54 protein-coding genes and 1 pseudogene (2 of these 55 only partly in view) are annotated in these 56046 nt (G+C 58.4%); 20 read left to right on the top strand and 35 right to left on the bottom strand.

Annotation, left to right across the window (positions count from 1 at the left end; all coding sequences use genetic code 11):
- Nucleotides 1-316, top strand: the 3' end of a protein-coding gene (locus ACI2I1_RS03875) for a Brp/Blh family beta-carotene 15,15'-dioxygenase (RefSeq protein WP_404677981.1). It extends 485 nt beyond the left edge of the window; the window shows 316 of its 801 coding nt (coding positions 486-801); its start codon lies off the left edge, out of view; it ends in the stop codon at nt 314-316.
- On the opposite strand, the gene nadA is transcribed toward ACI2I1_RS03875, so the two are convergent.
- Nucleotides 313-1299: a quinolinate synthase NadA gene (gene nadA / locus ACI2I1_RS03870; RefSeq protein ID WP_404677980.1), complete on the bottom strand. Its 987-nt coding sequence runs from the start codon at nt 1297-1299 to the stop codon at nt 313-315. The two genes, ACI2I1_RS03875 and nadA, sit on opposite strands and share 4 nt — an antisense overlap.
- 146 nt (nt 1300-1445) lie before the next feature.
- Entirely contained in the window at nt 1446-2321 is an 876-nt protein-coding gene (locus tag ACI2I1_RS03865) for an MBL fold metallo-hydrolase (protein WP_404677979.1), read from the bottom strand.
- A gap of 116 nt (nt 2322-2437) precedes the next feature.
- On the opposite strand from ACI2I1_RS03865, the gene ACI2I1_RS03860 reads away from it, so the two are divergent.
- On the top strand, nt 2438-3901 hold the full coding sequence (locus ACI2I1_RS03860; protein WP_404677978.1) for a glycerol kinase: 1464 nt from the start codon (nt 2438-2440) through the stop codon (nt 3899-3901).
- On the opposite strand, the gene ACI2I1_RS03855 is transcribed toward ACI2I1_RS03860, so the two are convergent.
- Together ACI2I1_RS03855 and ACI2I1_RS03850 are read right to left on the bottom strand one after the other, a co-directional pair.
- Nucleotides 3874-4386, bottom strand: coding sequence for a DUF1465 family protein (locus ACI2I1_RS03855; RefSeq protein ID WP_404677977.1), 513 nt, complete (start codon nt 4384-4386; stop codon nt 3874-3876). The two genes, ACI2I1_RS03860 and ACI2I1_RS03855, sit on opposite strands and share 28 nt — an antisense overlap.
- A 73-nt stretch (nt 4387-4459) precedes the next feature.
- On the bottom strand, nt 4460-4666 hold the full coding sequence (locus ACI2I1_RS03850; protein ID WP_224812165.1) for a DUF465 domain-containing protein: 207 nt from the start codon (nt 4664-4666) through the stop codon (nt 4460-4462).
- 147 nt (nt 4667-4813) lie between these two features.
- Here ACI2I1_RS03850 and ACI2I1_RS03845 point away from each other — a divergent pair, with 147 nt between their 5' ends.
- The 5 genes from ACI2I1_RS03845 to tilS all read left to right on the top strand — a co-directional run bounded on the left by ACI2I1_RS03845 (nt 4814) and on the right by tilS (nt 10276).
- A complete protein-coding gene (locus tag ACI2I1_RS03845; RefSeq protein ID WP_221542692.1) occupies nt 4814-4969 on the top strand; it encodes a YdcH family protein in 156 nt (51 codons plus the stop codon).
- 86 nt (nt 4970-5055) lie between these two features.
- Nucleotides 5056-7326, top strand: a complete 2271-nt coding sequence (gene ptsP, locus ACI2I1_RS03840) for a phosphoenolpyruvate--protein phosphotransferase (RefSeq protein ID WP_404677976.1) — start codon at nt 5056-5058, stop codon at nt 7324-7326.
- 121 nt (nt 7327-7447) lie between these two features.
- Nucleotides 7448-8284, top strand: coding sequence for a helix-turn-helix domain-containing protein (locus tag ACI2I1_RS03835; protein WP_404677975.1), 837 nt, complete (start codon nt 7448-7450; stop codon nt 8282-8284).
- Between the two features lie 107 nt (nt 8285-8391).
- Nucleotides 8392-9291: a tol-pal system YbgF family protein gene (locus ACI2I1_RS03830; protein WP_404677974.1), complete on the top strand. Its 900-nt coding sequence runs from the start codon at nt 8392-8394 to the stop codon at nt 9289-9291.
- A gap of 1 nt (nt 9292) precedes the next feature.
- Nucleotides 9293-10276, top strand: a complete 984-nt coding sequence (gene tilS / locus ACI2I1_RS03825; protein WP_404677973.1) for a tRNA lysidine(34) synthetase TilS — start codon at nt 9293-9295, stop codon at nt 10274-10276.
- On the opposite strand, the gene eda is transcribed toward tilS, so the two are convergent.
- From eda to rimO, 7 genes are all read right to left on the bottom strand, one after another.
- Nucleotides 10273-10887, bottom strand: coding sequence for a bifunctional 4-hydroxy-2-oxoglutarate aldolase/2-dehydro-3-deoxy-phosphogluconate aldolase (gene eda, locus ACI2I1_RS03820; protein WP_404677972.1), 615 nt, complete (start codon nt 10885-10887; stop codon nt 10273-10275). The genes tilS and eda overlap by 4 nt on opposite strands.
- Nucleotides 10884-11867, bottom strand: a complete 984-nt coding sequence (gene glk, locus ACI2I1_RS03815) for a glucokinase (RefSeq protein WP_404677971.1) — start codon at nt 11865-11867, stop codon at nt 10884-10886. The genes eda and glk overlap by 4 nt, the downstream gene beginning before the upstream one ends.
- A gap of 2 nt (nt 11868-11869) precedes the next feature.
- Nucleotides 11870-13684 (bottom strand): phosphogluconate dehydratase, encoded by a 1815-nt coding sequence (gene edd, locus ACI2I1_RS03810; RefSeq protein WP_404677970.1) that lies wholly within the window; start codon nt 13682-13684, stop codon nt 11870-11872.
- Nucleotides 13677-15116 (bottom strand): glucose-6-phosphate dehydrogenase, encoded by a 1440-nt coding sequence (zwf, locus tag ACI2I1_RS03805; protein WP_404678334.1) that lies wholly within the window; start codon nt 15114-15116, stop codon nt 13677-13679. The genes edd and zwf overlap by 8 nt, the downstream gene beginning before the upstream one ends.
- 108 nt (nt 15117-15224) lie before the next feature.
- Nucleotides 15225-16022 carry a transglutaminase family protein gene (locus ACI2I1_RS03800; protein WP_404677969.1) on the bottom strand — a complete coding sequence of 266 codons (798 nt, stop codon included), beginning with the start codon at nt 16020-16022 and terminating at the stop codon, nt 15225-15227.
- 217 nt (nt 16023-16239) lie between these two features.
- Nucleotides 16240-18576 (bottom strand): EAL domain-containing protein, encoded by a 2337-nt coding sequence (locus ACI2I1_RS03795; RefSeq protein WP_404677968.1) that lies wholly within the window; start codon nt 18574-18576, stop codon nt 16240-16242.
- A 249-nt stretch (nt 18577-18825) separates the two neighbouring features.
- Nucleotides 18826-20199 (bottom strand): 30S ribosomal protein S12 methylthiotransferase RimO, encoded by a 1374-nt coding sequence (gene rimO, locus ACI2I1_RS03790; RefSeq protein ID WP_404677967.1) that lies wholly within the window; start codon nt 20197-20199, stop codon nt 18826-18828.
- A 65-nt stretch (nt 20200-20264) separates the two neighbouring features.
- Here rimO and ACI2I1_RS03785 point away from each other — a divergent pair, with 65 nt between their 5' ends.
- Complete coding sequence (locus tag ACI2I1_RS03785; RefSeq protein ID WP_221542703.1) at nt 20265-20633, top strand: DUF1761 domain-containing protein; 369 nt, start codon at nt 20265-20267, stop codon at nt 20631-20633.
- Nucleotides 20634-20637: 4 nt separating this feature from the next.
- On the opposite strand, the gene ACI2I1_RS03780 is transcribed toward ACI2I1_RS03785, so the two are convergent.
- The 3 genes from ACI2I1_RS03780 to serS form a co-directional block, all read right to left on the bottom strand.
- Nucleotides 20638-21765: a potassium channel family protein gene (locus ACI2I1_RS03780; RefSeq protein ID WP_404677966.1), complete on the bottom strand. Its 1128-nt coding sequence runs from the start codon at nt 21763-21765 to the stop codon at nt 20638-20640.
- A 43-nt stretch (nt 21766-21808) separates the two neighbouring features.
- A complete protein-coding gene (gene surE, locus ACI2I1_RS03775) occupies nt 21809-22573 on the bottom strand; it encodes a 5'/3'-nucleotidase SurE (protein WP_404677965.1) in 765 nt (254 codons plus the stop codon).
- Nucleotides 22574-22701: 128 nt separating this feature from the next.
- Nucleotides 22702-23979, bottom strand: coding sequence for a serine--tRNA ligase (gene serS / locus ACI2I1_RS03770; RefSeq protein ID WP_404677964.1), 1278 nt, complete (start codon nt 23977-23979; stop codon nt 22702-22704).
- Between the two features lie 151 nt (nt 23980-24130).
- Between serS and ACI2I1_RS03765 the strand changes: the two genes are divergently transcribed.
- The 4 genes from ACI2I1_RS03765 to ACI2I1_RS03750 all read left to right on the top strand — a co-directional run bounded on the left by ACI2I1_RS03765 (nt 24131) and on the right by ACI2I1_RS03750 (nt 27420).
- Nucleotides 24131-25435, top strand: a complete 1305-nt coding sequence (locus ACI2I1_RS03765; RefSeq protein WP_404677963.1) for a sulfotransferase family protein — start codon at nt 24131-24133, stop codon at nt 25433-25435.
- Nucleotides 25436-25516: 81 nt separating this feature from the next.
- Nucleotides 25517-25732 (top strand): hypothetical protein, encoded by a 216-nt coding sequence (locus ACI2I1_RS03760; protein ID WP_404677962.1) that lies wholly within the window; start codon nt 25517-25519, stop codon nt 25730-25732.
- A 175-nt stretch (nt 25733-25907) separates the two neighbouring features.
- Nucleotides 25908-27095, top strand: coding sequence for a tyrosine-type recombinase/integrase (locus ACI2I1_RS03755; RefSeq protein WP_404677961.1), 1188 nt, complete (start codon nt 25908-25910; stop codon nt 27093-27095).
- A gap of 100 nt (nt 27096-27195) precedes the next feature.
- A complete protein-coding gene (locus ACI2I1_RS03750; RefSeq protein WP_404677960.1) occupies nt 27196-27420 on the top strand; it encodes a helix-turn-helix domain-containing protein in 225 nt (74 codons plus the stop codon).
- 634 nt (nt 27421-28054) lie between these two features.
- On the opposite strand, the gene ACI2I1_RS03745 is transcribed toward ACI2I1_RS03750, so the two are convergent.
- A complete protein-coding gene (locus ACI2I1_RS03745) occupies nt 28055-28594 on the bottom strand; it encodes a DUF937 domain-containing protein (RefSeq protein WP_404677959.1) in 540 nt (179 codons plus the stop codon).
- A 123-nt stretch (nt 28595-28717) separates the two neighbouring features.
- Here ACI2I1_RS03745 and ACI2I1_RS03740 point away from each other — a divergent pair, with 123 nt between their 5' ends.
- Nucleotides 28718-29107, top strand: coding sequence for a DUF3597 domain-containing protein (locus tag ACI2I1_RS03740; RefSeq protein ID WP_151885241.1), 390 nt, complete (start codon nt 28718-28720; stop codon nt 29105-29107).
- A 65-nt stretch (nt 29108-29172) separates the two neighbouring features.
- Here the strand turns inward: ACI2I1_RS03740 and ACI2I1_RS03735 are convergent, their stop codons facing one another.
- The 4 genes and pseudogenes from ACI2I1_RS03735 to ACI2I1_RS03720 all read right to left on the bottom strand — a co-directional run.
- Nucleotides 29173-29502, bottom strand: coding sequence for a hypothetical protein (locus ACI2I1_RS03735; protein ID WP_151885242.1), 330 nt, complete (start codon nt 29500-29502; stop codon nt 29173-29175).
- 67 nt (nt 29503-29569) lie between these two features.
- Entirely contained in the window at nt 29570-29746 is a 177-nt protein-coding gene (locus tag ACI2I1_RS03730) for a DUF1508 domain-containing protein (protein WP_151885243.1), read from the bottom strand.
- A 16-nt stretch (nt 29747-29762) separates the two neighbouring features.
- A complete protein-coding gene (locus tag ACI2I1_RS03725; RefSeq protein ID WP_404677958.1) occupies nt 29763-29963 on the bottom strand; it encodes a dodecin family protein in 201 nt (66 codons plus the stop codon).
- A 352-nt stretch (nt 29964-30315) separates the two neighbouring features.
- Nucleotides 30316-30924, bottom strand: a pseudogene (locus ACI2I1_RS03720) (IS3 family transposase); the annotation flags it as partial.
- Nucleotides 30925-31292: 368 nt separating this feature from the next.
- On the opposite strand from ACI2I1_RS03720, the gene ACI2I1_RS03715 reads away from it, so the two are divergent.
- The gene (locus tag ACI2I1_RS03715; protein ID WP_404677957.1) at nt 31293-32228 is read left to right on the top strand and encodes a GGDEF domain-containing protein; all 936 of its coding nucleotides are present in this window, start codon (nt 31293-31295) and stop codon (nt 32226-32228) included.
- A gap of 332 nt (nt 32229-32560) precedes the next feature.
- Here ACI2I1_RS03715 and ACI2I1_RS03710 read toward each other — a convergent pair whose 3' ends face one another.
- Genes ACI2I1_RS03710 through ACI2I1_RS03700 form a run of 3 tightly spaced genes read right to left on the bottom strand, consistent with a single transcriptional unit; the run spans nt 32561 to nt 33473 of the window.
- Nucleotides 32561-32824 carry a DUF5985 family protein gene (locus ACI2I1_RS03710; RefSeq protein ID WP_404677956.1) on the bottom strand — a complete coding sequence of 88 codons (264 nt, stop codon included), beginning with the start codon at nt 32822-32824 and terminating at the stop codon, nt 32561-32563.
- Nucleotides 32824-33099, bottom strand: coding sequence for a DUF5985 family protein (locus tag ACI2I1_RS03705; RefSeq protein ID WP_404677955.1), 276 nt, complete (start codon nt 33097-33099; stop codon nt 32824-32826). Before ACI2I1_RS03705 ends, ACI2I1_RS03710 begins: the two co-directional genes overlap by 1 nt.
- A gap of 2 nt (nt 33100-33101) precedes the next feature.
- On the bottom strand, nt 33102-33473 hold the full coding sequence (locus tag ACI2I1_RS03700) for a hypothetical protein (RefSeq protein ID WP_404677954.1): 372 nt from the start codon (nt 33471-33473) through the stop codon (nt 33102-33104).
- A 210-nt stretch (nt 33474-33683) separates the two neighbouring features.
- On the opposite strand from ACI2I1_RS03700, the gene ACI2I1_RS03695 reads away from it, so the two are divergent.
- Both ACI2I1_RS03695 and ACI2I1_RS03690 read left to right on the top strand, forming a co-directional pair.
- Nucleotides 33684-38453, top strand: a complete 4770-nt coding sequence (locus ACI2I1_RS03695) for a HAMP domain-containing protein (RefSeq protein WP_404677953.1) — start codon at nt 33684-33686, stop codon at nt 38451-38453.
- Nucleotides 38450-40441: a response regulator gene (locus tag ACI2I1_RS03690; protein WP_404677952.1), complete on the top strand. Its 1992-nt coding sequence runs from the start codon at nt 38450-38452 to the stop codon at nt 40439-40441. Before ACI2I1_RS03695 ends, ACI2I1_RS03690 begins: the two co-directional genes overlap by 4 nt.
- Before the next feature lie 305 nt (nt 40442-40746).
- On the opposite strand, the gene ACI2I1_RS03685 is transcribed toward ACI2I1_RS03690, so the two are convergent.
- The 8 genes from ACI2I1_RS03685 to ACI2I1_RS03650 all read right to left on the bottom strand — a co-directional run bounded on the left by ACI2I1_RS03685 (nt 40747) and on the right by ACI2I1_RS03650 (nt 47575).
- Nucleotides 40747-41157, bottom strand: coding sequence for a hypothetical protein (locus ACI2I1_RS03685; RefSeq protein WP_404677951.1), 411 nt, complete (start codon nt 41155-41157; stop codon nt 40747-40749).
- A gap of 328 nt (nt 41158-41485) precedes the next feature.
- Complete coding sequence (locus ACI2I1_RS03680) at nt 41486-41662, bottom strand: hypothetical protein (protein WP_404677950.1); 177 nt, start codon at nt 41660-41662, stop codon at nt 41486-41488.
- 6 nt (nt 41663-41668) lie between these two features.
- Nucleotides 41669-43045, bottom strand: coding sequence for a PQQ-dependent sugar dehydrogenase (locus ACI2I1_RS03675; RefSeq protein WP_404677949.1), 1377 nt, complete (start codon nt 43043-43045; stop codon nt 41669-41671).
- Nucleotides 43042-43476, bottom strand: coding sequence for a DUF2231 domain-containing protein (locus tag ACI2I1_RS03670; RefSeq protein WP_404677948.1), 435 nt, complete (start codon nt 43474-43476; stop codon nt 43042-43044). Before ACI2I1_RS03670 ends, ACI2I1_RS03675 begins: the two co-directional genes overlap by 4 nt.
- A gap of 36 nt (nt 43477-43512) precedes the next feature.
- Entirely contained in the window at nt 43513-43815 is a 303-nt protein-coding gene (locus ACI2I1_RS03665; RefSeq protein WP_404677947.1) for a hypothetical protein, read from the bottom strand.
- Complete coding sequence (locus tag ACI2I1_RS03660) at nt 43808-46345, bottom strand: cbb3-type cytochrome c oxidase subunit I (protein WP_404677946.1); 2538 nt, start codon at nt 46343-46345, stop codon at nt 43808-43810. Before ACI2I1_RS03660 ends, ACI2I1_RS03665 begins: the two co-directional genes overlap by 8 nt.
- Nucleotides 46342-47388 (bottom strand): c-type cytochrome, encoded by a 1047-nt coding sequence (locus ACI2I1_RS03655; protein WP_404677945.1) that lies wholly within the window; start codon nt 47386-47388, stop codon nt 46342-46344. The genes ACI2I1_RS03660 and ACI2I1_RS03655 overlap by 4 nt, the downstream gene beginning before the upstream one ends.
- Nucleotides 47381-47575 (bottom strand): hypothetical protein, encoded by a 195-nt coding sequence (locus ACI2I1_RS03650; protein ID WP_404677944.1) that lies wholly within the window; start codon nt 47573-47575, stop codon nt 47381-47383. The genes ACI2I1_RS03655 and ACI2I1_RS03650 overlap by 8 nt, the downstream gene beginning before the upstream one ends.
- Before the next feature lie 257 nt (nt 47576-47832).
- Between ACI2I1_RS03650 and ACI2I1_RS03645 the strand changes: the two genes are divergently transcribed.
- Complete coding sequence (locus ACI2I1_RS03645; RefSeq protein ID WP_404677943.1) at nt 47833-48534, top strand: c-type cytochrome; 702 nt, start codon at nt 47833-47835, stop codon at nt 48532-48534.
- Here ACI2I1_RS03645 and ACI2I1_RS03640 read toward each other — a convergent pair.
- The 4 genes from ACI2I1_RS03640 to ACI2I1_RS03625 form a co-directional block, all read right to left on the bottom strand.
- Nucleotides 48458-49108 (bottom strand): cytochrome b, encoded by a 651-nt coding sequence (locus ACI2I1_RS03640; protein ID WP_404677942.1) that lies wholly within the window; start codon nt 49106-49108, stop codon nt 48458-48460. The genes ACI2I1_RS03645 and ACI2I1_RS03640 overlap by 77 nt on opposite strands.
- The gene (locus ACI2I1_RS03635) at nt 49105-49557 is read right to left on the bottom strand and encodes a cytochrome c oxidase assembly protein (protein ID WP_404677941.1); all 453 of its coding nucleotides are present in this window, start codon (nt 49555-49557) and stop codon (nt 49105-49107) included. The genes ACI2I1_RS03640 and ACI2I1_RS03635 overlap by 4 nt, the downstream gene beginning before the upstream one ends.
- Nucleotides 49558-50049: 492 nt before the next feature.
- Nucleotides 50050-50235, bottom strand: a complete 186-nt coding sequence (locus ACI2I1_RS03630; RefSeq protein WP_404677940.1) for a DUF3008 family protein — start codon at nt 50233-50235, stop codon at nt 50050-50052.
- A 19-nt stretch (nt 50236-50254) separates the two neighbouring features.
- On the bottom strand, nt 50255-51124 hold the full coding sequence (locus ACI2I1_RS03625) for an SDR family oxidoreductase (RefSeq protein WP_404678333.1): 870 nt from the start codon (nt 51122-51124) through the stop codon (nt 50255-50257).
- Between the two features lie 257 nt (nt 51125-51381).
- Between ACI2I1_RS03625 and ACI2I1_RS03620 the strand changes: the two genes are divergently transcribed.
- The 3 genes from ACI2I1_RS03620 to ligD are packed head-to-tail and all read left to right on the top strand — an operon-like array spanning nt 51382 to nt 55230.
- Nucleotides 51382-52218, top strand: coding sequence for a Ku protein (locus ACI2I1_RS03620; protein ID WP_404677939.1), 837 nt, complete (start codon nt 51382-51384; stop codon nt 52216-52218).
- 4 nt (nt 52219-52222) lie between these two features.
- Nucleotides 52223-52717, top strand: coding sequence for an MgtC/SapB family protein (locus tag ACI2I1_RS03615; protein ID WP_404677938.1), 495 nt, complete (start codon nt 52223-52225; stop codon nt 52715-52717).
- Nucleotides 52714-55230, top strand: coding sequence for a DNA ligase D (gene ligD / locus ACI2I1_RS03610; RefSeq protein ID WP_404677937.1), 2517 nt, complete (start codon nt 52714-52716; stop codon nt 55228-55230). The genes ACI2I1_RS03615 and ligD overlap by 4 nt, the downstream gene beginning before the upstream one ends.
- A 182-nt stretch (nt 55231-55412) precedes the next feature.
- Here the strand turns inward: ligD and ACI2I1_RS03605 are convergent, their stop codons facing one another.
- Nucleotides 55413-56046, bottom strand: the 3' portion of a protein-coding gene (locus ACI2I1_RS03605; protein WP_404678332.1) for a YihY/virulence factor BrkB family protein. It continues 497 nt past the right edge of the window; only the last 634 of its 1131 coding nucleotides appear in the window; its start codon lies off the right edge, out of view — the gene reads right to left on this strand; the stop codon is at nt 55413-55415.

Below are 56046 nucleotides of genomic sequence, written 5' to 3'. Positions count from 1 at the left end.
TGCTTTCATCAAGGGGCGGCGCGGCTTCGGTCACGCGGTAGTGGCCGGCCTTTCGACCGCCTTCCTGCAGCCCGTACTGGCAGTGGGTCTGATCTTCCTGATCGCGCATGCTATGCCGGTGCAGGAGCGACAGATCGCCGCTTACGGCATGCACCGCGTCGTGCGTGCCGTCGCTCTCCCGACCGCCATTGCCACCCTTGGCGCCGTGGCCTTGGCAATAGCGGTCTTTCTGGGAGATTTTCCGACGCAGATCGCCGTGGCGCTCGCATTCGGCATGGCCACGCCGCACATGCTGACCGAGCGGCTGGAGCGTTAGACGCGGCCTAGGTCGCCCTGGCCGATGGTTCCGCTGGCCATTTCCAGCATCCGGTCCAGGCTCTGCTTTGCCTGCAGCCGCAAACCTTCCTCGATCTCGATCCGCGGCTCCAGCGTATCGAGACAATTGTAAAGTTTCTCGAGCGTATTCAGAGCCATGTAAGGGCAGATATTGCAGCTGCAGTTTCCATCCGCGCCGGGCGCCCCGATGAAAGTCTTTTCAGGCAGCGCCTTTTCCATCTGGTGGATTATGTGCGGCTCTGTCGCAACAATCAGCGTGTCGCCTTCGAAAGTCTCGGCGAATTGGAGAATGCCGCTGGTCGAGCCTACGTAATCGGCATGGTCGACGATGGTCGGCGGACATTCGGGATGCGCGGCAATCGGGGCGTCGGGGTGCTGCTGCTTGAGTTTCAGCAATTCCGTCTCGCTGAACGCTTCATGCACAATGCAGACGCCCGGCCACAGCAGCATTTCGCGGTTGAACTTCCGACTCATGTACCCGCCCAGGTGACGGTCGGGGCCGAAGATGATTTTCTGATCTTCGGGGATCTGGCTGATGATCGTCTCCGCGCTCGATGACGTGACGATGATGTCGCTGAGCGCTTTCACCTCGGTGGAGCAATTGATGTAGGTCAGCGCGATGTGATCCGGGTGCTTTTCCCGGAATGCCTTGAATTTTTCAGGCGGACAGCTGTCTTCCAAGCTGCAGCCCGCATCCATGTCAGGCAGGACGACGATCTTTTCGGGGCTCAGGATCTTGGCCGTATCGGCCATGAACTTCACGCCGCAGAAGGCGATCACATCCGCATCGGTCTCGGCAGCCTTGCGGGAAAGTTCCAGACTGTCTCCGACGAAATCGGCAAGGTCCTGTATCTGCGCGCTCTGGTAATAATGCGCGAGGATGATCGCATTCTTTTCCTTGCGGAGGCGGTCGATCTCGCTGAGCAGGTCCTGGCCGGTGGGCATTTGTGTTTCGGCGGTCATGTGTCGTGTCTCGTCTGAATTGCTTTATGGGCGCTTATAGAGCGAACGGGCAGCGAGGCGAGGGGGTTCCTTCTCAGCAGCGCATCCGGAAAAATTGGCGGCCGCGCGATCAGTAATTATCGGATCCGCTGGCTCTCAGATGAAAATCAAACTGAGATCCATTCGTCTCCGTCACGGCTGACCAGACCGCGCTGCTCCAGATCGATAAGGTGCGCGGTGACGGACATCTTGGCCGCGCCGTGAAGCTTTTCGTCCAGCCCTTTATACATTTTCGGGACGAAATCGGCCGCTTCATGAGGGCCTTCGCGCAGATGCCGCATGATCTGGTTTTCCCGCTGTCGACGATGGCCGATCATGCCCCGAACCAGTTGACGCGGCTTCTCGATCGCTTCGCCATGGGCCGGATAATAGACGCGGTCCTGTTCACGAGCGTAGAGTTTTTCCAAGCTCGCCATATATTTCGCCATATCGCCATCGGGTGGGACCACCACGCTGGTCGACCAGCCCATCACATGATCACCCGTGAACAGCGCCCCGCTTTCTTCGAGGGCAAAGCACAGGTGATTGGACACGTGGCCAGGCGTGGCCACGGCTCGCAATGTCCAGCCAGGACCGGTCATGGCTTCACCGTCTTCCAGCACCCGGTCGGGCCCATAGGTCCGGTCGAAACTGGCATCGACCCGCGGTCCACTGTCATTGAGCACCAGCGGCGCGCAGCCCACGATGGGCGCTCCGGTTCTCTTCGCTAGGCTTTTCGCGGCGGGCGAATGATCGCGGTGCGTGTGTGTGCACATGATCGCAGCAACGTGTTCGTCACCGATGGCGGCATCGAGAGCGAGCAAGTGTTCCCGCTCGTCCGGCCCGGGATCGATGACCGCGCAGCCGCCACCGAGCCCGACGACATAACTCTGCGTCCCGGTATAGGTGTAGGGTGACGGATTCGGCGCGAGCACGCGGCGCACGAGCGGTTCGAGCTGTATCGCGTCGCCGGTGGGCCATGGTTTGGGTGGAAGACCTGCCATATCTTTCCTTAGCCGGTCGGCAGGAGGGGATGCAACGCGCCGCTTCGATGCCAATCCGGCTCAGGTGATGGCTGTCACCACTCGACTTCGCTTCCTGCGGACGGCACAAGGAGGGCATGGGAGCGAAAATTCTGGTCCTCGACGCGGGGACGACCTCGACCAGAGCGATGATCTTCGATCACCAGGGGCGCATGGAACGCGTTTCGCAGGCGGATCTGACGCAGCATTATCCACGCCCCGGCTGGGTAGAACACGATGCGGCGGAAATTTGGTCGAAGACCCTTCAGTGCATGCGCGATGTCGCGAGCGATGATGCAGGCGATATCGCCGCCATCGGCATTACTAACCAGCGCGAAACCGTTGTCGCCTGGGATCGCAATTCGGGCGAGCCGCTGGCCCGCGCCATAGTCTGGCAAGACCGGCGTACTGCTGACTTCTGTCGGCAGCTTCATGAGGAAGGTCATGAGGATATCGTGCACGAACGTACCGGACTTCTGCTCGATCCTTATTTCTCCGGCACGAAAATGCGCTGGATGCTGCATCATGAAGAGGCCGTAGGTGCTGCCGCGCAAAGCGGCACGCTGGCCTTCGGCACGGTGGAGAGCTGGCTGGTCTTCAAACTCTCCGGCGGCCACCATATCTCGGACGCCAGCAATGCGAGCCGGACTTTGTTATTACCGCTGGACGGTGCGCAGTTCGACGCTGGCTTATGCGATGTATTCGGAATTGCCAGGCACGCGCTACCCGAGGTCGTCGATACCCAAGGAAAACTGGCGACCTGCGAGGCGGATTGGCTGGGCACGGCAATTCCCATCTGCGGGCTGGTCGGAGACCAGCAATCCGCGACGATCGGGCAGGGATGCCTGGCCTTCGGGCAAACCAAGGCTACCTACGGCACTGGTGCCTTTGTGCTGACGAACAAGGGGCAGGACGTACCCCATTCAAATCACCGTTTGCTGGGTACGGTCTTGTCGCAAACGGATGGCAATCGCACTTACGCGCTGGAAGGTTCGTGCTTTGTCGCCGGCAGTCTCATTCAATATCTTCGCGACCAGCTTGGCCTCATCAAGAGCGCGGCAGAAACCGAAGAACTGGCCCGATCGATTGAAGACAGCGGCGAGGTCGTCATCGTGCCGGCGCTTGCGGGGCTTGGGGCGCCGCACTGGAAACCGGATGCGCGAGGTGTCATTTCCGGCCTAAGCTTCGCAAGCGGACGGGCACAGATCGCCCGCGCTGCACTGGAAGCGATGGCGCACCAGACCTGCGATCTAGCTTCTGCTTTTACTGCCGACGATGCAGCCTGGACCAGTTTGCGCATAGATGGCGGGATGAGCGCCAACGACTGGATGGCCCAGGATCTGGCGGATATTCTCGATCTCGAGGTCGAACGGCCCGAATTTGTGGAAACGACCGCTTTGGGCGCGGCTATTTGTGCGAGCGTGGGGGCCGGGCTTTACGCCACATTGGAAGAAGCCGCCGAAGCGATGCGGGGGGCAACGCGAACTTTCATTCCGAACATTTCGGCTGAGACGAGAGAAGCCCGTCTGACGCGTTACTTCAAAGCTCTTTCGGTCGCCTGAATCTGCTGCATGGAACCGCTATCTGATTCGGCGCCAAAAGCCTTTGCGATCCGCCCATGCATACTGTGCACGGCATCCGCATTGTGCGCGGCTGTTCGGCGCTGCTCATCATCCAGCCGCCGTACGCGCGCATGAAGATACTGGGATGCTCGGATAAGGGCCTGCGTGCCGCTTTGGAAAAGCGCCAGATTGTGGGGGTCGGAAGGGCGGTCTTCTCCAAGAGCGCCATCTCGGAGGAGCTGGAGCTTTGAAAGCTCTCCGGCATAATAGGCGCGTTGGTTGAGCAGCCAGGCAAGCACATGCATGACCCGGGTAGTCGTGCGGAGTCCTTCGATTGACATGGCGATGCGCCAGCGATCGGAGGTTTCCGTCAGAAAAGCGGCGTCGCGCAGGTCGAAAACGGCGCGCGCTTCGTCGGCCAGCTCGAGCGCGTGCGCGTAGAGCTCTTCGACGACCTGTTCCTGAATGGTTGTTCGCGCGACCATGACAATCGGGTGACTATTGGATTATCCAAAGCGCGAAGCTTTTCGTTTCGCCATGTCCCGGATTGAAACGCGGTTAGGCGATGATGTCGGGGATCAGATTGTCCTCGATCGCGGAGATGCGATCCTTCAGTTGAAGTTTGCGCTTTTTGAGGCGGGCGATTTGCAATTGATCGACCGATCCGTTTTCTCCCGCTTCGCTCAGCGCAGAGATCGCCACATCCAGGTCCCGATGCTCAACCTTGAGCGATTCCAGGCGCTTGCGTAATTCCTGTTCGTTCACTGTCGTCGTTCCCGTCTCTCGTTCTGCCGCATGGCCCTTCGGAGGGGGTTTGTAAATTCATCAAGCTGTGTTTTGATCATCGATCGCGGCTCGTGCCGCCCGGTACGAGTCGCTTTTGGGGGTTTAACTCTAGAAGGAGCCAGTCCTATGCAATCATCCCATGTCGCCGCACTCAAGGCCAAGCATGCCGGATTGGAATCGAGGTTGCACGACGAACAGGCGCGGCCCTCGCCCGACATCGCGATGATCCAGCAACTCAAGAAGCAGAAGCTTAGGATCAAGGAAGAAATCGCCGCGAACTGATCGGCGCCTGCGTGTTTGCGGGGTCGCAGGTTTATACTTGCGCGCCCCGCTTTCGCCGCTCCTGTTTTTTGCTATAGCTGCAAGCCATGTCAGCAGCAGCTTCCGCCCGCCAGATCCTCACGCAACTGCACGAGGTCATGGCCGGACGCCATCATGCCCAGCATAAGCTCGATCGTGTTGTCGACATTATCGCGGACAGTCTTACCAGCGAAGTCTGTTCGATTTACCTGCTGCGCGATGGAGAACTCGAGCTCTATGCTACCCACGGCCTCAATCCCGATGCCGTCCATGTGACGCGAATGGGGGTAGGCGAGGGTCTGACCGGGACGATCGCCAAGAACATCGAAACTCTGAACCTTGCAGAAGCCAAGGCTCACCCGGACTTCCTCTATCGTCCTGAAACCGGGGAGGACAAATTCCATTCCTTCGCGGGTGTCCCCATTGTCTATCGTGAGCGAGCCGTAGGGGTGCTGTGCGTCCAGCATGTCGAACCCCGGCGATACGAGGATGTGGAGATCGAGGCTCTGCAGACCACCGCGATGGTCCTCTCCGAATTGATTGCGCACAAAGAACTCGTCGATGACGAGAACACGATCGATCTCGGCGAAGCACCGACCGAATGCGATGTTCTCGAAGGGCTGACTTTGGTCAAGGGGTTGGCGGCCGGGCAGGCTGTCTTCCATCAACCACGGGTCGAGATCGACCAGGTCATGGCCGAAGACGTCGAGGCGGAACGCCAGCGGGTCTACCGCGCCTTCGACAAGATGCGCGACCAGATCGATGCAATGGGGCGCGAACCGGAATTCGGGAAGGGCGGCGAGCATGTCGAGGTGCTCGAGACCTACAAGATGTTCGCCTACGATGAAGGCTGGAGCCGCCGCATCAACGAGGCGATCGACAGCGGGCTCACGGCAGAGGCTGCCATCGAGCGCGTCCAGCAGCGGACCCGCATGCGGATGCGCGAAATCGACGACCCGCTGCTGGCGGATCGTATGCATGATCTTGAAGACCTTTCGAACCGTCTTCTCCGCATTGTGTCAGGCCAGCTCGGTACAGCCGCAACCCAGGGTCTGCGCCGGGATTCGATCCTCTTCGCACGCAATCTGGGCCCGGCCGAATTGCTCGAATATGATCGGCGGCGGTTGAAGGGCGTGGTGCTGGAGGAAGGGTCGCTCACCGCGCATGTGGTTATCGTAGCGCGTGCCATGGGCGTTCCCGTTCTAGGGCGGGTACCGCGTGTGCGCAGCCACGTATCCGAAGGCGACGAGGTGCTGGTGGATGCCGATCTGGGCACGGTTACGCTGCGGCCTTCGCAGCAGCTTCGCGAAGCATTCGATGCCCGTTTTGCACGGAGCAAGGAGCGGGCGGCTGCCTATGCCGAACTGCGCGACGTGGAACCTTTTACACGAGACGGCACCCGCATAATCGTAATGATGAATGCAGGTTTGCGGGACGATATCAGCGCCTTGCAACTTACCGGCGCCGACGGAATCGGACTGTTCCGCACGGAGTTCCAGTTTCTCGTTTCTTCGACTCTGCCCGCACGTGAACGACAGATGCGCCTATACCGCGACGTGCTTGATTCTGCCGATGGAAAGCCGGTCATCTTCCGTACGGTCGATATCGGCGGCGACAAGGCGGTTCCTTACCTCGCTAACGACATCGCGGAGAAGGACGAAAACCCGGCAATGGGCTGGCGCGCGCTCCGCCTATCGCTCGAGCGCGAGGGTCTGCTGAAGGCTCAGGCACGGGCCCTTCTCGAGGCAGCCGCCGGTCGGCAGCTTTCCGTAATGTTCCCGATGGTCTCCGAACCGTGGGAATTCGATGCGGCAAAAACGATCTTCGAGGAGCAGGCCGATTTCATGAGAGATCGCCGCCGCGTGCTTCCCGAGACGATTGAATATGGCTGCATGCTGGAAGTGCCGTCGCTTGCAGAGGTGCTGGACGTCCTCTTGCCCAAGCTGTCTTTCATCTCGGTCGGCACGAACGATCTCACGCAGTTCCTCTTCGCCGCCGATCGCGCCAACCCCAAGCTGGCCGAACGATACGATTGGCTAAGCCCTGCGATCCTGCGCTTCATGGCCCGGCTGGCGAAGCAGATGGTGGGCAGCTCAGTTCGGATCGGCGTTTGTGGCGAAATGGGGGGAAGAAGGCTGGAAGCACTCGCGCTTATGGGGCTTGGCTACACCCGCTTTTCCATCACGCCCGCCGCTGTAGGGCCGATCAAGGAATTGGTGCGAAAAGTCTCCCTTCCCGAATTGACCCAGCAGATGCAGCATTGGTTGTTGCGCCCCCCGCCGGACATGCGCGCGGCGATCGCGGCATGGGCACAGAATAACGGTATAGAGATTGACTGATTTGATCCCGTTAAATGGGCGATCTGTCTATTTCCTTTGAAGCGCGCAGCCTGCTATGGTTGACACTAGACCGGCGCGCTTCTTCTAAGCCGCTTCAGGGTTCGATAAGTTCGGGAAATTCATGGAAGAACAAGAAGACGTAACCGCGCAATCTGCCGCAGCCCCATCCAAGCCGGTGGGAGAACGGCTCCGCGAAACGCGTCAGGCGAAGGGTCTGGAGATTGACCAGGTCGCGGCCGAAACCAGAATTCCTCTTCGCCATCTGGAAAGTATTGAAGCTGGCGATTTCGCTGCTCTTCCATCTCGGACTTATGCAATCGGCTTTACCCGGACCTATGCGCGCCTGCTCGACCTCGACGAGAAAGAGGCGCTGGATCAAGTTCGCGCCGAGCTCGCAGAAGGAACGGCGAACGCCGAAGACAAGCCGACAAAATTCGAGGCGGGGGATCCAGAGCGCGTGCCGGGCCGTGGGCTCGCATGGTTCGCTGCTTTGGCAGCCGTTTTGCTTCTGGGTGGAATTTACGCATTCTACTCCAGCTATTTTGCCCCGGGGCTGGGGCCGGCACCGCTTCAGGACCCAAGCGAACAGATGGCCAGTACTGCAGAGCCGCGGCAGCCGGTCGCTGCCAAGCCCGAACCTGCAAGCGGTCCTGTTGTCTTTACGAGCGAGATGGATGGCACCTGGGTGAAATTCTACGACGCGAGTGGCGAGCGTCTTTATGAAGCGCAGATGGCGGAGGGCGATAGTTTCACCATTCCGGAAGATGCGGAAGGGCCACAGGTCTGGACCGGCAGGCCGTATGCCTTGGCGATAACCGTGGGTGGCCGCACTGTTCCCAAGCTCAGCGAAGAGGATACGGTAGTGAAGGATGTGCCGGTCACAGCTGAAGCTCTTTTGGCGCGTGAAAATGGGTCGGAAGGTGAGCAAGCGAGCGCGAATTCTCAATCTGCGACCTGATCTACATCTTACGCCTCGACGGTGGACCTGCGCTTTAATCCTCTCGACAGTTTCGGGTCGCTACGGCACTTTTATCCAATGAATCTCCACAGGGAGTTTGAATCTTCATGATCCTACGCAGCGCACGAGTCCTCGGCCTCGGGACCATCGGCATGGCCCTCGTGGCCACTTCAATGCCCGCCATCGCTCAAGACAATGACGAAACGCGCATTCGCAAACTCGAAGCTGAAGTTCGCGCGTTGCAGCGTAAGGTCTTTCCTGGCGGCGACGGCCGGTATTTCGAACCGGAAATTACCGGTCAGCCAGCTGCGGCTCCCACGATAGCTGCGCCTTCCACAACTGCGGTGACGGATATTCTTGCGCGTCTCGATGCGTTGGAAAGTCAATTGCAGCGTCTGACCGCGCAATATGAGGTCGGAACCAACGCTATTCGTTTGCTCGAAGAACGCATCGAGAAGATCGAACGGTCCAACGCCCAAGGGGTCAGTGCACCTTCTACGGAAACGTCTTCCGCTCCAAGCTCGAGCGTACCTACTGCTAGCCCGGCTCCAGCGGCCGCCAGGCCAGATCCCGCGCGTGTCTCAGCGGTTCAAGCCATCGCGAAGCCGCAGACGGGCGATGCCGGAGACGACGAGTATTCCTATGGGTTCCGACTGTGGGATGCTGGTTTCTTCCCTGAGGCACAGCAGCAGCTGACCATGTTTGTCGAGAAGTATCCCAGCCATGCCCGTACGAGTTATGGCCGCAACCTTCTCGGCCGCGCCTATCTCGATGACGGCAAGCCGAGCGAGGCCGCGCCGTGGTTTCTGAAGAATTATCAGGCTGATAAGAATGGGGCACGGGCTGGCGATAGCCTGCTGTATCTGGCCGAATCCATGATCGCGCTCAAGGATACGAAACGCGCGTGTATTGCCCTATCGGAATTTGGCGAGACTTATCCGGCGCTGGCGTCTGGCCGCCTCCAGTCCGACTACGCGACGGCGCGTAGCGAGGTGAAGTGTAGCTAGTATGCCGGTTGCTCCGGAACTGCTGGATCGGTTCCGGGCCGACCTCTTCACTCTCAGGCCGCAGCTCAAGGCCGGAGCGGATAAACTCGGTATCGCGCTTTCAGGCGGAGGAGACAGTCTCGCGCTCCTTTTGCTAGCCAAAGGGGCGCTGCCTGGACGCGTGGAAGCTGCCACGGTCGACCACCAATTAAGGGAAGGGAGTGCCGAAGAGGCCGAGTTGGCGTCACGCTATTGCGCCCAAATTGATGTGCCGCATCGCATCTTGAAAGTGAAGGTGCCGGGCGGCAATTTGCAATCTCAGGCGAGAGCGGCCCGATATCGCGTTCTTGCTGCTTGGTGTGAGGAGCGTGGTCTGAGCGGGCTGGCAACGGCACATCAACTCGACGATCAGGCTGAGACTTTTTTCATGCGCCTTAACCGGGGCAGTGGTCTTGGAGGCTTGGCGTCGATCCGCGCTCTTTCCAATGTGCCAGAAACGTCAATCTCCCTCGTTCGTCCCTTGCTGGCATGGAAGCGTGAAGAACTGGCGAGAATTGTAAAGACTTCTGGTTGGGAAGCAATCCAGGACCCGTCCAATAGTAACACCGATTTCGACCGTGTGCGGATGCGTGAAAATCTTGCCCGGTGTGACTGGATAGATCTGGATGCACTCGGCCGCAGCGCGCAGCATCTGGCGGCTGCAGATGCGATCATCCGAGACCTGATCCATCGCGAATTCTCCGATCATGTAAATTTCGATGGCGAAGAAGCTCGTTACAGCATCCAACAGAATGGTGCGGCTGCATCACTCATTCAGGGCGGAGTGATCCGATCAATCTTCGGACTTTTCGGACTTCAGGTTAACCAGCGGGTAGGTTCAGGCTTGGCCGCCAATCTCTCACGGGAATTGAAAACCAATATCGGCGGTCTTCAAGCCGAAGTTCGCAATCGCGGCGGCGAAACAGTGTGGACGTTCCGCCGCGAAAATACCCGGCGAACGTCTTAGCGGCGCATGCCCGCCGCCTGGCGAGCGATTTCTTCTACCTTGTGTTCGTCCACAGGGCCACGTGGCGCAACCCAGCTTCCACCGACGCACAGCACTGGGTTAAATGAGAGCCAGTCGGGCGCATTTTCCAACGTTATGCCCCCGGTAGGGCAAAAACGGCATTGGCCGAATGGAGCCGCCAACGCTTTAAGTGCGGGCAATCCCCCTGCTGCCATGGCGGGAAAAAACTTGAAATGCGTAAGCCCGAGGTCGAGCCCGCGCATGATATCGCCGGCATTGGCGATGCCAGGGAGGAAAGGAATCCCATCACGGATGGCCGCCTTGCCGAGGCTTTCGGTGAGGCCCGGGGACACTATAAATTCACTGCCAGCGTCGATTGCATCCGCAAGTTCGTGCTGATTGGTCACCGTGCCCGCACCGACGATGGCGCCCTCTACCTGCTTCATGGCGCGGATCGCATCCAGCGCGGCGGAAGTGCGCAGTGTCACCTCAAGGACGCGAAGCCCACCCGCCACCAGCCCGCGAGCCAGTGGCACGGCATGCTCCAAGTCGTCCACGACGATGACTGGAATGACCGGAGCAGTCTGCATGATTTCGGCGATGGTCGTCATTCTTCGGAGATCCCGTGTTCGGATGCATATGCCGCAGCAGCGCCAAACAGGCCGGGCTGGGGGTGAGTGATGAGCTTGACGGGAATGGATGCCATCAGGCTCTGAAACCGGCCTTTCGAGCGGAAGCGCTCCGCAAACCCGGATTTGAGGAGTGTATGGCGAATGCGGTAGCCAAGCCCGCCAGCAATCACCACGCCGCCAAATCCTCCTTGTGCCAGAGCGATATCGCCTGCCACGCTGCCAAGCGAAAGACAGAAACGGTCGACTGCTGCTGCGGCAAGACTATCGCTGCCGTCCTGCCCGCGCTTCCAGATGTCGATATCGTCTTCTTCGGCTACAGCCTTGCCCTCCATCGCGGCCAAGGTCTGATAGATATCGGAAATAGCCGGCCCGGATACTACGCGTTCGACGGAAACACGAGTGTGCCGCTTGCGTAGCCGTGCTAGGATGGCGTCCTCGATAGTGTCGAGAGGGGCAAAATCGATGTGACCCCCTTCTGTTGCCGACACGCGATAGGTCCCGTCGGGCTCACGGTAGAGATGCGCAACGCCGAGGCCGGTTCCGGGGCCAAGGACGCTGAGCCTGCCAGTCGGTGCGAGTGGTTCGTCAGGGCCGGTCAGATGAATGAATTCGTCTTCGCTTACCCGAGCAACTGCATGGGCGACCGCTTCGAAGTCGTTGACCACGCAATAGCTGTCGCAGCCCAGCTTCTCGCCGATGAGCGCGGGCCGAATGATCCACGGATTGTTCGTAAAGCGGATGACCTCTCCTCCAACCGGCCCTGCGATGGCCATGGAGACGCGCGGGGGCAGGCTGCCGCCCATCCGCTCACGAAAGTCTTCCCAGGCAGTCTGGAAGCTGGCGTGATCCTCAGTGTGGATCGTCTCGGGTTCGCCCAGAGTGATGCTGCCATCTTCGGCAATCGTGGCGATCGCGAAACGGGCATGGGTGCCGCCGATATCGACGCTTACGAGTTCCATTCTTACAATCCCGCCATAGCCAGCATCGAGGATGCGCCCTGTTCCGCTCCATCGGCATTCCGGCGGAACATGGCAAACAGTTCGCGGCCCATACCGCTGTCGGCCTCCGGCTCAGTAGCCGGGCTGCGTGCATCGAGATCGGCAGTCGTCGAAAGTGTTCCAGTTTCTGCGCATACGCGAACGATATCGCCGTCACGCAGTTTCGAAAGCGGACCACCGCCGAGCGCCTCGGGCGTACAATGGATCGCAGAGGGCACTTTGCCGCTGGCTCCTGACATGCGCCCATCGGTGACAAGCGCGACACGGTAGCCGCGGTCCTGCAGGACGCCGAGGGCAGGGGTCAGCTTGTGCAATTCCGGCATGCCATTGGCGCGCGGCCCCTGATAGCGGACAACGACGACCACATCGCGATCGAGTTCGCCTTTCTTGAACGCCTCGTTCACGCTGCGCTGGTCCTGGAATACCCGGCACGGCGCCTCGATCGTCCAGCGCTCGCGCTCGACGGCTGACGACTTGAAACAGGCGCGGCCGAGATTGCCTTCGACGAGGCGCATGCCGCCATCACTCTGGAATGGTTCTGATGCCGGGCGCAGCATTTCCGGATCGCCGCTAGGCCCGGGGTCGCGCCAGGTGAGTGCATCGCCGTCCATGCCGGGTTCGCGGCTGTAGGAATCGAAACCGCCCTCCCAGACGGTGAGAATGTCCGCGTGGGCCAGACCCTCGTCGAGCAGGGTGCCGATGACATAGCCCATGCCGCCAGCGTCGTGGAAGTGGTTCACATCGCCAGAGCCGTTAGGATAGACGCGGGCAACCAGCGGTACGGCGCGCGACAGTTCGGCAAGGTCTGTCCAGTCGAACTTGATGCCCGCCGCCCGTGCCATGGCCGGAATGTGGATCGCATGGTTTGTCGAGCCGCCGGTCGCAAGCAATCCGATCGCGGCGTTGATGATCGCCTTTTCGTCCACCACGCGGCCGAGCGGGCGATAATCGTCTCCGCTCTTACGCATGGCGGCGAGACGATGGGTGGCCGCACGGCTGACTTCCTGCCGCAACTTGGCACCGGGCGGTACGAAAGCCGCGCCGGGCACGTGGAGACCCATCATCTCCATCATCATCTGGTTGGAATTCGCTGTGCCGTAGAAGGTGCAAGTGCCCGGCGAATGATAGCTGCCCATTTCGCTCGCGAGCAATTCTTCGCGTCCGACCTTGCCTTCTGCATAAAGCTGGCGGGTCTTCTGCTTTTCCTTGTTGGAAATACCGGTTCCCATCGGGCCCGATGGCACGAAGATGGCCGGCAGGTGGCCGAAGCGTAGTGCGCCCATCAACAGGCCGGGCACGATCTTGTCGCAAATGCCAAGCAGGGCCACGCCGTCATACATGGCATGGCTCAATGCAACCACGGTCGACAAGGCAATGGTGTCGCGGCTGAAGAGCGAGAGCTCCATACCGTCTTCGCCCTGCGTGACGCCATCGCACATGGCAGGCGTGCCCCCCGCTACCTGGACGGTGGCACCCACTTCGCGGGCCCAGATCTTCATGCGTTCCGGGTAGCGATGATAAGGCTGATGGGCCGAAAGCATGTCATTATATGCGGTGACGATGCCCAGATTGGGTCCGCGCGCAGCCATGATGGCCTTCTGATCATCCTCTGCGCCGGCATAGGCATGCGCGAGGTTGGAACACGACATAGTGCCGCGATTGACCTGGCGATCGCCTTCGCGATCCATCAGGTCGAGATAGGCGGACCGTGTGGGCTTCGAATTCTCGACAACGCGTTCGGTCACGCGGCGGATCGTATCGTTGAGCGGTTTAGTCATCGTGCCAGGTCACCCCGTCGCGTTCGGCAAGCGCCACGGCGGCACTGGGCCCCCATGTGCCTGCGGCATAGGTTTTGGGCTGGATGTCGTTCTCCGCCCACAAATTGCGAATGTGATCGATGAAGTCCCACTGGGCCTCCACCTCGTCGCGGCGTACGAAAAGCGTCTGGTCCCCGTGGATGAGATCGAGCAACAAGCGTTCGTAAGCGATCCGTCGCACCACGTCCGAAAATGCATCGGGCATGGCAATATCCAGCGGCACCGGGCGCAGGCGCAAGCCTTCGCTACCGAGCCCAGGCACTTTCGCCATCATAGTAAGCTGGATATTTTCCTTCGGCTGGATTTCGATAACCAGCCGGTTGGGTTCGGTGCGCGCGCCGCGACCTTCGAAAATGGAATGCGGAATACAGCGGAACTGAACCACGATTTCCGTGACTCGCTCGGGCATGCGCTTGCCGTGACGCAGGTAGAACGGCACGCCGCGCCAGCGCCAGTTGTCGACATGAGCCTTCAGTGCGACGTAGGTTTCGGTGCCGCTATCCTTGCCCAGTTCCTCGTCATAGCCGGGGACACTCTTGCCGTCGACGGCACCGGCGCGATATTGGCCCGTGACTACCTCTTCCGGCTTGGCCGGACGCAACGCGCGCAGTACCTTGACCTTCTCATCGCGCACGGCAGTCGCATCGAAACTGGTAGGAGGCTCCATCGCCACCAGAGCGAGGAGTTGGAGCATATGGTTCTGGACCATGTCGCGCAGGGCGCCGCTGTCGTCATAGTAGGCAACCCGCGATTCCAGACCCACTGTTTCAGCCACGGTGATCTGGACATGCTCGATATAGTTGGAATTCCATACCGGCTCGAGAAGGATGTTGGCGAACCGGAGCGCCAGGAGATTCTGCACAGTCTCTTTGCCGAGATAGTGGTCGATGCGGAAGATGCGGTCTTCGTTGAAAGCCTGCGCGACGGCATCATTGATTTCGCGGCTGCTTTCCAGATCTGTGCCCAGCGGCTTTTCGAGGGCTATGCGAGCATTGCCGTTGGTCAGGCCAACCCGCTTTAGCCCCGAAATTGTCGGTTCGAAAAGGCTGGGTGCAGTGGACAGGAAAATCGCCAGACCTTTGTAACCTCCGACTTCCCTGGCGAGTTCGTCATATCCTTCCGGCGTTGTCGCATCGACGGGAACGTAGCTGATCTGATTAAGGAAATCAGCCATCGGCCCGCGCCTGTTCTTGGGAAGGTATTTCTCCAAGGCTTCGCGCGCGAAATCCCGAAATTCTCTCGTGGTCATTTCCGACCGAGCGGTCGCCACGATGCGCAGATCCTTGCCGATCAATCCGTCTGCATGCAGGGCGCATAGCGATGGCAGCAGCATGCGCTGGGACAGGTCGCCGGTCGCTCCGAAAAGGAGCAGGTGATCGGCTTCGAACTTCATTTCGGGCATGTACCGTCCATCGGCATCTTTCCTCCCACACTCTGCCGAGTATCAGCCGCCTCCCTCGAGCGCCAGAGGGCCGCATTCCTATTCGTGGCCAAGCTGCGGCTAGTCCGCAGTAACGCTTATCTGCTTGTCGCCGAAGTCGGTCATCCCGAAGCTGGTGAGAAAGCTTACGTCTGCCGCATCGCGGCCAACACCGATTTTCACTGTATGTGCTGGATCGGCCATGCCGGTGGCATCGACCATCTGCCACGTACCTCCGCCTTCGGTTTCTGGGTCGCCGAGGAAGACCTCGGCGATGGCGTGAAAATCGGGTGGTTCGACACCGGGCGCGTAGCAGGCGACATAACGAGCCGGGATCGCGCTGGCGCGCGCCATCGCGATTAGTACGTGTGCGTAATCCCGGCAAATGCCTTGCCGGGCAACAAAACTGTCGAGAGCGGTTGTCTGCGGACCCGATACGCCAGCAGCATAAGTGAACTTGTCCGCGATCCAATCGCGGATGGCAGCGATCCGCGCACCGCCCGTCGTGTCCGAGAACTCTTCCTGCACCAGTGTTTGCAGCGTGTCGGCTGCGCAGTAACGGCTGTCGAAAAGGTATTGTACCACTTCGCCCGGCATGTCGTGCGGGGCGAGGCGCTTCAGCGTCTCGAGATCGGCAAGCTGACGATCGATTTCGACCTGTGCAACATACGAAACGGAAAACTCGCCTTCAGCCCTGATCCAGACCCGCTCGCCGATGCTGTCCTGTGCCGGGACACGAGCGCAATGTTCCGCCACGGAAAGTTCCGTGTGGCAGGAAAGGATACGCTGCTCCGGAACGTGCGCAGCCTCGAACTGAAGCAATACGTCGGTGATGTCGGGAAGAGAGAACGAAAATTTCGTTTCGATATTAATGGCCATTTACCAGGAACGGCTGAAGAAGGATAACGTTTCATTAATAATAAAATTAATTAAGCACGAAAAGGGCCCCTAAAAAAGGGGCCCTTTCAAGTAATAATTTCATATTCAGCTTATTTGCCGAACATCCATTCCCATACGTTCCACATAAAAACCTCCTAAGTGATAATCACTAGGAGGTTTTGTTATAAATTTAATTATTTGTAAAGGTGGATCTCTGTCAGGCGGTGTTTATTTCTTTCAATTCATTGAATTCTATTAATTTTTCAAGATTCATCGGGCGGGCTAGCACGTAGCCTTGCACATGGGTGCAACCCATTTCGATCAAAATTCGAATCGTTTCATTGTCTTCGGCACCTTCGGCCACGACACCGATTCGAGCATCCTTGCCCATCTTCACAATGCTGCTGACGATAGCTCTAGCCTTTTTGCTTTTTGCCATGTTCGCGACAAATAAGCGATCGATCTTCACTTCATCGAAAGGCAGTGCAAAAAAAGTCTCAAAGTTGGTTTCTCCGACCCCGAAATCATCAATCGAAATGCGAGCCCCCATGAACTTCAACTCGTTCAGGACGAGTTCCGCCGTCTGAAGGTCGCCGATGCGTGACGTTTCCGTAACCTCAAGAATAAGAAAGCGAGGATCGAAACCAGTGGCATGGAGCGCGTTTCTTATCAGGCCCACCACTTTCATGTCTGAAAGCATAGTAGCCGAAACATTGATCGACATGGTGAGCGAACGGCCGCGGAAGTGCATGAGCCGCCCTGCCTCACATGCTGTTCGAAAGACAAACTCCGTAAGTGCCTCCATCCTCCCGGCCTTTTCGCACTGAGCGATAAAGTTCATAGGCGGAATGAACCCTCGAACCGGGTCTTTCCATCGTACGAGCGCCTCTGCGCCAGTCATGGTGCCGCTTCTCGTGTCGATCTTCGGCTGATAAACACAGAAGATCTCTCCCGCTGCCATAGCTTCGTCAATCCTGGCTCGAAGAGATAGGTCCCACAGCTCGTCAAAACGCGAGTTGCTTTCTGCTATCTTGATTGGCTCCAGCGCCTCGGAACTCTCCTCTGCAGCAGCCACTGCGGCGGCAAGTCTGGCTGAAGGATCACCGTCCAGTCTGGCCACGCCGAAACTGATGCCAACATCGATCGAGGAACCGGATACGTAAATCGGAGCAGCAAATAATGCTCGCATTCCATCGAGATGGTCAGTTAGCTGGTTTTCATCGTCTTCGCCGGAATGCCACGCGATGTGGTGCCCTTCGGCATACAGGACCCGGTCCGTATTGATCGTGCGCAGGCGTTCGACCAACTTGAGAAGATATTTAGCTCGGTCGACGCGAGGAAGAGTCTTGAAGACGTGCTCATAGCCGTGAATGCGAGATACCACTATATGACCGCGGGCATGAGTATCCTGACTGAGTTCAATTTCCAGCGCCCGAAGTTTGGGAAGCCCCGTTTCATCATCTACTAACGTAAGACGATCCTTCCAGCGAGACCGCGAGCGCAGCAGGATGTACATTGTCATCATCGCTGCCGGATAGGAGAGTTCCGCCCTTATTCCTTGCGGGTTCCCAACGTACAAAATTACAGGCAAAGACAATGCGAGCGTCGAATAAGCTAGCCTGCGTTTCCGTTTCGAATGGATAAACAGAACAATGGCTAAAATGACGAACGAGTAAACTAATAGAGCTCGAAATCCTCCAACCAAGATTGGAGGATTAGCTTTCAGGGTCTCCGCACCGTAAATATCGGTGTAGCTCTGGGGGACCAAAAAATTTCCCGGGGTTCTCGCACCCATTTGCGTGAGACTTGCCTCTTTCCCGAAAACGACGACCTTGCCATCAAGCTGCCCAGCCACATCGCTGTCAAAAAAATTTTCAATATTTAGATGGGTGATCTCACGGGAATTGAGCGCATAATCGATTTGATAACTGCCCGAGCGAAGATCTTCGACGCCGGCCAAGGAGGCGGAAAACGAGGGAAGTCGTTTCCCATCGAGTTCGTGCGCAAAGTCCCGGGTCCAAGTGAAGCCCATCCAATTGCTCGTGTCCCTTGAAATGACCCGCCGCGCATTGCCGGCGATCTCGGGCATGGTTCGAAGTGGGCGGTCGCCTTCTGTGAATTTGCGCTCCAGTCTATCAACTAGAATTACACGGGCTTCCAAGGCGGCAATTGCGCTGGCTAGCGCCCTATCAGCCTGCTCGGTGGAGTGTGTGGGGAACGCAAGGTCAATGTAGATTCTCGCCACATCTCGATTTGCTAGCGTGCGCAGGGCTGCGGCGAGTTGTGTTCTGCCTTCGGGCTGGGCGCTGTGGGTTATGTCTGCGTCCGTGCTGACGAAAACAATATCGCCAGAAGGTTCATGAGTAGATAGACGGGACTGGACCACCCAGCTCAGCTGATCGATCGGGCTTAGCACCAGTCCCGCAAAAAGGACGAACGCGATAACGGCGCTCACCAGCAAATCCTTGATGCGTTGCCCCGCGCCGAGGGGCAACCGCGACAACGGTTGGCGCAGCTTCCGTGTCAAACGGTCCAAAGAGCGGACGGTCGTCATCGCGCACCCCTATGAAGCGGATCTACTTAATATTCTTTCTACGAAGTTACCGTTTTCATCTGCGACCCTAGGTAAACCTCGCAATAGTGAGGTTAAGAGTTGGTTAGGAGTAGAATTCCGCATATCCTTCGCTCGAGCAAAGCCCCATTCCAACGGAAATGCAATGCCTTTTACCCGCGAAATTAACGGCATAGAAAATCACTTCCTTTTCGGAGCGGTCTGCCGAGGGGCGCTGGGAGATCCAAATTCTCAGGCGGGAGCGGCAAAGAGATCGTGCGCGTCGGCATCCTCCACCACGGCGGAGACGATATCGCCGGCGGTCAGCGCGGCCGGCACATTGCGTAGATAGACCGCACCGTCGATCTCCGGCGCATCGGCCTGGCTGCGGCCCGTGGCGCCGATATCGCCGTCCTCGTCCGGTTCGCCGACCTCGTCGATGATTACCGGGATGGTCTTGCCGACCCGTTCCTGCAGCTTGGCGGCGCTGATCCGCTCGGTCACTTCCATGATCCGGGCATAGCGTTCCTCCTTGACCGCTTCGGGTACGGGATCGGGCAGGGCGTTGGCCTGCGCGCCTTCCACCGGTTCGAAACGGAACGCGCCCACACGGTCGAGCTGCGCTTCTTCAAGCCAGTCGAGCAGATATTTGAAATCGTCCTCGGTCTCGCCGGGAAAGCCGACCACGAAGCTCGAGCGGATCGCGATATCGGGGCAGATTTCCCGCCAGCCCTTCAGCCGCTCGAGCACCTTAGCCTCGTTCGCCGGGCGTTTCATGGCGCGCAGCACCTTGGGGCTGGCGTGCTGAAAGGGGATGTCGAGATAGGGCGCCAGCAGCCCCTCGGCCATCAACGGGATGACCGCATCGACATGGGGATAGGGATAGACATAATGCAGCCGCACCCAGGGCGGCACGCCGCCGCCGATGTCTAGCTGGCCCAGCTCGCGTGCGAGATCGGTCATGTGGGCGCGCACTTCGCGGCCCTTCCATTCGCGGCTCTCGTGGCGCGTATCGACGCCGTAAGCACTCGTGTCCTGGCTGATGACCAGCAATTCCTTAGTCCCCGCTGCGACCAGCTTTTCCGCCTCGCGCAGCACGGCATCAATCCGGCGGCTGGCCAGCTTCCCGCGCAGATCGGGAATGATGCAGAAGGCGCAGGAGTGATTGCACCCTTCGGAAATCTTGAGATAGCTGTAGTGCCGCGGCGTCAGCTTCACATCTGGCTGCGGGATCAGATCGATGAACGGCCCCTGGCTCGGCGGCGCATGTTCATGCACTGCCTCCACCACGGCTTCGTACTGATGCGCTCCGGTCACGGCCAGCACGCTGGGATGCGCGGCGCGAATGGCCTCGGCCTCGTCGCCCATGCAGCCGGTCACGATCACCCGCCCGTTCTCGGCAATCGCCTCGCCGATCGCCTGCAGGCTCTCTTCCTTCGCGCTGTCGAGAAAGCCGCAAGTGTTCACCAGCACCACGTCGGCGCCGGCATAATCGGGGCTCATCGCATAGCCATCGGCGCGCAGCCGCGTGAGGATGCGTTCGCTGTCGACCAGCGCCTTGGGGCAGCCGAGAGAAACCATGCCGACCTTCTTCTGGTCGGGGATCGAGGTGGTGGAGGTGTTCATAGCAATGTCCGTAAATTCGCGCGCGCCCCTACACGAAGCGAGGCCCGCGCGCTAGGAGGCACGGCATGGGACCTGTAAACTGGATCGCGGTTGTGGCCGCATGGTTTGTCGCCGCGCTGCTGGGCGTGGCTTTCTATGGCCGGGCATCGACGCCCCGCCCGCCCTATCTGTTACATGCGCTGGCCGCGCTGCTGATGTTCGCCAGCGCCGCCATGCTGGGCCATATGTTCGCACGGGTCGGCAGCGAGACGCTGGAAACCAAATGGTGGCTTTATTTCATGATGGCGGGCGGACTGGCGCTCACCTTCATCGGGCCGGCGATTGTCATCACCGCCGTGCGCCGGGCGGAGCCCATTCGCCGCGCGCTGTTCGATTGGGGTTTCTGGCTTGTCGCCTATCTGGCGATGGGCGGGGTATTCCTGCTGCTGGGCTGAACGATCAGGCGCCTTGGCGCAGTTCATCGTCGCGGCGATGGCCGTCGCCCTTGTTTTCCCCGTTGGGCGTAGCCACGATCTCCACGATGATGTCGCCTTTCTGCAGGTTCTGGCATTCGTCTTCCCAGAACCCGATGGCGCGGCCATCGCGATAGACGCGCAGCCCCCGGCCGCCGGTGCGCAATTCGCTGATCGCGCAGCCGCATTCTTCTTCAGTCACCTCGCGTTCCACCAGTTGGACGCGGCCCGAAACGCTGGCGAGATCGGCCAGATAATCGGCGATATGTTCGCCCTTGGCGCTTCCGGCAAGCAGCAGGCCGGTGAAGCGCACCGGGTTGATGACATTGTTGGCACCGGCCTGCCGGGCCAGCGATTCATTGTCGGCCGCACGCACCACCACGCTGATGGGCACGCTGGGTGCCAGCGCACGTACGGTCAGCGTGATCAAGATGGTGGTATCGTCGCGTCCGGCGGAAATCAGCACGTTCTGCGCTTCGGAAATCCGCACCGCCTTCAGCGTTTCATCGCGCGTGGCATCGGCCGCCATCACGTTGCAGCCCAGCGATTCGGCCGCATGCAGCCGTTCTTCGCTGGGATCGATCACCACGATCGTACTGGGATCGGTGCCGCGCTCGATCAGTTCGGTCACCGATTCGGAGCCGGAGATGCCGTAGCCGAGCACGATGATGTGGTTTTTCAGTTGTTCCTGGATGCGGGCCATGCGGAATTTTTCCCAGCTACGCTTGATGAGGAAGTTGTAGGCGGTGCCCACGAAAATGAACAGGACGGCAAAGCGGACCGGGGTCACGATCACCGCCTCGACCAGCCGGGCGCGATCGGAAATCGGGGCGATATCGCCAAAGCCCGTGGTGGTGATCGAGATCATGGTGAAATAGATCACGTCGAGGAAGCTCACCTCGCCGTCGAGATTGTCGACCAGCCCTTCGCGATCCCACCAGTGGATCATCACGACCACCATGATCAAGAACAGCGCAAGGCCGAGCCGGATACCCAGATCGCCCCATACGGGGATCTTGGTCGCGCGGCGCAGTGGCTGGAAGCGCGGCCCGCGATAGACCCGCGTCGTTCCCCCTCCCGGTGCGATCTGGTCGAGTTGCTTGCGCTCGCTCATGCGCAGCCTTGGTGCGCGAGGGCGCGGGTGCGGTCAAGCATTCTCAGGTCTCGTAACGCTCGCCCAGCGCCTTGAGAGAAGCGTGGTGGGTCAGATCGAGCTGCAGCGGGGTGACCGATACATAGCCGTCGGCGATGGCTTCCAGATCAGTGCCGTGATCGGGCGTGTGCTCGATTGCCTGCAGGCCGAACCAGAAATAGCGGAAGCCGCGCGGATCGCGGCCTTCCACCACCGTGCCGCGCGAGTAGTCGTGAAAGCCCTGCGCCACCGCGCGGATACCCTTGATATCCTCGGGTGCGCGCGGCGGAAAGTTCACATTGACCAGCGTGCGATCGGGCAGCGGCGTGTCAAGCAGGGGGGCAAGCACCTTGGCGCCCCAGGCCTCGGCAGCGGCAAAGGACATGTCGTGCCCCGCATCGTCGCGCCCGATCACCTGGCTCATCGCGATGGACCGGATGCCGGCCAGTGCGCCTTCGATGGCCGCCGATACCGTGCCCGAATAGGTAATGTCGTCGCCAAGATTGGCGCCGCGATTGACGCCCGACAGGATCACGTCGGGCGCGCCGTCCATCACCTGCCTGAGGCCCATCGTCACCGAATCGGTGGGGGTGCCGGTGACGGAGAAGCGCCGTTCGCCATGCTTGCGCAGCCGAACAGGGCGGGTGAGGGTGAGGGCATGGCCCATTCCGGACTGTTCCTCGTCCGGCGCGCAGATCCAGATATCGTCCGAAAACTGGCGCGCGATGGCTTCGAGCACTTCGAGGCCGGGGGCGTGGACGCCATCGTCATTGGTGAGGAGGATTTTCATGCAGTTACCTCTCCGGAAATAATCTCGTAAACCGTTCGTGCTGAGCTTGTCGAAGCACTGCTTTTCTTTTTCAGCGCAAGGCCAGAAGGTAAGGACGGCCCTTCGACAAGCTCAGGGCGAACGAAATTTCAGGCAGGGCTCAGTACCTCTACGCCGCCCATATAGGACGAGAGGCATTCGGGCACGGTCACGCTGCCATCCTCGTTCTGGTAATTCTCCATCACCGCGACCAGTGTCCGGCCCACGGCGAGGCCGGAGCCATTGAGCGTGTGGACGAAGCGGGTCTTCTTCTCGCCTTCCGGCCGATAGCGCGCATTCATGCGCCGGGCCTGGAATTCGCCGGTGTTCGAGCAGGAGGAAATCTCGCGATAGGCCCCCTGGCCGGGCAGCCAGACTTCCAGATCGTAGGTCTTGCGCGCGCCGAAACCCATATCGCCGACGCACAGCAGCATCTTGCGATAGGGCAGGTTCAGCGCCTGCAATATACCTTCGGCGCATCCGGTCATGCGCTCATGCTCCGCCTCGCTGTCTTCGGGGCGGCAGACGCTGACCAGTTCGACCTTCTCGAACTGGTGCTGGCGGATGAACCCGCGCGTATCACGTCCGGCAGAGCCCGCCTCGCTGCGGAAACACAGCGTATGCGCGGTCATGCGGATCGGTTCGGCCAGATCGCCGAGAATGTCGCCTGCCACCGAATAGGTGAGGGGGACTTCGGAGGTGGGGACAAGCCAGCGGTCGTCGGTGGTGCGAAAACTGTCTTCGGCGAACTTGGGCAGCTTGTCCGTGCCATACATGGCATCGTCATTCACCAGTACTGGCGGGTTGCACTCGGTATAGCCGTTTTCGCACGTTTGCCGGTCGAGCATGAATTGCGCCAGCGCGCGGTGCAAGCGGGCGATATCGCCGCGCAGGAAGGTGAAGCGCGCGCCGGAAATCTTCGCGCCGGTCTCGAACTCCATGCCCAGCGCCGGGCCGATATCGGCATGTTCTTTGGGCTCGAAAGCAAAGTCGCGTTTCTCGCCCCAGGCCGCGATTTCGGCATTGTCGTTCTCGTCGGCGCCATCGGGCACGTCATCCGCCGGCAGATTGGGCAGGCGGGCGAGGAGATCGTCGAGCTCTGCGCCGGCCTGCTGCTCGGCCTCTTCCCACTGCGGCATGCTTGCCTTGATCTCGGCTACTTCGGCCTTCAGTGCCTCTGCCTTGTCCTTGTCGCCCTGGCCCATGGCCTGACCGATCGCCTTGGACGCTTCGTTGCGGCGGCTTTGCGCTTCCTGAACCCGGGTCTGCGCCTCGCGCTTCTTGGCGTCGAGCGCCACGATGCGGTCCGCAACAGGGTCTGCGCCGCGCCGGGTCATGGCGGCATCGAAGGCTTCGGGATTGGCTCGGATATAGGCGATGTCGTGCATGGGCGCGGCTATGCCGATTGTGCCCGCGTATTTCCAGTGGGGAAAGCTGAGGCACCTATCGCGAACCCGATCATTGTTGCCCTGACCCGGCGCATGGCGGGGCCTTGCCGCCCCACGCCCGCGCAAAAGAGAATAAGAAAGCGAGCCAAACTTGCAGGACCAACCCCTCGTACCGCCGCGGCGGACCCGCTTCATCGACGTTCTCGATGCAGGAGTGAGGGCCGGGCGCAGGCTTGGCCTGGTCGATCCCGCCTGCTGGAACCGCGAGGCGCTGCTCGAGCAGGTGGCCGAGGAATACGGGCTCGACGATTTCGGCGATGACTGGTTCACCCGGCCGCTCGACGTTCTGCTCGATTCCGCACGGGCGGAGGCCGGGCTGAATGCGGCGGGGGAGCTTTCGGGGATGAAGACCATCCATCACCTCCTGCGTGACCGGCTTTATGCGCAGATGTGGTTCAAGCGGCATCCCGAAATACTCGCGCGCCCGATCCGCAATCCGGTGGTGATCGTCGGGCCGATGCGCTCAGGCACCACGCGGCTGCACCGCCTGCTGGCCTCGGACGACCGCTTTGCGCATCTGCGCAGCTTCGAGACGATCAGTCCGGTCCCCCGGCCGGATTTCGAGGAGGTTCTGGCCGGACACCGGGAGGATTTTCGCCCCGTTCTGGCAAAACGGATCCTCAAGGTCGCACGGCTGGCCAATCCGCGCACGCTTTCGATCCATCCCACGGGGCCCTACGAGCCCGAGGAAGAGCTCGGCCTGATCGCCGCCAGCTTCTACGGCATGAAGTTCGAGGCGCAGTGGCGGGTGCCGACCTTTGCCCGCTGGTGCGAGGGCGAAAGCGCGGTTCCGGCCTATCGTCACATGGCCAATCTGCTGCGCCTGATCGGCTGGTCGCAGCAGGAAAGCTCGCTGCGGCCTTGGGTGCTCAAAACCCCGCAGCATATGCTGGATCTCCCTGCTTTACTTGAGGTTTTTCCCGACGCGCGGCTCATCTTCACCCACCGCGACCCGCAGTCGATCGTCGGCAGCGCGGCCAGCCTCGCCTGGAACCAGACCATCATCTACGCCGATGATGTGAACCCCCAAACCATTGGCCGCGAATGGCTCCGCAAGACCGACCTCATGGTCTCGCGTATGAGCGAATTTAGAAAAGATCTCCCCGCCGCTCAGGCGATCGATATCCATTTCGACGAGATGGACAATGATTGGCGCAGCGCGATGGAGCGCGTCTACCAATTCCTTGGCCTCGACATCGAGCCGGCCCTGCAAGGAATGGCTGCCTATCTCGACCGAACCGCCGCCTCCAAACGAACCCCGCACTCCTACTCGCTGGCAGAGTTTGGTCTTCGTTCTGGCGAAGTGCAGGAGCGGTTCGCTCCATATATCGAAGCGTTCGGCGTTTCGACCGCTGGGGCCAGCATCCGCAAGTTGGCAGTGAGTGTGTCAGGCTGATGCTGCGCTCCAGCTTCGCTCACTAATCGACCCGAGGAACGCGGATTGTCGTGGGCCGTTGGCTGAAAAAGGAGATATCACATGATCGGCAAGATTATCGGCGCCTACATGGGCGACAAGCTGGCAAAGCAGACTAGCGGGCTGGAAGGAGCAAGCGGCGCCGCCATCGGCGTGATCGCGGCCACAGCCCTTCGCCGCATGAGCCTTCCCGCCATGCTCGCGCTCGGCGCGGGTGGCTATTTGGCCAAGAGGCTGGCCGAGCGGTCAGAGACAGCGCGGCGAACCCCTGTAAACTGACCGCGGGTTGGATAGAAGTGGTGGGCGCGGCAAGGATTGAACTTGCGACCCCACCCGTGTGAAGGGTGGTTTTTGGACCATATGGACGTCCATGGAATTTACAAACCATTGAATTATAGGATTTAAGTTGACGGCGTGTCGGCTGACGTCCACCTAGTTTTTTCATGGAATTTTCATGGATGGTACGGATCAGATGACCGATCTAAGTAGACTTGGGCATCGCGAAGCTTTGCGACCTCGCAAGGGCGATGAACCCCATTGGCAACGCCTCAGGCCTGGTTGTTTCTTGGGCTACCGGCCAGCTATGGCGGGAGGAGCAGGTAATTGGCTTGTTCGTGTTTATGAGCCGGAGAAGCGGAAATACGTTCGCAAGACCCTAGGTTCTTATCCGACATCGGCGCGAAATGAGGTTTTCGCACTTGCAAAGAAAGATGCCGAAGTGTGGGCGGCTGAGGTGGAATGTGGTGGTGCCATGCCTTCTGACATCGTTACCGTAAAGGATGCATGCGAGGCCTATCTGAAGTTCAAGCCTGGGGCGATTGCCGCGGGAGTGTTCCGGCGACATGTGTATGATGATCCTATCGCTAGTCAGAAATTAGACAAGCTGCGACGCCATCACTTAGAAGCCTGGAGGGCGCGTTTAGAAGCTGCTCCGGCCTTGCTTAGCAGAAGTAAGAAGGGTCCCGCAGTAACAAAGGTGCGCGCACCGAGTACCATCAACCGTGATATGGTGCCCCTTCGAGCTGCGCTAAATCGTGTACTGCCACATCGCCGACCAAACTCGGACGCGGCATGGCATGAAGCCCTCCAGCCCATTCAAGGGGCGGACTCACGGCGTACAACTTACCTCAACCGTGAAGAGCGAGAAATGTTGATTAACGCGATGCCCGAAGCCGCTGGCAGGTTCTTCAAGGCAATGTGCGTTTTGCCCCTCAGGCCTGGGCCTGTTGCTAGTCTGAATACCGGCGATTTTGAACCACGTACCCGCACTCTGATGGTTCTAAAGGACAAAGGAAAGCCCAAGCGTCAAATTACAGTCCCCCCTAGCATTTCGGACTATCTCGCAGAACAGATCGAGGGAAAGCGACCGGATGAAGCGATTTTCACCCGAAGTGATGGGGCACGATGGACTAAGGACAAATGGAAGCACCCAATCAAGGATGCAGCCTCGATGCTCGGTTTTTCTCGAGAGATAACCGCCTACACTTTGCGACATTCCACCATAACTGATCTAGTGATCGCTGGCGTGCCACTCATGATCATAGCTCAGATTTCAGGAACAAGTGTTGCGATGATCGAGAAGCACTATGCACATCTGATCAGAAAGGTTGCCGAGGATGCACTAGACGGATTGGTTTTCTAGCTCGCCCCAAGCCCATCTGAAAAATTTTTTCTAAAACGGCGCCGGAACTGCCTTCGACCATTCTATAATGCAAATAAGCCAAATAGAACGGAGCTTATCAATGTCAGACTATTCCGCCGCGGAAACCCCCAGAGGCAAGAGGCTCCCGGCCTTTGCGTTCAGTGTTGCCGAAGTGGCCGAGATTACCGGTCTCTCCCGCTCAACTATTTATGAAGCTATAATTACCGGTGAACTGCCTGCAAAAAAACGTGGCCGGCGAAGGTTGATCTTGGCTGGAGACCTTGAAACGTTCTTGAAGGGACTTCCATCGACGAACCCTGAGTGAGCCTTGAAGCGGTTATTGGCAGCATAGGATGTGCTGGTATCCGCGTAACTAGGTTGGTTATTGCCAATTTTTCCGTCAGCAATGCGCCCTCATTCCGGACATAGATGACCACAGTTGAACTTCCTAAAAGCGGACCGTCCGCTGCTCCGACGGTACTGCGTCAGCCTTTGGCGAGGTGGAACGCGACTGCTACTCTATCGTCAGCCGATATTTAAAGCTTCTTGCCGAAAGTCGACCGGATGTGTGAGAACGAGACCTCAGATCGGAAGGAACTTATTGGTGCAATCGAACCCGGATCGAAACACGGAAAACGTAGCAACGATCAAAGCCAGTGAGGGGCAACGCCCAATATCTCGGGAATTAGCTAAGCTGATCGAGCCGCTCCATGCCGAGTTTCCCAGTGCTGTTGAGATCAGTTTCACGTTCCGGAAAAACCTCCGCCTTCACATTGACGTGAAGACACTGGAAGAGGCGCATGCTGTCGAAGCAAGATTGCCCGCGCTGTGTGGGGGTGTCTTCCAAGAGTTATTCTCGGGCAGTTCCCCGCATCATGCGTTTTTTCATAGGGTGAGCGCGAAAGTTAGCCGCTAGTCGTCCACACCGCTTTGATCAGAGATGAAATCCTAGCGTAGCATCAGCGCCTTCTGCCAAGAATGGAGCCGAGCACGCCGCCCAATCCGCCTCCCAGACCGCCACCGGCTGTACCGCCCATGCTGCCGATGACCTGTCCCAACACGTCATTCAGACCACCGGGCTGACCCGGCTTGTTCTTTTGCGACGACAGGTATCCAGCAACGAGCATCGCCACGATTGGCAGCATCTTCTTTAGCAGTGCAGGGTCCAGCCCTGTTGTTTGCGATGCTTCTCCAGCTACTTGCCGACTAACATCCTTTGTCCCGAATATTTCGCCCAGGATGTTGTCGCCTTTTTCGACGTGTGTCGGTCCCGGCCCGACGACATCACGGCTGAGGTCTGCTCCGCCAAGGGTCTCCAGGATGGTCCCTAACCCGCCAAGACCACTGCCTTTCGAACCCTCGGCTCTCTGACCAAACCCACCGAGGATTGAAGGCAAAAGCGCTGCAGCACCTTGTTCCGCCTGTGCTTCGGATATGCCCAGCTGACTGGCGATGGCGCTAATTCCGCCCTGCGAGCGAAGGATTTCGTTGGGGTCCATTGCTATCTCCGTATTTGGGATTTCTCGAACTTACGGGATTTCGACAAATACGCAACGCGGAGTGACCCCCTTGCCAACGAACGGATCGCGGAGCATCCTCTTCGGGCTAACAAGGAGAAATTCATGAGCATTTTCGGAAAAATCAAGGACGCTATCTTTGGCGAGGCGAAGGCCGCATCCCCGAAGCCTGGTGCCGGGAATGTCGCCCCTACCGCCAGTCCCGGCACAAAGACGCATCAGACAGCTCCCGCGGAAGTTTCCGAAGTGGACGTCGAACGCAATCTGGCGGCCATGGCCGAGGGCAAGGACTTGAATTGGCGGACTTCGATTGTCGATCTCATGAAACTGATCGGTGTCGACTCCAGCTTGGACAACCGTAAGGAACTGGCTCAGGAACTGGGCTATGCAGGCCAGCTCGATGGAAGCGCAGAAATGAATATCTGGCTCCACAAGGCAACGATGCGCGAATTGGCAGCCAACGGCGGAAAGGTTCCGCCCGAGCTTCTTAACTAGAATTCGCGCTCTTCAGTCAATCGGCCTCGCAGCACGCGGCATGCGAGGCCGATTAGCGTTTGTCTTTATTGTTCGACTGCGACGGGTCCCTGTCCCGGCTGCGTGTAGATCTGGTAAGTTTCTCCACCTGCGCAATTTGCGGTGATTGTTCCGTTTGCGCCCCGCTCGGCGTTCGCTACTTCAGTACAAGTCTGTCCGCTCTCTGCGATCACCTCACGAGCAATGCGGGACGGCAGTCCTTCAGGAGCGGGCTCCATGACAACGGGCGCGGTCATCGTCGTCGAGGGAGTTTCCGCGGCCGGCACCTCGGTTGGCGCTGCTTCTTCGGCAGGCTCGGAATTGCACGCAGCGAGCGCAATGCAGAGGCTAAGAATTCCGATCGTTCGAGTGTTCATTTCCCGAGTTCCTTATTCAACGGCTTTACGCATCACCAACCTAGGTGGAGCGCAATTGCAGAGACCTTTAGCTGTTATCTTCTACCTGGGCTCCCGGCCCGTTCTTTTTAAACGATTCGATGGCGGAGATAGCAGACGATTTGCTGGTGTAGCCTTCCGACGCGAACATGACCTCCGAGTTGTATTTGAACCGAACGCGAAACTCGCCTTTTTTGTCTTTATGTATCTCGAACTTATGTGCCATATCTCGCTCCTTCAGATCAGTTTACGATAAATGTGATCACCATGGTCACTCGCCATTCGGCAACGCTTCCGTCGCGGACGACTGCCTTTGTGTCTTTTACCCATGCACCCTCGATATTGGTGACGGTTTCGCCGACCTTGCCGATGCCATCGCGAACTGCAGCCTCAATCCCTTGAGTTGAACTCGCAATCACTTCGATCGTTTTAGCTATCGCCACTTCAGTCCTCCTTTGAACATTTAGCCGAGTGCGTTGCTCCACCTGCTGGCGCAGCAGTTGAGGCGCTCAGCGCTCTATTACATTTGTTAAACCCTGCGATGCGCCCAAAGCAAGTCGCTATCCCATCTAGATTTAGAAGTGAGGGTAAGAAAAGCCAGATTGGGCCGATGGACCCGTGACTGGCAGATGGGACTGGGGCTGGATGGATCTGTGCGTTTGCCGGCCACAATAGCCCACTTTATAAAGGACATTGCTCAAACCACCCCTGCTACTTACTTTAATACACAGGGCGTATTATTCTTGGGGGCACGGATGGACGATGACGTGACCCCAAGCTTTCCCCCAGCTGGGATTAGAGCCGGGCGGTTGTTTTGCGCATCTGCGCGGTTGAAGCAATGGGCTGCGTAGCGGAGCCTGTAGGGCGTAGCGAAGCAGGCCATTGCTTATTCAGTTCGGCGGCGAACGCCGCCGGTGTTGCGTATCCAAGAGACGAGTGCGGTCTCTCCCGGTTGTAGTCCTCCACCCAGGCCGCGATCTCGACGCGAGCATGAGCAAGGCTGAGGAACAACGTCTCGTTGAGCAGCTCGTCGCGCATCCGGCCGTTAAAGTTCTCGCAGAAGCCGTTCTGCATCGGCTTGCCCGGCGTGATGTAATGCCACTCCACTCCCGCCTCCCCGCACCATGCCAGCACCGCATTGCTGGTGAGTTCGGTACCATTATCGCTCACGATCATGCCGGGCTTGCCGCGCTCGGCGATCAGATCGGCTAGCTCGCGCACGACACGGCGGCCGGAGATCGAGGTATCCGGCACCGCTCGCAGGCACTCCCTGGTTACGTCGTCGACGATGTTGAGCACGCGGAACCGCCTGCCCGACGCCATCTGGTCATGGACAAAGTCCAGGCTCCACCGCTGGTTCGGCATAGCCAGGACCGGAGCCGGCGCTCTCGTGCCGACAGCACGGGCGCTCGCCCAATCGTCCAGCAGCAGCCAAGCCAGCAAACTGGTTAAAGCAATTCCGATGATACCGCCTGCGCAAGCGCGCATGCGGTCACACAGGGTTGCACCAGCAAGAATGGGTTTAAACAGTTGGTTCATTGATAGGCCAGAAAGTATCTTGGCCGCGCGCAATGACGCGCCGATTGGCTTAAAGCGAGCAAGAATGCGCTGCGTTCGCCAAAGGGGAGATTGCCTCTGCCCTTCCACTTTCCGTCATCCTGGTTCATTTAATGTGATCGACCGTTGCTCCTTGGTTTTTGCGCTTATGTCCGGATAAACGTGGTATTTACTCGACCATGTCACCGAGACCCAGTTATTTCGAGCGGGAGCCGATGAACAAAATACTCGCACCGAAGGCCTTCGATCGCGGCTCAGACTTATCAGTCGGCGAGGAAGCGAACATCTTGGAACTGTATGATCAGGCCGCATCTCTCGCGGCTATGGGCGCTTGGTCGTGCGATATCGAAAGCGAACGTCTTGCCTGGACAGGTGGAGTTTTTGAACTCTTCGGACTTTCACCCGAACAGCCACTCGAGCGACAGAGCATTGTCGAACTTTACTGCGAACAGTCACGCGAGCTACTTGAGCGAAAACGATCGCATGCAATCGAAACGGGCGGAGCTTTTTCGCTCGACGCCAATATAGTGCGCCCTGACGGCGAGGAACGCTGGATACGAATAAAGGCAGCGACGCGAAGTTCCGGTGGGCGAGCCAGAACTCTTTATGGAATGAAGCAGGACATCACCGAGGACCATACCCGGTGGGAGGCCCTGCGAGCTGCAGCCGAATTGGATCCGCTTACTGGGGTTGGAAATCGCGCACGCTTTCAGCGTTTCCTGGACCAACAGGATGAGAATGCTCAGGATGACGTTGGGGCACTAATTCTGTTCGACATGGACGAGTTTAAGCGGCTCAACGATTTGTGGGGACACTCGGCCGGGGATGCGTGTCTTGCCGCTTTCGGAGAACGGCTGCGAAATGCTTTTCCCGAAGCGAGTATAATAGCCAGGATCGGCGGCGATGAATTTGCAGTTCTCGTCCCGCCAGTCAGTTCAACTCACGAAGCGGAGATTGCTGTGCGATCGCGCCTCTGCAGTCTTAGAAACCCGGTGCCCTGGAAGGGCGAGTTATTGCCACTCAACGTCTCAATCGGTCTCGCCTTCGCCGCACAAGGAGAGGGATTGGATCCGCAGAGATTGTTCGAGGCAGCCGATAAGGCGCTCTACATTGCGAAGAGAGAGGCCTCGAACTTTCTTGTCTGCTTATAACGCGCCTCACGTATCCGAAGCACCTAGCGTTTTGCCCAGCCATTGATTGCTGATGGTCTACGAGTTCCGAAGCTTAGTCTGCTTCTCCGTCCTAATTCACCAAAAGCGGACAGTCAGGATACGGCCCCATAGCTGGCCGGTCGGCAACTCGCCGCTGTTTCCGACACCGGATATTGATTGGAAAATCTACGAAAGCGGACGTTAAAGCATTTCAGGATTGTCGACCGAATTATCGTAACACCGGATGGTCTATCTCTCGGAATGATCCAGCTTTACCTTCCACAGCTCGCGAGAAGACTTCCCCACAAGACCGCAGAGTAGCCGCTATCAGGCTATTCCTTTTCCTGACGGCTGGATTGGAATATCGCCAACGGGATCAGAGCAAAGGCAAGAAGGCGTATCAAGAAAAGAGGACTGCGCTCTTCGACCGGGATCTGGGTGATCGCGAGCCATGCGTAGTTCAACGCCAAAAGGAAAAAGCTCGCCGCGAAGGTTAGAAACAGTTTTTGCCGGGTACGCCGGTAGTATTTGACGAACAGGAGACAAGCGATTGCGAAACCCATGACGATGGCGCCGGATATGAACTGTTCGAACATCAATCCTGCTCCGCTTCCCAGATAAAACCGAATAGCAGCACCGTAACGGCAATCAGCGTCATCAGCAGACGGGCGAGCTTGAGGTCGAGTTCCGGCAAGAGAACCTTGTCGATGACGACCAGCAAGTTACTTATCGCAAGCAGAGTGAAGCAGGCGCAACTCCACAATAGGATCGGCGAAGCGATAGTGCGGTACTGACGCAGTAAAAGGCCCGCACAAAGTGCGCTTGCAAGGAAACAAAGCAAATAGACGAGATTCGAAACGGCCCCGACCATCTTTAGTCCTTTCCTAGCCGAAACGCGTCGGCGAAGGCATTGAGCCCCGGCGACTGGCGAGCGATCATGAGCCTTCGAGCCCGACCGGGAAACCTTTGATAAAACTCGTGGGCCCGCCGCGCATTCTTCTCAACGTCCTCATTCACGGGGCGGAATTGAAATCGGCCTTCACGATCCATTCCGCCGATCCCGGCCGCAACCAACGATGCGATACCCTGTTCGACCACAAGTTCGCTCGCACGCATACGATCGACCAGTTCGCGGGCTGTCAGACCCTCGTCCGGCATACCAAGCACCGCCGCAAGCAATTCCAGATCCCAAATCGACGAAAAACTGTCGCAGATGAATTGTTCGATGTCGTCTTCGGTCGCCATGATCGACCCGAATGCTCCCGATACCTTAGTCTCCGCTGCGTTCCATAGGCACCGCAATCGCGCTTCGCAAACCGCAAATTTGCCACAGGCCGCTGGAAAATAGCGTCGCGCCGGAACTATTGGGCTGGCCAAAGATTTTCGCGCATGGGGTCGCTCTAGAAAATATCTCAGTCGGCCGGGTTGCAACAGATTTCCGCGGGGGAGCTGCCGTTGGCGGACACACAAGAACAAGAATGCGCGGACCTGCGTGAGAATCTAATCGCTGCTCTGATGAGCCTCAGGGACGGTGAATTCTCCGCCCGTCTGAAGCTCAAATCCAGCAATGCGCAGGATCGCCAGATTGCCGACCTTTTTAATGAGGTCGTCAGCCTCAACGAAAATATTACCGGTGAATTCGGCAGGATGGCCCGCATTGTCGGGAAAGAGGGCAAGATCGCCCATCGCGCCTCTGTGAAGGGTGCGAACGGTGGCTGGCAGACCAAACTTGATGCGGTAAACGACCTGGTTGACGACATGGTTCAACCCACCAACGAGGTTGCGCGCGTGATCGGCGCCGTGGCGAAGGGTGACCTGTCGCAGCATATGGCTACCGAAATCGACGGTCGTGAACTCAAGGGCGAGTTTCTGCGGATAGGCAAGATCGTGAACACGATGGTCGACCAGCTCGGTTCGTTCGCTTCCGAAGTTACGCGCGTGGCGCGCGAAGTGGGCACGGAAGGCAAGCTGGGCGGACAGGCGCGGGTCAAGGGCGTGGCCGGTACATGGAAGGATCTCACGGACAATGTGAACCTGATGGCCGACAATCTCACCGGTCAGGTCCGTAACATTGCCGAAGTCACGACCGCCGTTGCCCGCGGCGACCTGTCCAAGAAGATCACCGTCGACGTTAAGGGCGAGATTCTCGAGCTCAAGGACACGATCAATACCATGGTCGACCAGCTCAACGGCTTCGCATCGGAAGTTACCCGCGTGGCGCGTGAGGTGGGCACCGAAGGCAAGCTGGGGGGACAGGCAGAAGTGCCGGGCGTCGCGGGCACATGGGCCGACCTGACCGACAATGTGAACCTCATGGCCGACAATCTCACCGGTCAGGTCCGTAACATCGCCGAAGTGACGACGGCCGTTGCCAGGGGCGATTTGTCCAAGAAAATCACCGTCGAGGTGCGCGGCGAAATTCTCGAATTGAAGAACACGATCAACGTCATGGTCGATCAGCTCTCCAGCTTCGCTTCGGAAGTTTCGCGTGTGGCGCGCGAAGTCGGCACCGAAGGCCGCCTTGGCGGTCAGGCCAAGGTCGAAGGCGTGGCCGGTATCTGGAAGGACCTCACCGATAACGTGAACGAACTGGCCGCGAACCTGACCGGTCAGGTTCGCAACATCGCCGAGGTGACGACGGCCGTGGCTTCGGGTGACTTGTCCAAGAAGATCACGGTCGACGTGAAGGGCGAAATCGCGGAACTGAAAAACACGATCAACACCATGGTCGACCAGCTTGGCTCCTTCGCCTCAGAAGTGACGCGCGTGGCGCGCGAGGTAGGCACTGAAGGCAAGCTGGGCGGTCAGGCCAAAGTGGAAGGCGTCGCGGGGACATGGGCAGATCTCACCGATAACGTGAACGAACTGGCCGCGAACCTGACCGGTCAGGTGCGCAACATCGCCGAGGTGACGACGGCCGTGGCTTCGGGTGACTTGTCCAAGAAGATCACGGTCGACGTAAAGGGCGAGATCGCCGAGCTGAAGAACACGATCAATACCATGGTCGACCAGCTCAACGGTTTCGCTTCCGAAGTGACGCGCGTGGCGCGCGAGGTGGGAACGGAAGGCAAACTCGGCGGGCAGGCGCGCGTCCCCGGTGTTGCCGGCACTTGGAAGGACCTCACCGAGAACGTCAACCTCATGGCCGACAACCTGACCGGCCAAGTGCGTAATATCGCAGAAGTCACTACTGCCGTGGCCCGCGGCGATCTCTCGAAGAAGATCACGGTCGATGTGAAGGGCGAGATCGCCGAGTTGAAGAACACCGTCAACATCATGGTCGACCAGCTCAATGGCTTCGCCTCGGAAGTGACGCGTGTGGCGCGCGAAGTGGGTACGGAAGGCAAGCTCGGCGGCCAAGCCATGGTGCCTGGCGTGGGCGGGACGTGGGCCGACCTGACCGACAATGTGAACCTCATGGCGACCAACCTCACCAATCAGGTGCGCGGTATTGCCGACGTTGTTACCGCGGTGGCTCAGGGTAACCTCAATCGTAAGCTGACTCTCGAAGCCAAGGGCGAGATCGCAGCGCTGGCCGAGACCATCAACGGCATGATCGGGACATTGTCCACTTTCGGCGACCAGGTTACCAACATGGCGCGTGAAGTGGGTGTGGAAGGCAAGCTGGGCGGCCAAGCACGTGTGCCGGGCGCTGCGGGCCTGTGGCGTGACCTCACGGACAACGTGAACCAGTTGGCAGAAAATCTGACGAACCAGGTGCGCTCGATCGCGGACGTGGCGACCGCGGTGACCAAGGGCGACCTCACCCGTTCGATCTCGGTGGAAGCCTCGGGCGAGATGGCCTCGCTCAAGGACAACATCAATGAAATGATCCGCAACCTGAAGGACCAGACGCTCAAGAATGCGGAGCAGGACTGGCTCAAGACCAACCTCGCACGCTTCAGCCGGATGCTTCAGGGTGAACGCGATCTCGCCACCATCTCCAACCTCATCATGAGTGAGCTCGCGCCGCTGGTGAATGCGCAATACGGCGTCTTCTATGTCGCGAGGGATGGAGAGGAAGACGATGCCATCCTGGACTTGGTGGCCAGCTATGGTGCGGGCAATCCCGCCGAAATGAAGCCGCGCTTCGTTCTGCGCGAAGGCTTGATCGGGCAGGCGGCGGCAGACAAGACGCCGATCCGGCTCGACAAGGTCCCCGACGGCTATCTGCGCGTCAGCTCCGGTCTGGGCGATGCCAAGCCTGCACATCTCTTCATCCTGCCGGCACTGTTCGAAGACGAGGTGAAGGCGGTCATCGAGCTGGGCAGTTTTGAAGGCTTTAACGATACGCACAATGGCTTTCTTATCCAGCTCATGGAAACCATCGGGATCGTGCTCAACACGATCGCGGCCACCATGCGGACCGAGGAATTGCTCAAGGAATCGCAGTCGCTCACCCAAGAATTGCAGGCCCGCCAGACCGAACTGACCACCAAGCAAGAAGAACTGGCCCAAACGAACGAGGAGCTTCAGGAAAAGGCGCAGTTGCTCGAATATGAGAAGCGCCAGGTCGAGGCGAAAAATTTCGAGATCGACATGGCCCGTCGTGCGATCGAGGAAAAAGCCGAACAGCTAGCGCTGACCTCAAAATACAAGAGCGAGTTTTTGGCCAACATGAGCCACGAATTGCGCACACCGCTCAACTCATTGCTGATCCTGTCCAAGGTCCTGAACGACAATGAGGAAGGGAACCTCAGTCAGAAGCAGACGGAATTTGCAAAGACGATCCATTCGGCAGGATCGGACCTGCTCAATCTCATCAACGATATCCTGGACCTTTCGAAGATCGAATCCGGAACAGTATCGATAGATCTCGACGAAATGCCCCTTTCTTCGCTGCGACAACATGTGGAGCGGACCTTCCGTCCACTTGCATCGCAGAAGGGTCTCGAATTCGAAGTCAAATTCGAGGAAAATTTGCCATCCGAGATAACGACTGACGAACAGCGTCTGCAGCAGATACTACTCAATCTCCTGTCGAACGCCTTCAAGTTCACTTCCGAGGGCAAGGTCGATTTGGAGGTGCGGATTGCGGAATCCGGCTGGAACATCGCTCATCCGGTCCTTGGGGATGTCGAGCACACTTTGGCGATTTCGGTCAGCGACACAGGAATTGGAATCCCGGCGGACAAGCAGAAGCTTATCTTCGAAGCTTTCCAGCAAGCCGACGGGACTACCAGCCGCAAATACGGTGGTACTGGCCTGGGACTGTCGATTAGCCGTGAGATCGCCGGTCTTCTTGGCGGCGAATTGACCGTATCCTCCGTTCCCGACGAGGGTTCTACGTTCACGCTCTATCTTCCACTAAGTGCGGAAAAATTGATCGAGGCCAAGCCCAGGACAACTGAGATGGTCGACGTACGCGAAACGGCAGGCAGCGAGGACCATCGCCATGCTTCGGCAGGGGGCACCTACATCCTGATAGTCGAGCAAGATGCAGGACTGGCTGAGAGCTTGGCGATCTGCGCTCGTGAAATGGGGCTGAGTGCCATCCATGCTCCATCCGGAGCGGCGGCCATTTCTCACGTCCGCCGTTCGGCACCCTCCGCAGTGGTACTCGATCTCGCGATAGAAGACATGCGAGGAAAGGTGCTGCTCGACTATCTGAGCAATCACCCGGATACCGCCGGTGCGCCGATCCACGTCCTGTCAGACGACGCTGACCAAACGCCTGGTGGCGACGTGTCCGGAGTACCCGTTTCTGCGCGCGACGAGGGTCTGTTCCCGGAGTTGTTCAACGAGCTCGTCAGCCGGGTCGAAGAGGCAACTGACACCGCAGGAGTTGCTCCAGATCGTACAGAAGAACTCACTGGCCGGAACATCCTCATTGTCGATGACGATGTTCGGAATATCTTTTCGTTGGCCAGTGTTCTCGAAGCCCGCGGCGCATCTGTCATCTACGCGGAAAGGGGGGGCGATGGGATCGAAATGCTTCGCGCGAAACGAGGCATCGATGCAGCCCTCATCGACATCATGATGCCAGAAATGGACGGGTATGAAACAATGCGGAGAATCCGCGAGGACGAGACCATCAGCACCATTCCGCTTATCGCGGTGACAGCGAAAGCCATGCAAGGCGATAGGCAGAAATGTCTCGACGCCGGTGCGGACGACTATATTTCCAAGCCGGTCGATGTCGATCTTCTGATGTCCATTCTGCGTGTAGCATTCGGTGATCGGATGGAGCATGTTTCCAAGCAGGAAGAGGTGGCTGAACAGTGATCGCACCGGTTGAAGATATGGAAGCTGAAAATGCCAAAATCCTCATCGTCGACGACGATGATCGAAACCTTCTTGCCTTGTCCGAAACCGTAAAGACTCTCGCGCAGGTGGTCTGTGTGTCATCTGGCAAGGATGCGCTGCGAGAACTCCTGCAGCACGAGTTTGCCGTTATCCTGCTTGACGTCTTCATGCCCGAAATGGACGGCTATGAAACTGCAGCAATAATCCGAGAGAGGGCGCGAACGTCCCAAGTTCCGATCATTTTCCTTTCCGCGGTGAACAAGGAAACTTCGCATCTGATGCGCGGCTACGAGATGGGCGCGGTCGATTATGTCTTCAAACCGGTTGATCCCGTCGTTCTGAAGACCAAGGTCGGCGTATTCGTCGACCTTTACAAGGCCCGGCAGGAGGTCAAGCGAAAGGCTGAGCTGGAAAGCAGCCTTCGCGAGGCGCATCTGCGCGAACAGTTGGACCGCATCGAAGTCGAACAGCGACTGGAGGACAGCGAAAGACGGCAGGCTTCCGTGCTCGCAACACTACCCATGGCGATATACGAAGCAGCCGTGGAAGGAGACACGCTCGAGCGGCGCTTCGTCGGAGGACACCTAGACTATTTCCTCGGCGAGAGGTCAGCCGATCTTATCGACGGCAAGCGCCGGTTCGACGAATGGATACATCCCGACGATCTCGAAGGCTTCACAGCTAATGACTCAGCCGATGATGCGGTGACAATTGAATACCGTTTCTTTGGTCCGGACGGCCGGAAGCGGCATCTGCTCGATCAGCGAACCAGGCTTCAGACGAGCGGTTCTGCACAGCAGTGGGCCGGTACGATTTTGGATGTGACAGACCGGCGCGAACTTGAAGAGCGCCTCGTCCATGCAGGCAAACTTGATGCTCTCGGCCAACTGACCGGCGGCGTGGCCCATGATTTCAATAATCTTCTAGCCTCGGTCCTGGGTGGTATTAGTATTCTGGATCGTCGTCTGGAATTAGGCCCAACGGAAAAGCGAGTTATCGGCCAGATGCGATATGCCGCCGAGCAGGGTACCGAACTCGTAAAGCGGCTCACGGCATTCTCCCGCCGACAAGAGCTGAAGCCCATTGCAATCGCGCCTCGCGAATTGTGCGAAGCTGTGGCAGGTCTCGTTGATCACACCTTGCCCGACCGGATTTCGACCGAATGGCATTGCGCGGATACCGACCTCAATATCTTCGCCGACAGGGGGCAGCTCGAGCTAGCGCTGATGAACCTGATCATCAATGCACGCGATGCCATGCCCGAAGGTGGTGTAATCGCCATTTCAATGGAAGAGCCAACCTCTGCCGAGCCGGAACATGACACGCTTATCTTGCGCGTTAAGGATAGCGGTGTCGGCATGACCGAGCGGGTGCTGAGAAAGGTCACTGAACCCTTCTTCACGACGAAGGAGACCGGCAAGGGAACAGGATTGGGCCTCTCGATGGTTGCCGGGTTTGTCGATCAGTCCAGCGGAAAACTGGAAATCGAAAGCACGCCCGGCAAGGGGACCACGATATCGATCTCCTTGCCCGCCACCACACGTTCAGGCGAAAACGCGCATTCCAGTCGCGCCACCGAACTTTCGTGGTTCGAAGGCAGACGGCTCGCCGTTGTCGACGATGACGAAGGGGTAAGGATAGTGTTGTCCGAACAGCTTCGAGACATTGGTGCTATGGTCGAGGAATTCTCGTCCGGCGCGGACATCCTCGAAGCATTTGATCAGGAAAAAGCGAAATTTGATGTGGTGATTTCGGATTTCGCAATGCCCGAAATGAATGGATTGGAAACACTTTCGCGAATTTCCAGCGTTGATGCCGAGGTTGGTAAGGTCTTGATGACAGGTAACGCTGCCGACTGTGATCTGACGGATACCGTAGACATCCCACTAGTGCGCAAGCCGATCGACCTGAAAGCGCTCGCCCGGGCATGTTCCAAGGGATCGGCGATGGTACCTTCTCCGAAGTGAGCATCGACGAACGCACATAGGACAATCAGGTGCGTGGCCGATCATAGAGCCCCACAGCCTTTTTTAACTGGCTGGGTCACTCCTTCCGCGCGTCATTCGCGATCTTTTTGCCGGTGAGAAGTCCGCTTCTCAAGATGTACAACCGAAAGCAGACAGTCCGCAACCGGCCCCAAAGAGGTCGGTCTGGAATGCGCCCTCATTCCAGACATTCAAAAGGTCGCTGGAAGCTCTTCAAACCGGACATCGAAATGAGGCTTTGAACAACTCGGTCAAGTGGCACTCAAAGGAAGACATCGAACTTGTCTTCAGGGAGACAGGTATGCCGAGAATAAAAGAAGCATCGCGAATCCGCCAGCAAATGCTGGGCTTGAAATTCGGCGGGAAGCACCTGGTTCGTCAGCCTCGGGTACGATTTCTTCGATCGTTGCAGTCAATAGAAGTCCAGCAAGGACGGCAAGGGTGATCCCAGTCGCGAAATCTCCTGCATCCTTCAACGCCACGTAACCAGCTGCAGCTCCGAGAACTGGGAGCATTGGGTACGCTGACAACATCACCATTCGCTGCGTTCGTGGCATTGCCGCCGCTCTGAAATTGGCAGCGATTGCAAAGCCTCCGGGAAGGTTGCCGATGACCTGTGACGCAGCCAACAACACTCCAAGGCTCGCTGCGACCGCCGCGCCGCTGCCAGTCATCAACCCATCTGTCAGCAAATCCACGCCAATCGCAACGTAGGCTCCGACGGTAGTCGCGCGTATCCGATTGCTCGGCAGGCTCGTACTTATAGCACGAGACAATCTGGCAATGCCGACAGAGGCGAGAGAGCCGCAAACTAGCCCTACAGCGAGCAACCATATCTCGATGCGTTCCATCGCTCTTGGCACCAGTTCCAGAGCAGCGACTGCAGTGGCAAGTCCCGCTGCGGCATGCATTGCTCCGCCCACAAGCCAAGGAGGGGGCTTGCGCCACTCCGCCAAACCAACCCCAATTAAACTGCCAAGCGCTGGCAGCAATGCGAGCAACAGAACGGAGCCTAGATCGATTGTATCAGCCTTTTCCGGCCCAGCTATTCCCGGGAATGACCATGCCGAAGTGATCGTACCCAAGGGTGGGATCTGAATCAAAACGATTGATCACAATGAAATTCTCTTCGAATCCGGTGCAAAATTCGGAGGCATCGTCAGCAAGAAACGGCGGCTTCTCGGTTTCAGGCGGCGCTACCAAACCGAATTACCTTGTGGTGGAAGGTGTGGACGGCGATCGGGTCTCGCTTCGCAACTGGGTTGCATCCCGCGAGGAGACGCGCCGTGTCTCATCGCGTGGGGCGATACGCCAGACGGTGTTCGACACATCATCCGCGACATATAGCACGCCGCGGGCTGCATCGTATGTCACGCCTACGGGGCGCCCCCTCGCGTGCCCGTCTTTCAGGAAGCCTGTGAGCAGGTCGATGGGTTCGCCGCTTGGACGGCCCCCGCGGAAGGGCACAAAGACTACCTTATAGCCCGAGGGATCGGCTCGATTCCAACTTCCGTGCATCCCGACAAACGCACCTTCACCGAACCGGCCACCCAAGCCACCTTCGGTGGTGAAATCGACACCAAGTGCGGCAACATGTGAGCCCAGCGCGTAATCAGGCACAACGGCCTTTTTGACTAGGTCAGGCCTCGCAGGCTTGATCCTCAGATCGACGTTCTGACCGTAGTAACTGTAAGGCCAGCCATAAAAGGCGCCGTCGCGAACGGAGGTCAGATAATCGGGAACGAGTTGCGGCCCGAGTTCGTCACGCTCGTTGACGACCGCCCAAAGCTGCGCGTTCCACGGGTCAAAAGCGAGTGCAGTGGGGTTGCGGATCCCGGAGGCAAAAATCCGGCTGGCGCCCGTTTCGCGGTCTATCTCCCATATGACCGCACGGTCCTCTTCGACATCCATGCCGCGTTCACCGACATTGCTGTTCGAGCCTATGCCGACGTAAAGCTTCGAGCCATCGGGGCTGGCGGTCATCGCCTTGGTCCAATGGTGATTGATCTTGGCGGGAAGCTTGGTGACTTCGGTACCAGAGCCAGCGATACTGGTCGCTCCTTCGGTATATTCGAAGCTTACCAGATTACCCTGATTGGCTACGTAGAGCGTGCCATCGACGAAAGCTAAGCCGTAGGGCGCATCGAGACCCTCGATAAAAGTGGTCTGGAGATCGGTCTGCCCATCTCCGTCCTCATCGCGCAGTAGCGTTATCCGGTCCCCGCCTTCGACCGGGCTTTTGCCGCGCTTCTTGATCCACCCTGCGATAACATCTTTGGGCCTCAGCTTGGGTGCCTTGCCGCCAGAACCCTCGGCGACCAGGATGTCTCCATTGGGCAGAATCAGCGTCTGCCGCGGGATTTTCAGATCCTGCGCAATTGCGGAAACGGTGTATCCATCGGGCACGATGGGTAGTTCGTCCCCCCATCCCTGCGGCGTCGGAATTTCCATCGCCGGCACGAGAGCATCATTCTGTTCGGGAAGTTCGGGCCGCTCGCCGGTCTGATCGAGATCGGGATCGCTGCTGACCTGGCAGGCGGAAAGCGCGATAGTCAGCGGTAAGGCGAGGTATGCGAGGCGGATCATGCGCGTTTCTCCACCGCAATGGTGCTGTAGGCGATAAATGCCGCGATCAAGGCAAGGATCGAACAAAGGATCGAAAGAACGATTCCCAATGTCCCAACGGAATGCCAGCCGTCACGCGCATGTTGAAAAGCATTCAAAACACCGAGCCCAAACATTGCGGCGACGACGATCAGGTAGAGCGCACCTCGGCTTTTCGAGTGGCGGGCACGCCCGAAGAAGTGGCCGAGTAATGCCCAAGCGAGCACCAGGCCAGCAAACAGATCAGCCCCGGCGATCAGCCAAGAGGAGAAATTGGTCCACTGGATCTCCGCCGTATTCAGATAGGTAATATCGGTGAGTAGGGCGGCAGGATAAAGCGCCACGGGAAATGCAAGAAGGATCGCGTGCAAGGGATTTGCAAAAGAACGGGAATTAGTGACTGTGCGGTCCATGCGGGCAATCTCCTCTTCCGGCTTTGCCTCTCTGACTTAACCAACAATGGCAGGGAAGGTGCCGAAGATTACCCCCGCCGCGCCCAGCCCGAGGGCACCAAGAGCAAGCGGCGAGCGTGGAGCAGGTAGTCTCCGGACTTGTACGACCAGTGCGGCGATTGCGATTAGACCCGCACTTATAGCGATAATCCGCGCCACCCCGTCATCTGGGAAAACCAGCACCCCGGCGTAGCTTAAAGCGAAATGCGCCGACCAGATCAGAAAGGCAATCAGAAGGGCGCGATAGATCGAAGGATGGTCGATCGGCTCGCCAAGCTCGTTGTTCTTCGCTTCAGACACCGGGGAATACCCTCGGCAAGAGAGTAAAGATCATGCCCTGTAGCGCGCAGAACATTATGAAACGTGCGACGATATCCATGGTCACGTTTGTTGGAGTGGTCATGATCCCTCGTGCCTCGCGAAAGGCGAGATAGGCGGCCATGATGACAGCAACTACGACCACCTGTCCCTGAAGTACCGAAAGCATGAAGACAGTCGCGCCCATGCCATTCGCGGTGGGCTCAAGACCCGTCGCGAGCCAACCAGTCACATCGAGGTATAACGCGCCGACCAGCAGGGCCGCAGCAAGTGCCTCCAGCATCCAGGGCAGGTCTTCGGCAAGCCGCCCCTCTTTCGTTGCGAGAAACCGACGCCCGCCCCAGGCCGCAAGAAGCGCCGCCGCTTCTATCCCGACAATAATTGCGGTTTCGCCGAGGGGCGGAGGCGCACTCCAGACTTCGGGATTGATACCATAGAGATAGAGATAGGCGAATACGGCCATGAAGCCGATCATGCCGATTACTACCGTCAAAGTGTTCAACGCCCACCAGCCGTGGCTTTTCGGCCCAGTGATTGCGATCGGAACCTCGATACCGCCGCCGATGTCAGCGCTTTCCTGTTTGATGGGACGGTCGGTTTCCCAAAGCCATCGCAGCGTGCTCAGCACTGCTACAATCCCGCAAAACACAGCAAAGGCGTAGCCCTGCACCGTGAGCGAAAGGAAGAAGAGAGCGGTGAACACAGCGGCTGACAATGGCCATGGCGAGGGGCCGGGCATGAGTTGAACGTACTGTGGTTCAGCCATCACGGTCGAGGTGATCAATGTCTCGCGCTGGCCAGTGGCAGAGTTTGGAAGAAAATAGCGCCCTTCTTCGACTTCCTTCGCGATTTGAGGGCGGTCCCATAATGGCTCACGCGACGTGACCAGCGGAATAGAGCGCGTGGAATACAGGCCGGTCGGAAGCCATTCCAGCGTGCCGCCGCCGTAGATATTGCCCGCATCGTCATGAACCGTGAAGCGAAAGCGGCGTGCGAGATCGAACAGGAAAAGGAGTATCCCAGCGGCCATCACGAAAGCGCCGATGGTGGACACCAGATTGAGCAGATCGAGATCGCGCCCGGGCAAATAGGTATAGACCCTGCGCGGCATACCCATGAGGCCGGTCAGGTGCATGGGGAAAAAAGTGATGTGCAGACCTGCGAACATCAGGCCGAAGACCCACTTCCCCACACGCTCAGATAGCGCCCGGCTGCTAGTCATGCCGTGCCAGTGATAGAACGCGGCGAACATCGGGAAAACCATGCCGCCCATCAGCACGTAGTGGAGGTGGGCAATGATAAAATAGGTGTCATGCGCTTGCCAGTCGAAGGGCACCATACCCACCATCACGCCAGTCAACCCACCCATTGTGAAAATCACCACGCTCCCGACCACGAAAAGCGCGGGCGTGGTCCATCTAATCTTCCCGCTGGCGAGCGTCGCGATCCAGCAGAACACCTGGATGCCGGCAGGCAGGCTGACCGCCATGCTGGCGGCGGAAAAGTAGCCTGCAGAAACGCGAGGCATGTCGGTAGTGAACATATGATGCGCCCAAACGCCAAAGCTAATGAAGCCGGTAGCCACCAGTGCCAGTACGTTGAGACGGTATCCGACGAGCGGCACCTTTGCGACTGCGGCCACCATCATGCTCATGAGACCCGCGGCTGGGATGAAGATAATGTAGACTTCTGGATGACCGAAAAACCAGAAGAGGTGTTGCCACAGCATGGGATCGCCGCCGCGTAGCGCATCGAAGAAGGGCCAATTGAACGCTCGTTCGATCTCCAGCAGCATCGTGCACAGGATCACACTTGGGAAGGCGACCACGATCATTACCGCGAAGACCAGCATGGCCCACGCAAACATTGGCATTTTGTCGAGGGTCATTCCCGGTGCGCGGGTTCTCAGCACACCCACGATGATCTCGATCGCCCCGGCAATGGCCGAAATCTCGATGAACCCGATGCCGAGCAACCAGAAGTCAGTGTTGATACCGGGACTGAAGGCAATGCTCGTCAGCGGGGGATACATGAACCAGCCACCGTCGGGCGCCAGCCCCACGAATAGCGAGAGGAAAAACATCGTCCCGCCTACGAAATAGGCCCAGAAAGCGAAGGCCGACAGCCTGGGAAACGGCAGGTCGCGTGCCGCCAGCATCTGCGGCAACAGCATGATCCCGATCGCTTCCACCATAGGCACGGCAAACAGGAACATCATCACTGTGCCGTGCATCGTGAAAAACTGGTTATAGGTATCGACGCCCAGAAAGTCCTGCATCGGGGCAGCGAGCTGCACTCGCATACCCAGCGCCAGAATTCCTGCTGCAAGGAAGAAACCAAAAGCGGTGACGACGTACCAGAAACCAACGTAGTTGTTGTTGACCGCGGTAAGTCGTGCCCACCCCTTGGGCGCGCGCCAGATGCGGTTCAGTTCTTCGACCTCGCTATCGGGGCGCTTTTCGGCAGGAAAGCGCTCGTACAGCGCATAATCGAAACCCGTCTCGGATTTCATTTCTGCTGCTCGAGCCAGATGGCGATAGCTTCGAGCTCGTCGGCATTGAGCATGTCATAGCTCGGCATGCGATTGCCGGGTTTGAGCGATTGGCTGTCGCCGATCCAGCCGATGAGGGTCCCGCGATTGTTGGGCAATATACCCGCACCCAGTGTCCGGCGCGATCCGACATGGGTGAGATCCGGTCCAGCGAGACCGTTCGCCTCTGTCCCGGCGACACGATGGCACGCAGCGCACCCAGACTGCATAAAAAGTTCCTGCCCGGACAGCTGACCAGAATTTGCGTCAGTGCCTGCAACCGGACGCGAGGCTGCTGACTGCTCCGAAGCGACCGTCATTGAGGCGGATAGTGGTTCTTCTGGCGTGGTTATGCCGCGCCCCGTCGAAACGAGACGCTTAGTCCGCTCGGCATACCATTCGCGAAAATTGCCGTCCTCATGTGCAACAGCAACGAAGCCCATCAGCGCATGTTGCCGCCCGCAATACTCCGCGCACACCCCGCCGAACTCTCCTGCGCGATCTGCTTCGACCCTCAGTAGAGTGCGGCGCCCGGGAATCATGTCCTTCTTTCCCGATAGATGCGGCACCCAGAAGCTGTGGATCACATCGGCGGATTCCAATTCGAGCACCACCGGACGTCCAACAGGAATGTGAATCTCGTTCGCATCTTCCATCACAACCGCGCCCGATGTGTCCAGATACTGCACACGGAACCACCACATTTCGCCGGTAACGCGAATACGCATCTCGTCCCCGCGGATCGGCTCTGTCAGGCTGGCCGTAAGTGTGAGTCCCCACACCAGTAGCGCGGTCAATACGACGCCCGGAAAGGCCACCCCGCCGAGCCAGATCGCGCGTTCGCCTCCAAGCTTCGCTTTCCACTTGTCCGGTCCCTTGATGGCGACCCAGAGAGCAAACACCACGACCAATGTGACGAAAGCGCCCAAACCGAATAGCGACCAGGCCAAGGTGGTGACCCTGCCCGAATAGGGACCTGCCGGATCAAGTACCGGAGGAGGCCAACCCCAGAGTGCGTCAATCATGGTCGAGGCCATATAAATAGGCTGCGATATCTGCCGCCTCAGCCTCGCTAATCGGCATTGCCGGCATGGACGAGCCCTCCTTCACGGAAGGTGCGTTGCGGATGAAGCCCGCCAATACGTCCGGCCGGTTCGGCAATTGGCCAGCTATCAAGCCGACATCGTCGAAGCCCTCAAGCGATGGTCCCAAGCGCCCGGATGGCCAGTCCAGCCCGGGGATCTCGTGGCAAGATCCACAGCCTGCGCGCTTGATTGCTGCTAAGCCCCGCTCCTTCGGGCCGGTAGCCGGCTCTCGCCGCGTTTCAACCGGGTCCTTGCATCCGGCAAGCGGTGCACAAGCGGCTAAGGCTATGCCAGTCACGATGGCTTTCCAATTTCGATGCCGATGCTCCACACTCCCCATTCCCATGGGAACCGGACAATTGCACGCTTCGTTCCCGCCAGACGATGCTTTTCCGCCCTAACCTGTCCGTCGCCGCCCTTTCTATGGGGTTGGCGTCGTGCAGTCCTGGCCCGATTGAGGATCCATTCGACGACACCGGCGAATTGATTGCCTTATCGGGCGGGGACGCAGGTCCGCAGTCTGCTTGCCACACCTGTCATGGGCTGGACGGTCGCGGCGACGGAGCGTTGGTGCCGAGGATAGCGGGCATGGATGCCGGATATTTGGTTCGTCAGCTGGGTTTTTATGCGGACGGGCAACGTAGTCATCCACAAATGACTTGGCTTGCAGGTCGACTAAATACCGAGGAGCGATTGGCTGTGTCAGCCTATTACGCGGCCATGGATTTTCCGGAGGACGTGCAAGGCAGCAAGGGTGAACCTGAACCCTCTTGCGAGATCGCGAAAGCATACGAGATCTACCATGTAGGCTTACCCGAACGCGCTCTATCGTCTTGCGCGTCTTGCCATGGAGAAACCGGTCTCGGTTCGGGTGCCGGCAATCCAGCCTTGGTTGGTCAGAGCGCGGCGTACCACGCCGAACAATTGCGCCGTTGGCGAAATGGTGAGCGATATGGCGATGGGCTGAACGTCATGCACGATACGGCCAGCAAGCTGCGAGAGGACGAGATCAGCCCACTCGCGGCGTATATTGCGTATGGTCCGGAGCCGTCTCGTCGTCCCGAATTTCCGGAAGAATGCCCCTGACTGTATCGTCGCGATCCCAGAAATGGTGTTTCAATGCCGCAATAACATGCAGCGGCACCAGCAATGCGAGGCCGATCACGCCTAGGACATGAAGGCTCTCCGCCCAGTCGAGCACTTGAAATTGCCATGCGGGGGTGAGTGAATGAAACGGCATTGGGGGTATCGCGACCAGTCCGGCAAGGCGCAGAGGTTGGACCGGCTGAATTGCAGACCACATCGCCCATCCGCTTAGCGGAAGTAGCGCAAACAGGCCATAGAACAGGTACTGTGTGATATGTGCTGCGGTGCTCTGCCAGCCGGACGCATCAGCGTCATTGACCGGATCGGGGACGAAAAGTCGCCAGCCAAACCTCAAAATAGCAAGGAACAAGATGGTCAGCCCCAACTCGCTATGCAGTTCGTAGGTAGCAAGCTTGCTAGCCCCGATCGGATAGCGCGACATCATCCAACCTGAGCCGAGCTGAACGAGCACCAGCCCTGCCATGATCCAGTGGAACCAGACACCGACTGGCGAATACTTCCCCTGCTCGGTATAGCTGACCGCCCATCTTCGGATCAGGTCATGAAGCCTCATGCAGGCGCTCTGCTACCGAGCGATCGATAAAGTATCGTCAAAGCGGCAACTAGGTAGACCAAGCTCGCCGGGGCCCACATGATGATGCCCGCAATCTGCTGATCCTCGATCGGCGAGAGACCCCAAAACTGCGTCGTCAGCCAATGTGGCGCAAAGTAGGCTCGGTGTGCAAAGGTCAACAACGCACCGAGTGCACCCATCGCGACCATCGTTGCGAGCAACGCCGTCGCGGCCGCGGGTGCTGGCGATCGGATGACCTTTATCCACCAAACCGCAGCCGTGGCGAAGATGCTGATTTGCATGAGCCAAAAAATGCCGTCGCTGCTCATGGCGCCTTCGTAGAAAGGAGGCGCATGCCAGAGCCAGAACGTGAGCCCATGAATCGCTGTCCAGACGGTCAAGGTGCCGGGAATTTCGGTTTCCTCGGCCCGGAAGGCGGCAACGATCAAGGGAGCGAGCACAGTGGCCAGTATAACGTCATGAACGATACGCACTGTAAACAAAGCCGACCCGAGAGCGCAGAAAGGGCTGATGTAGAGTAAGCTGAACACGACCCCGGTTGTGTATGTCGGCATTGCTCTAAGTCTGTCGCGTTTCCAATAAGCGAGACCCGCGAAGACCACCAAACACACCAACATTTCTGGCGCGAAATTCCAATGGGTCAGCCAAACCCCAGGTCTTGGGGCCGCACCGCAATAGGGCAACCAGTGGTTCAGGATTCTCTCCAATCCTACAGTACCTAAACAACGTACTAAATGATCAGACAGAGCATGGTGCCCGAAAATTTTTACCTAGGGAGGAGAAATGGGCCCTTGTTTCCAAACTTAAGCGTGCCACACGCAGTGGACGAGGCTAACTGCTCAAGGCATGCGCGATCCCCATGGCCTATGGCTGATAGATCTCATACGATCTGGTGAGACAACCAGCCGGACACTATAACGTCAGTCGCCCTTGTGCTCGGGTTTACCCTTTCGCTTGGTGCTAGCGAGATCCTCAAGCTCACTCTCGGTCATGGAATCGTACATTTCCTTTGACGCGCCCTGAAGGTCGCTTTTGCTGGTGTCGCCACGCTTGGCGCTAAGTGCTGCCCCCGCCGCTTTTTGCTGCGCTTTTGATTTTGCTGGCATTGTGATTACTCCTTTGATGTCAGCTTCCGACTATAATTCCGCCGTTAGGGTGCAACACCTGCCCCGACATATAGCTTGAATCCTCACATGCGAGGAAAAGGAAGGCGGGCGCCACCTCGTTGGGTTGGCCGGGTCGGCCCATCGGGGTGCTCTTGCCGAAGTCGTCCATATCCTCAGGAGGTTGCCCTCCGCAGGGGTTCAACGGGGACCAAATCGGGCCGGGCGCGACTGCATTTACACGAATGCCGTCGGCCACCAAGTTTTCGGAAAGAGAGCGGGTGAAGGCCGTAATCGCACCCTTGGTGCTGGAATAGTCGAGCAAATTGTCCGAGCCTTTGTACATCGTCACGCTGGTGCAATTAATGATAGCGCTGCCTTCACCAAGGTGCGGTAGCGCGGCCTGGACCAAGAAGAACATCGAATAAATGTTCGTCTGGAATGTCCTACGCAGTTGCTCTTCAGTAATATCTGTCGCGTTGTCATCGGGATGCTGCTCACCCGCATTGTTCACGAGGACATCCAGCTTGCCAAAGTGTTCGACGGTTCGGGCTACTGCCTCGTCTGCGAAATCGCGGCGTCCCAAATCGCCTTGCAGACAAAGCCCTTTGCGACCCTCGCCCTCTATAATCGACAAAGTGTGCGCTGCATCTTTTCGCTCTTCATCTGCGAAATAGGCTATCGCAACGTCAGCTCCTTCGCGAGCAAAGAGGGCTGCTACCGCCCTGCCAATGCCGCTGTCACCCCCGGTAACTAGGGCGACTTTGCCCTCTAGGCGGCCCGAACCGGGATAACGTGGCCGCCAATCTGGCTTGCTGTCCATCTCCTCTTCGGAGCCAGGCATGCGCGGCTCTTCTCTGATTTCAGGGTGGAAATTCTCAGTATTGGTCATTTGGAGGGCGCCCCTAAATTGCATAAGCTCATCCCGAAGGACCGCAAATTGCAAATGCCCGCCTCCCCCGAGATGTTTCGGGTATGGTGCCAAGTGTGTGTGAATGACGACGAAATGCCGGACGAAGCCCCCCGCGAATTTCATCCAGTGCATAGCGTGGCATGCGGTCACGCGGGTTCAAACCTGATCCTTCTCAATCTATTCGAAGAAACAAAAAGGCTCGCCGTGCGCTGAATCCGACGCAATGGAGAACCATCATGGCAGCGCGCGCATATTGGCAGGGACAGATCAGGCTCGCCCTCGTATCGATCCCGGTGGAAATCTACACCGCGACCAAGTCGGGGGCAAAGATCAGCTTCAACCAAATCCACGAGCCGAGCGGAAAGCGTATCTCATACGAAAAGGTCGTTCCCGGCATTGGCCCGGTCGATCGCGACGAGATCATTCGCGGTTACGAGGTTTCTAAAGGCAACTACGTTCTGCTCGAGGATGCGGAAATCGAGGCAGTCAAAATCGAGAGCAAACGAACGCTCGAACTCGTCCAGTTCGTCGACACCTGCGAAATCGACCCGCTGTATTACGACAAGCCCTATTACGTCGCACCTCAGGACGAACTGGCCGAAGAGGCATTCATCGTGTTGCGGGAGGCACTGCGAAAAGCGAAAAAGGTCGCGCTCGGTCAACTGTCGATGCGCGGCAGCGAAAAGCTGGTTGCAATCAAGCCTTGTGGCAAAGGGTTGCTGCTGGAAACGCTGCGCTACGCCGACGAAGTTCGTAAGGGTCAGTCGTTCTTCGCCGAAATTGAGGACGCCAAGCCCAAAAAGGAGCTTCTCGACCTTGCGACCACGCTCATCGAGCAAAAGAGTGCACCCTTTGATGCGAGAGAGTTCGATGACCGCTATGTCGAGGCGTTGCGTAAGCTGATCGACAAGAAGGCCAAGTCGAAAAGCAAAAAGGCCATCCTCGAGGACGTCGACGAACCTGGAGATGCCAGCGGCTCCAACGTTATCGACCTTATGGCGGCGCTGAAGAAATCTGTCGGTGAGAAGAAGGCCCCCGCGAAATCGGCCTCGAAGCGCAAGAAGAGCGCTTAAGTCGATGGAGCTCAACGACCCTGTCCTCGTGCATTGGCTCGATTGGGACCTGCTGTCACGCTTAGGTGTTGCTGCAGTGCTCGGCCTTCTTCTCGGCCTGGACCGCGAACTGCGAGGCCACGCTGCTGGCATGCGAACTCACGGACTGATCTGTTTCTCCGCAGCTGCGATGACTATTTCGATCCTTGCGCTTTATACAGATCTCGGCGGAGAGCGCATGGACCCATTGCGCGTCTATGAGGCAGCAGGCGCATTCATCGGCATCATTGGTGCCGGGTTGATAGTTTTCAGCAGGGGCCAGGTACACAACCTCACGACTGCCGCACACCTGTGGCTTGCCGCGGTAGTCGGGATAGCCTGCGGTGCAGCTCAATGGCCACTTGTCGCCATCGCGGCCGCCATCAGCCTTGTCATGCTCACACTTCTGCGACTGATCGAACCCAAGGATCGAGACCGCCGGCTCGATGATGAATCGGGCGACGAAAAGGAGGAAAGGTGAGCAAGCGCTCAAATCCCCTGTCCGAATACAACGCAAAGCGCGATTTCGCGAAGACGCCAGAACCTTCCGGCAAGGCGCAGAGTAGTGAATCTGGCAACCTCTTCATCGTCCAAAAGCACGATGCAACCCGGCTTCACTGGGACCTGCGGCTCGAAGTCGACGGCGTGCTGAAAAGCTGGGCAGTGACCAAGGGGCCTTCACCAGACCCCGATATAAAACGGCTGGCTGTTCGGACCGAGGATCATCCTATGTCCTACGCCGAGTTCGAAGGAACCATACCCCGAGGTGAATATGGGGGAGGTACTATCATGCTGTGGGATCGCGGCACCTGGTCGCCGATCAAGGGCAAGTCGGCCAAGGATCTCGAGGAGGGGCATTTGCACTTCACGCTCGAAGGCGAGCGCATGAAGGGTGAATGGCTCCTCATCAAGCTTAAGCAAAAGACAGGTGAGAAGCGGGAAAATTGGCTCCTCCGCAAGCTGCAGGATAAGCACGCCGAAAAAGGCGATCCTTTGGTCGAACGTGCATTGACCAGCGTGCTCACTGGGCGCTCGATGGCTGAGATCGCTGCGGACAAGGCCGGCAAGTACTCCCTCGCCGGCAAGAAGGATGATGCCTTTTTCGCGCAGATGGAGAAGGCGTCCTCGCGCAATGCGAAGAAAGTGAAGCCGCCGAAGCGAAGCGCCGCGCCACTGCCGAAGTTCCGTAAGCCACAGCTTGCCACGCTGGTTGACGTTGTTCCGGCCGGTAACGGGTGGATGCACGAGATAAAGTTTGACGGCTATCGCGCGATGATTGCCGCGAAAGGCAATATGGTGCGGATCTATACCCGCAACGGGAAAGACTGGACTGAGAAATTCGGAACGCTCGTCGAGGCGATCGCCGCGCTCAACTTGCCCGCATGCCTGATCGACGGTGAGATCGTAGCTACAGATGCGGAAGGCAATCCGGACTTCTCTACCCTGCAGGGCGTGCTGAAGCGCGGTCATGGCGCGGAGGGTAAGGACGATGCGCTGCAATTCCATGCGTTCGATCTCATCGAGTTGGCGGGCGAGGATCTCAAACCACTGCCCAACATCGAGCGTAAGGAACGGCTTGAAGCCATGCTGTCGACCGCAGAACCGCCGATTTTCCTCACTGATCATGTCATAGGCGCGGGCGAGAAGCTGTTCGACGCCATGTGCGCTGCGAGGCAGGAAGGGATCATCTCGAAGAAGATGAATGCCCCCTATCGCCATGCGCGAAGCAAGGCGTGGGTAAAGGTAAAGTGCACGCTGCGACAGGAATTCGTGATCGTCGGCTGGAAGAAATCATCGGCCAAGGGGCGCCCCTTTGCCTCGCTTCTGATGGCCCAGCACGAAGGCGGAGAATTGGTCTACAAGGGAAATGTCGGCACGGGATTTGCCGGCGACGACTTCGACGAGCTCGTGCCGAAGCTCGACCGACTTGAGCGAAAAACCCCTTCTTTGGAGATGAGCAAATCCAGCGCACGCGGTGTTACCTGGGTCTCGCCGAAGCTGGTCGCCGAAGTCGCCTTTGCAGAACTCACCGCCGACGGGAATATTCGGCACGGTAGCTATCTCGGCCTGCGTGGCGACAAGCCTGCCAAGGCGGTCAAGCCGGAGAAAGTCGCCCGCGCACCCAGAACAGGGAAGGGAGTGGAAATCTCCAGCCGGGATCGGGTGGTTTTTCCCGACAGCGGCCAGACCAAAGGCGATCTTGCCGATTATTATGCAGCGGTTGCAGATATCATGCTGCCCTTCGCTGGACATCGCCCGATCAGCCTCGTCCGGTGTCCCCAAGGCCGCGCCCGCAAATGCTTTTTCCAGAAGCATGACAGCGGCACGTTCGGCGAGGCCGTCCATCAGGTTTCTATCCGCGAGAAAGACGGCGGGACCGAGGATTACCTTTATATCCAGGACTCGCGCGGAATCCTTCAATGCGTACAGATGGGCACGATCGAGTTCCACGCCTGGGCCTCACGCAGCGATGCGGTCGAAAAGCCAGACCGAATGATCTTCGACCTCGACCCGGACGAGGGGTTGGACTTCGAGGACGTGAAACAAGCAGCGCGCGATATCCGCGACCGGTTGGCGGATCTTGGACTAACAAGTTTCGCCATGCTTTCGGGAGGCAAGGGTGCGCACGTGATCGTGCCCGTTACGCCGGGTCACACATGGAATACACATAAAGACTTTGCCCGCCGCTTTGCTGAAGCGCTTTCACTGGCCGAGCCGGAACGCTTCACGGCGACAATGAGCAAGGCCAAGCGCAAGGGCAGAATCTTCATCGACTGGCTGCGCAACCAGCGTGGCAGTACCGCCGTCGTTCCATATTCGGCACGGGCGCGTAGCGGAGCACCGGTCGCCGTACCGATCACCTGGACCGAGCTAAAAGCGATGGAGAATGCCAAGCCTTTCGGCATAGCTGATGCCAACAAACTGATTGGCCGCAGTGCATCAAAATCGCTCGCTGGATGGGGGTTCGCGGTACAGAATTTGCCGGACATTTAGCAGCAGTCTCAAAGCTACCGCTTTCAAGGGGTCGAGCCAGCGGTCAGATATGCATCGACCCACCGGACCAATGTCCGCATTGATGCAGTTCTCGCTTAAAAGCAGACTGACCGCAAACGGCCCCTAAATTGTCATCGCTAATCTTCCTACCCAAACGTCGCAAAGCGTCGACACCGGTCGCCTCAATTCCTGAACGAGGACTTGATCTTGTGAGATCGCAAGTGACGGCGGACGGCACGACGTTCTGCCTTTTCCATCCACTGGCTAATGGAGAGCCCGCCTTCGGCCAAATCGGCAAGAACAGCGCCCCGTTCTCCAATCGGCATTTCCTCACCGGTCGTCGTGTCGACGGTTGTCTGGCGCTCGATCTCCGCGTTCAGCAACGCACCACCCAGCACGCCATATGCGGACAGAAAAAGCCACATCAGGAAAACGACGATAGCGGACAACGACCCATACGTGGCGTTGTAGTCGCTGACATAAGCTACATAGAACGAAAATCCGAACGAGATTGCGATCCAGAGTAGTGTTGCGACGAGCGCGCCGGGAGCGAGCCATAGCCATCGGGCCGGCTCTCGGTCCGGTCCGTAGCGCATGATGAGAGCAAAACCAGCGCTCCCGAACAGGATCGATGCAATCCAGGTCAGGCACTTGATTGCAAACGCAGCTGCATCGCCGAGCAGATCACCGGCTTGCATTTGCAACCAGGCGAACATTCCGCTGCTGATCAATCCTGTCAATGCCACGAAAATCGCTGCCAAGGTGAGCGCCGCCGCACGAAAATTCAGCGAAATAATGCCTCTTGTCTCGTGTTCT

Origin of the sequence: Qipengyuania sp. NPDC077563 (assembly GCF_044901345.1) — a bacterium.
Lineage (GTDB): Bacteria > Pseudomonadota > Alphaproteobacteria > Sphingomonadales > Sphingomonadaceae > Qipengyuania > Qipengyuania aestuarii.
This window is presented reverse-complemented; position numbering and strand designations above follow the sequence as displayed.

What these genes read in the sequence shown, in the direction of transcription:
- nadA (WP_404677980.1), bottom strand. Translation starts at nt 1,299, where the DNA reads ATGACCGCCGAAACACAAATGCCCACCGGCCAGGACCTGCTCAGCGAG.
- ACI2I1_RS03865 (WP_404677979.1), bottom strand. Translation starts at nt 2,321, where the DNA reads ATGGCAGGTCTTCCACCCAAACCATGGCCCACCGGCGACGCGATACAG.
- ACI2I1_RS03860 (WP_404677978.1), top strand. Translation starts at nt 2,438, where the DNA reads ATGGGAGCGAAAATTCTGGTCCTCGACGCGGGGACGACCTCGACCAGA.
- ACI2I1_RS03855 (WP_404677977.1), bottom strand. Translation starts at nt 4,386, where the DNA reads ATGGTCGCGCGAACAACCATTCAGGAACAGGTCGTCGAAGAGCTCTAC.
- ACI2I1_RS03845 (WP_221542692.1), top strand. Translation starts at nt 4,814, where the DNA reads ATGCAATCATCCCATGTCGCCGCACTCAAGGCCAAGCATGCCGGATTG.
- ptsP (WP_404677976.1), top strand. Translation starts at nt 5,056, where the DNA reads ATGTCAGCAGCAGCTTCCGCCCGCCAGATCCTCACGCAACTGCACGAG.
- ACI2I1_RS03835 (WP_404677975.1), top strand. Translation starts at nt 7,448, where the DNA reads ATGGAAGAACAAGAAGACGTAACCGCGCAATCTGCCGCAGCCCCATCC.
- ACI2I1_RS03830 (WP_404677974.1), top strand. Translation starts at nt 8,392, where the DNA reads ATGATCCTACGCAGCGCACGAGTCCTCGGCCTCGGGACCATCGGCATG.
- tilS (WP_404677973.1), top strand. Translation starts at nt 9,293, where the DNA reads ATGCCGGTTGCTCCGGAACTGCTGGATCGGTTCCGGGCCGACCTCTTC.
- eda (WP_404677972.1), bottom strand. Translation starts at nt 10,887, where the DNA reads ATGACGACCATCGCCGAAATCATGCAGACTGCTCCGGTCATTCCAGTC.
- glk (WP_404677971.1), bottom strand. Translation starts at nt 11,867, where the DNA reads ATGGAACTCGTAAGCGTCGATATCGGCGGCACCCATGCCCGTTTCGCG.
- edd (WP_404677970.1), bottom strand. Translation starts at nt 13,684, where the DNA reads ATGACTAAACCGCTCAACGATACGATCCGCCGCGTGACCGAACGCGTT.
- zwf (WP_404678334.1), bottom strand. Translation starts at nt 15,116, where the DNA reads ATGAAGTTCGAAGCCGATCACCTGCTCCTTTTCGGAGCGACCGGCGAC.
- ACI2I1_RS03800 (WP_404677969.1), bottom strand. Translation starts at nt 16,022, where the DNA reads ATGGCCATTAATATCGAAACGAAATTTTCGTTCTCTCTTCCCGACATC.
- ACI2I1_RS03795 (WP_404677968.1), bottom strand. Translation starts at nt 18,576, where the DNA reads ATGACGACCGTCCGCTCTTTGGACCGTTTGACACGGAAGCTGCGCCAA.
- rimO (WP_404677967.1), bottom strand. Translation starts at nt 20,199, where the DNA reads ATGAACACCTCCACCACCTCGATCCCCGACCAGAAGAAGGTCGGCATG.
- ACI2I1_RS03785 (WP_221542703.1), top strand. Translation starts at nt 20,265, where the DNA reads ATGGGACCTGTAAACTGGATCGCGGTTGTGGCCGCATGGTTTGTCGCC.
- ACI2I1_RS03780 (WP_404677966.1), bottom strand. Translation starts at nt 21,765, where the DNA reads ATGAGCGAGCGCAAGCAACTCGACCAGATCGCACCGGGAGGGGGAACG.
- surE (WP_404677965.1), bottom strand. Translation starts at nt 22,573, where the DNA reads ATGAAAATCCTCCTCACCAATGACGATGGCGTCCACGCCCCCGGCCTC.
- serS (WP_404677964.1), bottom strand. Translation starts at nt 23,979, where the DNA reads ATGCACGACATCGCCTATATCCGAGCCAATCCCGAAGCCTTCGATGCC.
- ACI2I1_RS03760 (WP_404677962.1), top strand. Translation starts at nt 25,517, where the DNA reads ATGATCGGCAAGATTATCGGCGCCTACATGGGCGACAAGCTGGCAAAG.
- ACI2I1_RS03755 (WP_404677961.1), top strand. Translation starts at nt 25,908, where the DNA reads ATGGATGGTACGGATCAGATGACCGATCTAAGTAGACTTGGGCATCGC.
- ACI2I1_RS03750 (WP_404677960.1), top strand. Translation starts at nt 27,196, where the DNA reads ATGTCAGACTATTCCGCCGCGGAAACCCCCAGAGGCAAGAGGCTCCCG.
- ACI2I1_RS03745 (WP_404677959.1), bottom strand. Translation starts at nt 28,594, where the DNA reads ATGGACCCCAACGAAATCCTTCGCTCGCAGGGCGGAATTAGCGCCATC.
- ACI2I1_RS03740 (WP_151885241.1), top strand. Translation starts at nt 28,718, where the DNA reads ATGAGCATTTTCGGAAAAATCAAGGACGCTATCTTTGGCGAGGCGAAG.
- ACI2I1_RS03735 (WP_151885242.1), bottom strand. Translation starts at nt 29,502, where the DNA reads ATGAACACTCGAACGATCGGAATTCTTAGCCTCTGCATTGCGCTCGCT.
- ACI2I1_RS03730 (WP_151885243.1), bottom strand. Translation starts at nt 29,746, where the DNA reads ATGGCACATAAGTTCGAGATACATAAAGACAAAAAAGGCGAGTTTCGC.
- ACI2I1_RS03715 (WP_404677957.1), top strand. Translation starts at nt 31,293, where the DNA reads ATGAACAAAATACTCGCACCGAAGGCCTTCGATCGCGGCTCAGACTTA.
- ACI2I1_RS03710 (WP_404677956.1), bottom strand. Translation starts at nt 32,824, where the DNA reads ATGTTCGAACAGTTCATATCCGGCGCCATCGTCATGGGTTTCGCAATC.
- ACI2I1_RS03705 (WP_404677955.1), bottom strand. Translation starts at nt 33,099, where the DNA reads ATGGTCGGGGCCGTTTCGAATCTCGTCTATTTGCTTTGTTTCCTTGCA.
- ACI2I1_RS03700 (WP_404677954.1), bottom strand. Translation starts at nt 33,473, where the DNA reads ATGGCGACCGAAGACGACATCGAACAATTCATCTGCGACAGTTTTTCG.
- ACI2I1_RS03675 (WP_404677949.1), bottom strand. Translation starts at nt 43,045, where the DNA reads ATGATCCGCCTCGCATACCTCGCCTTACCGCTGACTATCGCGCTTTCC.
- ACI2I1_RS03670 (WP_404677948.1), bottom strand. Translation starts at nt 43,476, where the DNA reads ATGGACCGCACAGTCACTAATTCCCGTTCTTTTGCAAATCCCTTGCAC.
- ACI2I1_RS03660 (WP_404677946.1), bottom strand. Translation starts at nt 46,345, where the DNA reads ATGAAATCCGAGACGGGTTTCGATTATGCGCTGTACGAGCGCTTTCCT.
- ACI2I1_RS03655 (WP_404677945.1), bottom strand. Translation starts at nt 47,388, where the DNA reads ATGATTGACGCACTCTGGGGTTGGCCTCCTCCGGTACTTGATCCGGCA.
- ACI2I1_RS03645 (WP_404677943.1), top strand. Translation starts at nt 47,833, where the DNA reads ATGCTTTTCCGCCCTAACCTGTCCGTCGCCGCCCTTTCTATGGGGTTG.
- ACI2I1_RS03640 (WP_404677942.1), bottom strand. Translation starts at nt 49,108, where the DNA reads ATGAGGCTTCATGACCTGATCCGAAGATGGGCGGTCAGCTATACCGAG.
- ACI2I1_RS03630 (WP_404677940.1), bottom strand. Translation starts at nt 50,235, where the DNA reads ATGCCAGCAAAATCAAAAGCGCAGCAAAAAGCGGCGGGGGCAGCACTT.
- ACI2I1_RS03625 (WP_404678333.1), bottom strand. Translation starts at nt 51,124, where the DNA reads ATGACCAATACTGAGAATTTCCACCCTGAAATCAGAGAAGAGCCGCGC.
- ACI2I1_RS03620 (WP_404677939.1), top strand. Translation starts at nt 51,382, where the DNA reads ATGGCAGCGCGCGCATATTGGCAGGGACAGATCAGGCTCGCCCTCGTA.
- ACI2I1_RS03615 (WP_404677938.1), top strand. Translation starts at nt 52,223, where the DNA reads ATGGAGCTCAACGACCCTGTCCTCGTGCATTGGCTCGATTGGGACCTG.